We start from the raw sequence: 57671 nt of genomic DNA, 5'->3' as shown, positions 1-57671 counted from the left end.
AGAGATAATCTTCGCTTTGCCGTCAGCATTGCCGTAGAAGTCCCAACCAGAACCTTCTTTTGCGTATGGATCAGAACCTTCTTTAAAGCGCCATTGTGTTTCCTTACCATCAACAACTGGCCAACGTAGACCACGCACTTCATGGTAACGGTCGTATGGTGCTAAATCATGCCCGTGACCGCGGCCAAACGTTGCGTATTCCTCAAACAGACCTTTTTGAACATAGAAACCGAAGTGGTGGGCATCGTCATTCAATTCGCGAGCTTCTTCGATAGGGAACTTGTCGACATTACCATTGCGGTATAGTACGTCATACATGGTTTTACCACGGTACTGAGGCGCTTTCGCTAGTAGCTCTTCAGGCCAAACTTCTTCCATTTTGAAGCGTTTCGAGAACTCCATTAGCTGCCATAGGTCAGATTTTGCCTGACCGACCGTGCCCACTTGTTGGTACCAAGCTTGAGTACGACGCTCTGCGTTACCGTAAGCACCTTCTTTCTCAATCCACATTGCAGTTGGAAGAATAAGGTCTGCTGCTTGCGCTGTCGCTGTTGGGTATGGGTCAGACACAACGATGAAGTTTTCAGGGTTGCGGTAACCTGGAAGACGTTCTGTGTTGATGTTTGGACCCGCTTGCATGTTGTTATTACATTGAACCCAGTAACAGTTCAGAACACCATCATTCAACATGCGGTCTTGCAATACGGCGTGGAAGCCAGGTTTTGGTGGAATCGTACCTTCTGGCAGTTTCCAGATGTCTTCTGCAATCTTACGGTGTTTAGGGTTAGCAACCACCATGTCTGCAGGTAGACGGTGAGCGAAAGTACCAACCTCACGAGCCGTACCACACGCAGATGGTTGACCCGTTAGTGAGAATGGGCTGTTACCTGGAGTTGAGATCTTACCGGTTAGTAGGTGGATGTTGTAAACCAAGTTATTCATCCACACGCCACGAGTATGTTGGTTCATACCCATTGTCCAAAGTGACATTACTTTCGTATTTGGATTGGCGTATTGCTTCGCAAGCTCGATAAGCTTTTCTTTTTCAACACCAGAGATTTCAGAGGCTTTCTCAGCTGTGTAAGGTGCAACAGACTTTTTGTACTCTTCGAAAGAGATAGACGTTAGTTTGCCTGAGTTAGGATTCTTCGCTGCTTTTTGTAGCGGATCATCGTCACGTAGGCCGTAACCGATGTCGGTATCTGCTTGAGTGAAGTTAGTGTGCTTGTTTACGAAGTCCCAGTTTACCGCATCGTTTTCGATGATGTAGTTCGCGATGAAGTTAGCAATCGCTAGGTCAGACTGTGGATTAAAAATGTAGCCGTGATCTGCCAACTCAAATGAACGGTGGTAGTAAGTAGAAAGCACGTTCACTTTAACGTGAGGGTGACTTAGGCGACGGTCAGTAATACGAGTCCATAGAACAGGGTGCATCTCTGCCATGTTCGAGCCCCATAGAACGAATGCGTCTGCGTTCTCAAAGTCATCGTAACAACCCATCGGCTCATCGATACCGAATGCGCGCATAAAGCCAACTACAGCAGAAGCCATACAGTGACGAGCGTTTGGATCAATGTTGTTTGAACGGAAGCCCGCTTTCATTAGCTTTGACGCAGCGTAGCCTTCCATTACTGTCCATTGGCCTGAGCCAAACATACCTACGCTTGTTGGACCTTTTTTCTCGAGGGAAGCTTTCCATTTCTCAGCCATGATGTCGAAAGCGTCATCCCAAGAGATAGGTGTAAATTCACCGTCTTTGTGGAATTTGCCATCTTTCATTCTCAGCATCGGCTGGGTCAGACGGTCTTGACCGTACATGATCTTAGAAAGGAAGTAGCCTTTAATACAGTTTAGGCCTTTGTTTACTGGTGCTTCTGGGTCACCCTGTGTTGCTACCACTTTACCATTTTGAGTACCAACAAGAACAGAACAGCCTGTACCACAGAAACGACAAGGTGCTTTGTCCCATGTGATTTTGGTTTGATCAGAGCTTGCAATCAGGTTGGCTGCAGATGCTGGTAGTGTCACACCTGCGACAGCAGCAGCTGATGCAGCCGCGTTTGCTTTCACAAACGCACGTCTTGTCATTTTCATACTTCACCCTCGATTTGGGAATGTTGTGTTCCAGTGTCTTCTTCATCCGTTTCTTCAAGCCCAGTTTCGATTTGGTGATAAACCAATACCGTGCTCAAGACATTCGGTAAATTGTTGATGGCATCGATAGTGTCTGTGATAAAACCTTGGTTTTCGGTTTCAAGCACGACGATAATCTTGCCTTCTGGACTGTCACCATAGATTTCCGCATTTTCATGTGCTTCGATCTGTTGTTTGATTTCGTCCAGATGTTCTGGCAGTACGTGTACTACCAAACTTGAAATATGCACTTCATTTAGTGACATATAGCTCTCTCATTTATTGCCTTTGGCCGACGACATACGGCTTAGGCTGTTATATTGCTCACATTGATGGATGAAGTCGGGCACACTGAAACACAGGCGCCGCAGCCGTTACACTCATCAAGGTCTAAATTGGGTTGTGCTACTTTCCCCAGCTCTAATTTGAACTGAATTGCCATCGGGTCGCACATATCCCCACAGCTTCGGCATTCGACATTTTGTTTTGCTAAGCAGCTATCGTTGATGCTTGCTTTCGCTTGCCAAGGTTGCTCTGTTTTTGGCAAGAAAAGGGGCTCAGGACAGGCGTCTGCACACTGATAACAAAATGTGCATTCATCAATAGAAAAATCGACCGAAGGGAATCCGCCATCACTTTTAGTTACAATCTTTGTTTCGCAGGCCTCAATGCATTTACCGCAGCGAGTGCAATCGTCCGTAAACTGTTCTGGCTTGGTTAACCAAGGCAAACGTACGGCCTTGTCGGGGTGCGCTTTTCTTGCAAAGAGTCTTCTTCTGGAAAGGTCTACCACTTAGTCACCTCGAAACTTGGAACCCAAACTAAGCATAGTCCACAATTTTCATTAATAAACTGTCATTTAAACTAACGAAATTGTAGTTTTTGACATATTTGTATAAATACCTCTTAGGAGGTAAATGGGATGCAATATTGTTTTGGATCAATAAATTCCGTCGCAGGTGATCACATATTGATAAAGTTGAAAGGTAATGGGTTCATTGCACGTACAAATAGGGTTGTTAATGGGCGAGGAACTCAGATTGTTTAAAAATGTGAAAAAGTCAGTGACGCGCACGATTGCGTCCGCGATGCTTCTTATTTTGCTGCTTTCAGTTGCTACGACTGGTTTTGCAATTTTTACGTTAGCGTCAAGCTTGAATGATGCAGAAGCCGTCAATGTTGCTGGCTCAATGCGAATGCAAAGTTATCGTTTGGCACATGATATTCAGATTAAATCTGTTGATTACTCTTCACATATTGACGCATTTGAACATTCGATATATTCACCTTCCATGAAAGCACTCCAGCATTGGTCAGTGCCAGAAGACATTACTCATGATTACTACCGTCTTATTATGAGATGGCATGAGCTCAAGTCGGTGTTGAGAGGAGACAACCCGGCGGAGTACCAACTCCTAGTGGCTGGTTTTGTAAAGCAGATCGATGAGTTTGTATTTAAGCTGCAAAGCTTTTCGGAGCAAAAGCTGATTAACTTAGCTTGGATTGGCGGGTTAGGGTTAGGCGGTATCCTTTGTGTCAGTATGTTTGTTGTCCATTTTGTGCGCCTCGAAGTTGTACGGCCTTTACGTGCTTTAGTTTTTGCTAGCGAGCAAATTAAGAATCGCTCATTTAATATATCGCTTGATGTATCCAGCGATAATGAAATGGGGATCCTGACTCGAACCTTTAATCGGATGGCGACGGACCTTGGTAAGTTATACCGAGGGCTAGAACAAGCGGTTGATGAAAAAACGCGTAAATTACAGCATGCGAATCAGTCTTTAGAAGTATTGTATGACTCGTCGAAAGAGTTAACGGCTTCGCGTATTAATCAGGATAACTTCCAAGCCATATTGCAACATATTGCAAGTCTTGAAGGCATTAAAGCGGTCAAACTTGAAATAGAGCAATTGGGAGAACCGAGCTGGATATTGATGGAAGGGGAAGAGTGCTGCCACGACTGTGATGAAGATTGCCACAGTAAGGCTCTAACGTTGGACGGTGAGCACTTAGGCTATTTGTATTGGAAGGCCGGGTTACCTTGTCCGAATGAGGCACTGATTGACAACTTTGTGCAGATTTTATCGCGTGCCGTGTATTACAATCGAGCCCAACGCCAAGCAGAACAAATCCTACTGATGGAAGAGCGAGCCACCATTGCTCGGGAACTGCATGATTCATTAGCTCAAGCACTCTCTTATTTAAAAATTCAGGTCGCTTTATTAAAGAGAAGCGTAAAGAATTTGCCTGATGAAAAAGCGATAGCTCAGGCGAATCAAGTCATTGCCGAGTTGGATACGGGCTTATCTGCTGCTTATACCCAGCTACGCGAATTACTGACGACGTTTCGTCTTACGATTAAAGAGGGCAGTTTTGGCCAAGCATTGCAAGATATGGTCGAAACGCTCAACGAACAAACCGTCGCTGACATTACGTTAAAAAATAGACTTTCTTCAACTGAACTGGATGCACACCAGCAGGTTCATTTACTACAGTTGATAAGAGAAGCGGCAATTAATGCCATCAAGCATGCGCAAGCAGATAATATTCACATTCAATGTCTTGATAATGATGGAAAAGTCACAGTAACCGTTACCGATGATGGAATAGGCTTTGAACATCAAGACGAAAAATTAAATCATTACGGTATGAGTATCATGCAAGAGCGAGCCGCTAGGCTGCATGCCGATCTTCACATTGAAGCATCGAGCAACAAAGGCTGTACCGTAAAACTAGAATTCCAACATAGTAAGGAAGTAAACAGTGACAGTGTGTAAAGTAATGCTGGTGGATGATCATCCACTCATGCGACGAGGTATTCACCAACTTTTAAGCTTTGAGCCTGAGTTTGAAGTCGTTGCAGAAGCAAGTAATGGCGCAGATGCGGTAGCGAAAGCGCATGAGCTGGAACTGGATCTTGTACTTCTTGATCTCAATATGAAAGGCATGTCAGGCCTCGATACCTTACAAGCGCTACGTGCTGATGGTTGTGAAGCTCGAATTGTTATCTTAACCGTATCGGATAGTCCTGCTGACATAGAAGCAATAGTTCGAAGTGGCGCAGATGGCTATTTATTGAAAGACACTGAGCCTGATGAGCTGGTTGAGTTGCTAAAACAAGCGCATCAAGGCGACAAAGCTTACAGCCAAGAAGTTTCTAAGTATTTGAGTGAGCGTTCAGGACAAGAGGACGTTTTTGATACGCTGACGGATCGCGAAACGCAGATCTTAAGAGAGGTGGCAAGAGGTTTCCGCAACAAGCAGATTGCCGATCGTCTTTTTATTTCTGAATCAACGGTTAAAGTGCATATGAAGAGTTTACTTAAAAAGCTTCAAGTTCCTTCTCGTACTGCGGCAACCGTTCTTTATCTTGAGCGCTTTGGCGACATCAAATAATACAGTTGAAGAACAATCCCAAACCACCAATGGAATCAATCGTTTAGCGTAATTTTAATAATAAAAAAACCGCCTTTAAGGCGGTTTTTTTATTTGTCTGGGCGAATAGAGTACAAGTCACTGTTGTGCTTACCGCACTCTAAATAGTACTGATAAGCCACTTTTTTGCTTTCAGCAATGACTCTCATGCAGTGCATTTTCCCCTGTTCAAAATATCGAATCTCATATTCTACACTGGTATCAAGTTGCTCAGCGGCTGCCATACTTCGCCTCCATAAACCATCCAAAAAACATCCATGCAAATTATATGCCGTTATAGGGAGCGTCGTTCGGTGTGTTTTTTAGCCGATAATTGCGCTCTAACTCACTTTTTTGCGGATAGTTGTGATCAAAAAGTTAATTTCAAACTCTATATATTATTAAGGTGGCAATCAATATTTGTCACACTGGTGTAAGTTTGCCGCAATATTAAGTGATACAAGTTGAGTATAGAACTTAATCAATAGAAAAGGGAATACGAATAAGTGACTAAATTACAGGGTGTATCTAATAAGGTGCTTAGTTATGGCCTTCTATTTTGTTTCGTATTTCTTCTTGCCGGATGTACGAAGAAGTTTCTATACAGCAATATCGATTGGTTCGTTATCGATTACATAGAGGATTATGTTTCTCTGCAAGGTGAACAAGAAGTCTTGGTCGAAGAACGCTTATTATTGTTAGCAGAATGGCATAAGAAAGAAGAGTTACCGTTATATATCGATCATTTAAAAGAGCTTGAGAGATTAAAAGCGAGCGATATCACCCTAAATTATTTGCAGGAAAATCGAGATAGAATGCGAGCGCATTACGATAGAGTGGTAAGCAAAGCGGCACCAGACCTTTTTGCTTTGAGTTTACAGTTAACGAAAGATCAAGAACGGGAATTTCTGAGTAATGTACAAGAGCATTATCAAGAGCGAAACGCAAAATATGCGGATAAAACGGAAGATGAAATACGTGAAATTATTCTAGATAACACAGAAGAATGGATGGAAGAGTGGTTGGGAAGCCTATCAGAAAGTCAGCGCCAATTAGCTCAAACGTTTTCTCAGCAAGTCACTCTTAACAGTCCTTTATGGAGAGGTTATCGAGCAACGATATATCAAGAGCTCGAATATCTGTTCGACAACAAGTCCAATGCTGTCACTTATCAGGATATATTTATGCGCCTGTTGTTCGAGCCAGAGAGCTATTACAGTGAGCAGCTTTCTAAAAATATTGATTCTAACTTTGTGCTGGTCGATCAACTGACATTAGATATTTCTCAATCTATGACCGATAAACAATGGCGTCATTTTCGCGGTAAGGTAAAAGAGTGGCGAGTACTAGCTGAGGAATTATTAGATTAGATTCATGCTTCAATTGACGAGGGGATGTGCCGTAGCCTTTCTTATGAAAAAATGATTCAAAGCAAATTCTTATTGAGCTAAGAGCGTAACATAGCTTGAGGTTTGATGAGGTAAGGTCAGCTTATTGATGGTTGATAAAGCCTCATCGTATAAAAACAATGAGAATAAATATGAAACATTTAGTTGAAAGATTTCTTCGCTACGTCACGTTCGATACCCAATCAAATCCACATGTTACGCTTTGCCCAAGCTCGCCTGGTCAGCTTGTGTTTGCTGAGTTGCTTAAGAAAGAGATGATTGAACTTGGCTTAAGTGATGTGACATTAGATAAAAATGGCTACTTGATGGCTAGACTGCCAGCTAACGTTGATTATGAGGTGCCGCCTATAGGCTTTATTGCCCATATGGATACCGCGCCTGACGCCTCAGGAAAAAACGTAAAACCGCAATTTATTGAAGATTACCAAGGCGGCGATATTGCGCTAGGGTTGGGGGATGAAGTGCTATCTCCGGTGCAATATCCAGATTTACATCATCTACATGGCCACAATCTTATCACTACCGATGGCACTACATTACTTGGCGCGGATAACAAAGCTGGTATTGCTGAGATTCTCTCTGCAGTCGCGCTGTTACTAGAAAATCCAGACATTCCACACGGCGACATTTGTATCGGCTTTACACCAGATGAAGAGATTGGCCGGGGCGCAGATTTATTTGATGTTGAAAAGTTTGGCGCGAATTGGGCATACACTATTGATGGTGGCCCGCAAGGTGAACTGGAATACGAAAACTTTAATGCGGCAAACGCCGATGTGATTTTTCATGGTGTTAGCGTTCATCCAGGTACCGCAAAAGGCAAAATGGTCAATGCGATGAACTTGGCTGCGAAATTTCAAGTTCAAATGCCCCAAGATCAAACTCCGGAAACAACCGAAGGCTACGAAGGGTTCTTCCATTTAAAATCGGCAGAAATGGGCGTGGCGCGAAGCGAGCTTGGTTACATTATCCGAGACTTTGATCGTCAGGGGCTTGAAGAGCGTAAAGCCTTTATGCAGAAACTCGTTGATGATATGAACGCGGGCTTACGCCATGGTTCTGTAGAACTGAAAATAACAGACAGCTATTACAATATGAGAGAAATGGTTGAGCCTTACCCGCATATCATTGAGCTAGCAAAGCAAGCGATGGAAGCGTGTGATGTGGAGCCAATTATAAAACCTATTCGTGGTGGTACAGATGGCGCTCGTTTATCTTTTATGGGGTTGCCGTGCCCGAATATCTTCACTGGTGGCTTTAACTTCCATGGGATTCATGAGTTTATTTCGGTTGAAATGATGGAGAAGTCAGTGCTTGTCATCGTCAAAATTGCTGAAATCACCGCGAAAAAACACGGTTAACAGACCAGGTCGAGCGGTTCTTGTCGATTGAATGGGGAAAATAGCCCAGAGTCATCTGGGCTATTTTTAAATTCAAAAACGAAACATTAACGTACGTCTTTGTCTTCAATTTCAATGTCTTCTAGTGGTAGCCAGTCGACTTTCACACCCGCTTGATCGAACATGTCTTGGCTGACTTGGATTTTATCTCCCCAGCGAGATAGAAAGTCTTCAGATTGCTCAGGGCAGTGCACGTGTGAGATCCCTGTTTGAATGATCTTTGCCGCGCAGTTAGGACATGGAAAATGCGTCACCCAAATATCACATCCGTCTAAATCACGTTTTGAGAACAAAATTGCGTTCTCTTCTGCATGCAGTGTTTTTAGATATTTCAACTCGCGTTCATCGGTATCGACACTGTCAGAAACACCGTGCGGGTAGCCATTAAATCCAACAGATACAATGCGATTCTGTTTAGTGATAACTGCACCGACTTGTGTTGATGGGTCCTTACTCCAAGACGCCACTAGTTCTGCCATCTGGTAAAAGCGTTTTGCCCATTTAGAAATCATAGTCATCCTCTCTGTCGAAGGCGTTGAATTAATTGAATGATAACCCATTTATATTAAAAAAATAGTCAAAATCGGGGTCTTGAGTATGAAGGCGTCATTTTTTGTCTTTTTAACCATAAAACGTTCTTATCTTGAGCACCGAATCTCACTTTCCGTCTTTATACGATATCTTAATTCGCGTTTCCTAGCGCCTCTAAATGCACGATGCCTGAGAGTGTATATCAAATAGTTATGATTGAGCTGTTTGTATATTGTTCATTAAATATCACTGTTAACTAAATTACTTTATTTTCTTTTTGTTTCTCATGTTTACATTTAGAAACATTTTGGGGACTTTTGAGTGAAGTTTTCAGTTGCAGCAAGGAGTAAGGTTGATGGGAATTCAACAATATCCTGTTCTATAAAGACGGTAAATACATGCAAAAGAAACCACTTGTCGCACTAATGGCGGCTACAGCAATCCTCGCTGGATGCGGGGAAGCTAATAATGCCCAAAGGGAAGGCCAAGTGCCTCTCGTAGTGACTCAGGATGTCACGGTTATCGACTACCAACCGAGCAAGTCTTATATCGGTCGCATTGAAGCAGTAGAAGATACCAATATTACCGCGCAGATTTCTGGCTATTTAAAAGCTCGTCACTTTGAAGAGGGGCAAATGGTAGAAAAAGGGCAGCTTCTTTATTCTATCGAGCCATCTTCTTTTGAAGCACAAGTCGCGAGCGCTAAAGCGGCACTTGCACAAGCAAAAGCCGCGCTAAAAAAAGCGGAACTAGACCACACCCGAGGTAAAAACTTGTTGCCTCGCGGTAGTATCTCTCAATCTGAGTTTGATGCCTTAACTGCGGCACTTCTTGGTGCGAAAGCAGAGCTAGAAGCAGCAAATGCTCAGCTTAAGCTTGCTGAAGTTAACCTTTCTTATACTCAAATCCGAGCTCCGTTCAGCGGTCGCATTAGCGATACCAAAGTGAGTACTGGTGATCTTGTTTCCCCTTCATCTGGCGTGCTGACGACATTGGTGAGCTTAGACCCAGTGCATACTTCATTTAGTGTGAGTGAGCGCGAGCGTTTAGCCATGGGTATGGATCAAGTCAAAGGCGACGGCTCAGCAGAATCAAACAGAGTTGAAGTTCAGCTTGAGCTGGAAAATGGTCAGTTTTTTGAGCATCTCGGTAAGCTCGATTTCTTAGGTAATCGTATTGATACCAAAACTGGTACGATTGCAATGCGTGCGCTAGTGCCAAACCCAGAGCAGAAGTTACTTCCGGGTCAGCACATCAAAGTGAACTTGAGAGATAAGAACACGAGAGACGTTATTGTTATCCCACGACGTGCCGTTCAGACTGACTTAGAAGGTGACTTTGTTATGGTGATGGCTGAGGGAAGTGTGGCAGAGCGTCGTAACGTCGAGCTTGGACCTCAGGTTGAACAAGGCATTATCATTCGAGAAGGCCTCGATCAGGAAGATACGGTTATTACACAGGGCCTACAGCGTGTGCGTAATGGTGTAGAAGTGCGCATTCAAACACCTGCTGAAGATAAGCAGTAGGGGGCACTATGTTAAGTCGTTTCTTTATTCAGAGACCTAAATTCGCGCTAGTTATTTCGATCATATTAACGCTAGCAGGCGCGATCTCACTGGCGATTTTGCCAGTGGCGGAGTACCCACAGATAAGTCCGCCATCAGTCAGCGTTTCGGCATACTACACCGGTGCGAGTGCGGAAGTTGTCGAGCAGGCCATTGCGGACCCCATAGAGACGTCGGTCAATGGCGTTGAGGACATGATCTACATGTCTTCAAAGAGCGCGAACGATGGCTCATACAGCCTAAATGTCACGTTCGATGTCGGGACCGATCCAGACATGGCGCAAGTAAACGTGCAAAACCGTGTGTCACAGATCGAGTCAAAACTGCCTCAAGAAGTGCGCATGGTTGGTGTGACGGTGAAAAAACGCTCACCTGACTTGCTGATGGTCCTTAACTTCTATTCGCCTGATGGCAAATACGACGATCAGTTCTTGATTAACTACATTAACTTGAATGTAAAAGATCAGCTGGCTCGTGCGAAAGGCATTAGTGAAGTTAACGTGATTGGTGGTGGTGAATACGCAATGCGTGTTTGGTTAGATCCGGAAAAAATGGCCAACCTTAAGCTAACCACGTCAGACGTATATGCCGCTTTGGCTGAACAAAACGTTCAAGTTGCGGCAGGGCGTGTTGGTGCAGCACCATACAACAATCCGCAAGAAGTTCAGTTTAACCTTGTGACCAAAGGTCGCTTGGAAAGCGTGAGCGAGTTTGAGAACGTTGTCCTTCGAGCTAATCCAAATGGTTCCACGGTTTATCTAAAAGATGTCGCTCGTGTCGAACTAGGTAAAAAGTTCTACGATGGTAACGGTAAATTCCGTGGTCAGGACGCGTCAATTGTTGCATTGTCTCTTCAATCGGATGCGAACGCGTTAGAAAGTGGTCAGGCCGTCATGGAGCTGCTTGAGGACTTGAGTAAAAACTTCCCTGAGGGCATGGCGTATGAGACCAGCTACGATACAACCGTGTTTGTATCTGAATCGATCAAAGGGGTAGTCAAAACACTGATTGAAGCGATTCTATTGGTGATTGCTGTAACTTACTTGTTTTTGGGTAGTGCGCGTGCAACTTTGATTCCTGTTGTCGCGATCCCCGTTTCTTTGATTGGTACGTTTGCCATCATGCAGGCGACGGGCTTCACCATCAATACGGTCACTTTGTTTGGCTTGATCCTCGCGATTGGTATCGTGGTGGACGATGCGATTCTGGTTATCGAAAACGTCGATACCACCATGGCGAAAGACCCAACCATTTCACCGCGTAAAGCGACATTGCTAGCGATGAAAGAAGTAACGGGCCCAATCATCACGTCGACCTTGGTTCTACTTGCGGTATTCATACCAGTCGCGATGCTGCCGGGTATCACTGGTATCATGTATCGCCAGTTCGCTTTGACCATCTGTATTTCGGTTGTGATCTCATCCATTAACGCATTGACGCTGTCTCCAGCACTTTGTTCTTTGGTATTGAAGCAGGGTGGGGGCAACACGGCTAACTGGTTCCAGGCTTTCAACCGAGGCTTAGAGCGTATCACAACGCGTTATGGTCAGGTCGCTGGTTTCTTGGTGAAGAAATCTTTGCTACTCGTGACGTTCTTTATAGTCGCTATCGCGGCGGTCACTTTCTTTGCGAAAACCACCTCAACAGCGTTTGTTCCTCAAGAAGATAAAGGCATTTTGCTGGTTAACGTTCAGCTACCAGATTCAGCATCTTTATCTCGTACTGAAGAAGTCACCAATGATTTAATGAACATGATTGGTGAAGAACCTGGTGTGGATGGCGTGACGGTTGCGAACGGTTACTCGTTTATGACAGGCGCAGCGGCATCAAACGGTGCATCTGTGTTTATCAAACTGCATGACTGGGATACTCGTAACTCGTTGCAAGGGGAACACTCTGCCAATGCCATCGCGGCGCGTATTAACGGTCGTGCTGCAACAGAGTTGCCTCAAGCGGTTGTGTTTGCGATGGGGCCACCAGCGGTTCCTGGTATGGGGGCAGCGTCTGGTTTTGAGTTTGTGCTTGAAGATACGCTAGGGCGAAGCCGTACCGATTTGTCGATGGTCATGGGAGAAATGATCCAAGCGGCCAACCAAGCCCCTGAAATTGCCTACACGTTTAGCACGTTCCGCGCGAATGTTCCGCACTACTACGTTGATATCGACCGTGAGAAAGCGCAGCAGTTGGGTATTTCGCTATCGTCTATTTTCCAAACCTTGCAAGGCAACTTAGGTTCGCTTTATGTGAATGACTTCACCATGTTTGGTAAGAACTTCCGCGTAACCATGCAAGCTGATAGCCAGCACCGTAGCAGCATGGAAGATCTAGAGCGTTTCCATGTTCGTTCTTCGAACGGTGATATGGTTCCACTAAGTACGCTAGTGAGCTACGAGCAAGTGTTCGAGCCTGATGTGGCATGGCGTTACAACATGTACCGCAGTGCTATCATTCAAGGCCAACCAGCTCCGGGCTACTCTAGTGGTGATGCGATTGCCGCAATGGAACGCGTTGCTGCAGAGGTTCTTCCGCAGGGCTACACGTACGAATGGACAGGTATGGCTTACCAGGAAGTACTTGCGGGTAACCAAGCCATTTATGCGTTTGCACTGGCTTTGATCTTCATTTACTTGTTCATGGTGGCACAATATGAGAGCTGGAGTATTCCATTAGCCATCATTTTGGTGGTGCCAGTAGCAACGTTAGGCTCCTTCTTGGCGTTGAATCTGACTGGGACACCACTTAACTTGTATGCGCAAATTGGCCTTGTCTTGCTCATAGCCTTGGCGGCGAAAAACGCAATTTTGATTGTGGAGTTCGCCAAGCAAGAACGTGAAGAAAAAGATGCTGATATCGATAGTGCAGCGGTTAAAGGAGGCACGTTACGTTTCCGCGCTGTGAATATGACATCTTGGTCGTTTATCCTGGGTATCTTCCCGCTTATCTTCGCCGCAGGTGCAGGGCACGTGAGCCAAAACTCGCTCGGCGTGTCGCTGATTGGTGGTCTATTGTGTGTGCTTCTAGCAGGTACATTCTTGATCCCTGGCTTCTACGCTCTGGTGCAAAGACAGCGTGAGAAAGTTCATGGCGGCAACACCAAGCTGGTTCCTCTTGATGATGAGTAATCACACCCGCTGTGCACAGTAGAGCACGAAGTTAAAGTCGAAAAAAAGCCCGAAGCAATGATTGCCTCGGGCTTTTTATTTGTAGGGAATGTTATTTTAGCGTGGTTTTAAATTGTGCAACGGCTTCGTCCATATCATGAGCTTGAGCAGAAACAGAGTTCACTTCGTGCAAGCATTCCTGAGCGGATTGCATGTTGTTTTCAGATATCGCGTTAAGCTCGGTGATTGAGCCACTAACTTGGTTCATCACGATACCTTGCTCTTCAATCGCAGAAGCAATGCGCTCCGAATTGCCTTGAATTGCATGCATGTCAGTGATGATCTGCTGCAGGCTAGAATCCAGTTTTTCAGAGGCATTAAGCGTTTGTTGTCCTTGATCGTTACATTGATCAATATCCGCCACGACCGTCGACATTTGAGCTTGAATATCAACAACAACTCGCGTGATTTCCTCGGTAGATTGATGAGTTCGGCTAGCTAGGGCACGTACTTCATCGGCAACAACGGCGAAGCCACGACCTTGTTCGCCCGCTCGCGCGGCTTCAATTGCTGCATTGAGAGCCAGTAAGTTAGTTTGTTCCGCAATTTCTTGGATGATGTTCACCGCACCACCAATTTTATCTACATGTTGGTTCAACGAGCCAATCGACTGCTGACTGTTCGATAAAATACTGGTTAATTGACCAATGTTGGTTACAGTGGTTTCAACAACACTTCGGCCTTGTTCGGCATTATTCGCGGCTTGATGTACACCCTCTACCGCAACCGACGTGCTTTCCGATATTTCGCCTATCGTTGTCACCATTTGCTGAACCGCAGTAGCCATCGATGCAGTGTGGTCCGTTTGAGTATGGAACTGCTCCATAACCCCTTCTAGCTCACGATGCATATTATCGGTACTGGCCGTTAACTGCGCCGATTTTTCTTGGGTGCCACTAATTAACTGCTCAAGCTTATCCAACAGATCATTGAGGTGGTGGCTGATATCAAATAGCTCATCTTTGCCTTTCAAGTCAGAGCGCAGTCCCATGTTGTTTGTTTCGCTAATGCTTCGAATGGTGCCAAGCAAGCTGTTTACTCGTGTATTGATTGAGCGAGAGATCTGCCAAATCAATGCGAAAATAACACCTAAGATCAGAGCAGTAATGACTTGCTTGATGGTCGACATTTGTTCATCACGCTGTGCAGCAGCAGAGCTAAGGGCTGTCGAAAAGGTTTCAAATTGCTCTTCTACGTCATGAGATAATGCGCGAGTTTCACCAAGTAAGCCTTGGTCGTAAGCGACCCCTACAACTTGTTTTTGTGCCGCTACTAGCTTACCTGTTTTGATGAGCTCCGGAGCATATAGCCCAACAAGCAAATCACTATTGAATTGACCTGATTTGACCGCAGAGTCAAAACGAACCAACGCCAGCAATTGCTGGTGGTCGGAGCGTTGCTTGGCTTCTAACAGTGCTTGCTCGTAAGCAGCAAGAAGGCCACTCTTTGCATCAAGTCCGTAGCGTTGGTAAGCACTGACCAGATTCTGGAAGCCCTTTTGGTATGCAAGGAGGTCTTGCTTGAATCGTTGACTGGAAGGTAATTCATTGCTCGTGAGTATGCTCGCAAGCTCTTTTTCTGTATTTAGAAACTTATCAACATTCGCATCAAATTTGTTTAGGTATTTGTCATTACTACGCAGTAAGAAATCTTTCTCGTTTCTGCGTAAGTTGAGTAAACGTATTTCTAGATCGCCAACGAGTTTGATGGCGTGGTTAAGTTCATTGCTCTTATTGGCGAAATGGGATGACGTACCCAAAAGGGCCACGATGCCTAAAATGGCGATAACTCCGAGGAAGTAGAGTTTTTGCCTAATAGTCATATTGTTGTTTCCTGAATAAGTAACTAAAAAGAGAAATCCAATGAGATTTCCCCAAGGGCTAGCAAACGTTGTTCAACTAACATGTCGAGAAAACGACATGCATTAATACAGCACTTTCTTACGTTGCTGCTTTTTCGCTCCATGCTTGTTCTTGGTATCAAGTCTTCGGCGTTGAGAAGCGCGGGTTGGTTTCGTTTTAATACGCTTCTTCTCCTGTAAGGTGGCAGCTTTAATTAAAGCTTGAAGCCGATTCAGGGCGTCTTCCTTATTTTGTTCTTGCGTGCGAAATTGTTGCGCTTTGATGATGATCACGCCATCTTTAGTTATACGACTGTCAGAAAGAGCAAGTAATCGTTCTTTGTAGAAGTCAGGTAAGCTGGAATGTCGGATATCAAAGCGTAAATGTATAGCGGACGCTACCTTGTTAACGTTCTGGCCACCATTTCCTTGAGCTCTAATTGGGGATAATTGAATTTCCCACTCTTGAATTGTGACGGAGTTCGAAATTTTGAGCATGATAAGTAAATGCCGGTAAGGACGATTGAAAGAGCTGATAAATTAACATCACAGATGTACAAATAGAAGAAAAGACATGAGCACGATTGATTTTAGGCCCTATGAGGGATTCATATTTGATATGGATGGTACTTTAATAGATACCATGCCAGCCCATTTGGCTGCTTGGCAAGCAACCGCAGATCGCTTTGATTTTCCGTTTTGTCAGGAGTGGTTTCACAGTTTAGGGGGCATGCCGAGCTTTAAAATTGTTGAGGAGCTAAACCGTGTGCATGAGCTTTCATTAGATCCTAAAACCGTCGCTACATTTAAAATGGAAACGTTCGCTGCTATGGAGCTGCACGGGGACGTTATTCCGTGCACTAATATCGTGTTAGAAGAATATTTAGGCCACAAGAAAATAGCGGTCGGAACTGGCAGTCAACGAGAAAGTGCCATGCGCTTGTTGAGCCACTCCGGTTTATTGGACAAGTTGGATGTTGTGGTAACAGCAAGTGATGTAGAGAACCATAAGCCTTTTCCGGATACCTTTTTGGTGGCGGCCGAGCATCTTGGGTTGGAAGCGTCACAATGTCTTGTATTCGAGGATACCGAGCTAGGTAAACGAGCGGCGCATGCAGCGGGTATGGATTGCGTTATGGTGCAAGATAACGAGTTAATCTTTTTTCCAAAACCATAGTAAAAAGAGCGATAAAGCGAGATCAAAATGGGGTGCAAACGCACCCCATTAACTTTTACAACATCATAGATAAAGTATCATAAATGTTTATTCAGGTTGAACTAGCTCTTGGTATTCAAACGAAGGAACCACAACCTCTACGCGACGGTTTTTCTCACGACCTTCACGAGTGCTGTTGTCAGCAACTGGGTTTTCTTCACCCATGCCTTTCACAGTTAAACGATCTGAGTCAATGCCTGCAGCAGTTAGGTAATCCGCAACAGATTGAGCACGACGCTCAGACAGTTTTTGGTTGTAAGTCGCAGGACCAGAGCTATCCGTGTAGCCAGTGATCTCTACTTGAGCTTGAGGGTATTCGTTCAAGAATGATACGAAGTTGTCTAGACGCTCCGAAACAGAGTCTGTTAGCTTAGCACTGTCGAATTCAAACGTACCTGTACCGTACTCTTCTTTGTGCACTTTGCTCATCATCACTGGTTCTGGATCTGGCTCAACCACTTCTTCTGTTACAACTGCCGCAACCACTGGCGCAGCCGCAAATTTGTAGTTAAAGCCGATACCGAAGAAGTTAGCGTCCATGTCGTCCCATACGTCATCAGACAGGTCTTGATAGCGTTGATATTCTGCGCGTACGCTCCAGTTTCTGTCGATAGTGTATTCAGCACCTAGCGAGCCAGTTGGAACGAAATCTTTTTCGTCATCAGACATCATGTAAGCACCACCGATCTTAGCGAATAAGTTCCAAGATTCGTTTAAGTGCCAGTTGAATTTAGGTGCGAGAGTTAAAGCCGTTAAATTGCCGTCGATCGTATTAACTGTATTAGCCCCTGACTTAAAGTTAGCTTTGTAATCGCCTAAGAAGTCGACACCATACTCTAGCCCGATGATATCGGTGAAGTCATAACCGATATGTAGTCCAGCACCAAAAGCTTCATCATCACAAGGGCTATTTAGATAGCAAGCATCGTCAAGTGTAGTCATGCCTACTTTGCCCCCGATATACATTTCAGCTTGAGCAGAGTTTAAAAGCGCGCTACTACCAGCTACCACTGCTGCTACTGCAATTGCTACTTTGTTCATAATGTTTCCTTGTATTGATTGCATATTAACTTCTACTTCGTTTTATCAAAAAATTAGAAAAAACCAGCGTTTATAAGAAATTAGTTTAATATTCTAATCATTTCATATCAAGCAACAATATCTTTGAACTTGATCAACATTTACTAACCAATAACACCTCACAAACTTCTGATATTTCTTACATTGTAGTAAAGATTTTTGGGGTCATAAGAAAATTGATGATTATTTTGAACTTTTTTTCGTAAAGTTTATTTTACATTGTGCGCGGTAGTTAACAGGTGATTTTTATTTGCATTTATTTGCAAAAACTGATTGCAAGTCTACGCCTAAGCCGATAAGTTACTTAAACGCTAGACAGAAAATGACCAGAGCCCTTGATGCTGCTCGCTTTGTGAACAATGTTGCAATGAGTTCAGTTGGCAAAAAATTGGGTCGGAAATAAAAACCAGGAAGTAGAAGTAATGTTTCAAACTGATGATGTAAGAATAAATAGAGTAAAAGAGTTATTGCCACCTGTAGCAGTATTAGAGAAGTTCCCAGCGACTGAAACCGCTTCTTCGACCACTTTTGATTGCCGTAATGCCATTCACAATATTCTTGAAGGAAAAGATGACCGATTACTTGTAATTGTTGGCCCGTGTTCCATTCACGATCCTGCTGCTGCGGTTGAATATGGTAAAAAGCTAAAAGTATTACGTGATGAACTTGGTGAACAACTAGAAGTTGTGATGCGAGTTTATTTTGAGAAACCGCGTACAACGGTAGGATGGAAAGGTCTGATCAACGACCCTTACCTGAATGATACCTACAAGCTGAATGATGGTCTGCGTATTGGACGTAAGCTTCTTCTTGATCTTACCGATATGGGCTTGCCAACCGCGAGTGAGTTCCTAGATATGATTACGCCTCAGTACGTGGCGGATCTGATCAGTTGGGGTGCTATCGGTGCTCGTACGACAGAATCTCAGGTTCACCGTGAGCTTGCTTCTGGTCTTTCTTGTCCTGTTGGGTTTAAAAATGGTACAGACGGGAACATTAAGATCGCGAGCGATGCGATTCGTTCTGCAAGTGCTTCTCACCACTTCTTATCAGTAACAAAATACGGACATTCTGCGATCGTAGAAACCGCTGGCAATCCTGATTGCCATATCATTCTCCGTGGTGGTAAAGAGCCAAACTACAGTGCAGCGCATGTTGCTCAAATTAAAGATGAGTTAGATGGTGCAGGGCTACCGAAAAAAGTGATGATTGATTTTAGCCACGCTAACAGCTCGAAGCAGTTTAAACGTCAAATGTTGGTGTCTGATGACGTATCAGAGCAAATAGCTGGTGGCGAAGAAGCAATTTTTGGTGTGATGATTGAGTCTCATTTAGTTGAAGGTCGCCAAGACTTAGTGGATGGTAAAGCGGCCACTTATGGTCAGTCGATTACCGATGCATGTATCGGTTGGGAAGATACGGAAACCGTACTTCGTCAGCTTTCAGATGCAGTAAAAGCGCGCCGTAACAAATAAGCTCAACAGAAAGAACTTTTTAAAGAGCCAGAGGCATTGTGCTTCTGGCTCTTTTTTATTGAGAATTACTCGCATCTCTTTCTATTGTTTCTGCTTTCCTATATGTTATCTGTATGCGCTGTAACCAAAAGGAATTTGGAATTGAATCGTAATGTATGGCTATTATCCCTTTGCCAAGCCCTATTAATGACAGGGAATATTTTACTCATATCTGTTATTGCCCTTATTGGCAAAACACTTGCGCCGTCATCAAGTTTTATTACGTTGCCCGTTGCGCTGCAATTTTTAGGACTGATGGCTGCGACGATCCCTGCGTCACTAATTATGGGCAAGTTGGGACGTCGCCTTGGGTTTAGTCTCGGTAATGTTATTGGCATTTTGGGTGCCAGCTTAGCGACGTATGCGTTAAGTCAACAGAACTTCTATCTGTTCTGTGTTTCTACCTTTTTGCTCGGTGTTGGTATTGGCTTCGGAACGCTATACAGATTTGCTGCTATTGAAGTGTGTGAAGAGTCGGCAAGACACAGGGCGATTTCGATATCTATGGCGGGAGGGGTACTAGCGGCGATACTTGGCCCTAATTTGGCGGTGTATTCACAGCAATGGTCAGATGATGGTTTGTACATTAGTGCTTTTGCCGTGCTTATTGGACTTTATATAACTGCGTTGATCGTGCTGCAAACGATTCGTTTTCCACCAGCACACACGCAAGTTCTACATACTAAAGCGGATAAAGTGGGGCATATTATCCGTCGACCTAATTTCATGCTAGCGGTTATCGCCGCAATGGTTGCGTATGCGGTAATGAACATTTTAATGACAGCAACGCCTCTGGCGATGATTGGTTGTGGCTTTGATTTTGACAAAGCGGCAGGAGTGATCGAATGGCATGTGCTGGGCATGTTTGCACCGGCGTTTGTCACGGGACGGTTGATAGAGCGGTTTGGCGCGAAGAATATGATTTTAGCTGGTGGATTTCTATTTGTTGCTTGCATCGGAATTAACATACATGGAGTGTCCATTTGGCACTTTAGTCTTGCTTTAGTTCTGTTAGGCGTTGGTTGGAACTTTATGTTTATCGCGGCAACTGGGTTATTTAGTCAAAGCTATGAAGCGAAAAACAGGAGCAAGGCTCAAGCATTTAATGAATTCTTCGTGTTCAGTTGTGTCACTATCACTGCATTACTATCTGGCTGGCTTGAATCCACCGTAGGTTGGCAAAACCTTAATTTGTACGTTCTTCCTTTTGTGCTACTCGTCATCGTGATGTTTGCTTTGAAAACGAACAAAGAAACGGAATCCCAAACTGCTTGATTAGATCTTCTATACATGGCCCGGCATAACGTGTCGGGTTTTGTTTATTAGCTCAACTCCACAACTTCTTCTTTATATTTTTATTGATAATGTGAATTCCCACACTAAAAATGTCGATTTGATAAGACTTTTTATCTAACTTTTTGTAATAAAAATAAAAATCCTGTATATATCTTGCCGAAAATCAATAAAAACTACAGAAGTTTCGTCTATGTCAGCCAATATTTCTCATAAAGCTCAAGAAACTCTCGTGAGGGAGTCTGAGGAACTCGTCTCAACAACGAACCTACAAGGTGTTATTACGTATTGTAACGAAGCCTTTTGCCGTGTTGCTGAGTACACTCACGAAGAACTCGTCGGTCAGAACCACAATATCGTTCGCCACAATGACATGCCTAAAGCCGCTTTCGGCGATATGTGGGCACGTCTTAAGCAAGGCAAAGCCTGGCGCGGTATGGTTAAGAATGCCACTAAGTCGGGCGGTTACTATTGGGTTGATGCCTATGTCACCCCTATTTATGAAAATAACCACGTTGTTGGTTATCAATCTGTGCGCGTGAAGCCAAAGCGAGAGTGGGTTGATATAGCCACGAAAGCCTACAAGAGTATGCGCGCCGCCGAGAAATCAGGTCGTACTTGGTCGTTGAAACTCAATGAAACCATTCGCTATGCGATTCTACTTGGCGCATTGACCGCACCTGCTGCCGCATATGCATTGTCTATTGAAGGTCCATTGGCTTGGCTTGCAAGTGCACTACCTGCGAGTGTTCTAGCGTTGTTATTCCGCCAAGAATTAATTGATACGCCTCAACAACTGAAAAAGTTACAAAAGCAATACGACAGCGTGAGTCGCTTGATCTATTCCGGCAACACGGCGTTTTCGATTGCTGATTTCCATATCAAAATGCTGTCCGCAAGAATTCGAACCGTGTTGGGAAGAATGACAGACTCCGCACTGCCGTTGCAGCATTGTGCTGAAGAGTTGAGCCAAACCACAGCAGAAGTTTCGGCTGCATTAAATCAGCAAAACACCGATATTCATCGCGTACGTGATGCGACTCAAGAGGTGGAGTCTTCGGCGAATTCAGTCTCTTCTAGCACCAATGATGCCCATATGCTAATTGATGACACATTGAAGTCATGCTTGATGGCGAAGGAAACCATCGATCAAACGCACACCAATCTAACGCAGTTGAGCCTTCAAGCAGAAAAAGCGACGGAAACGACGTATCAACTGAGTGATCAGGCGCAGAAAGTGAATCATTTGATGGAAGAGATTGGTGGGATCGCAGAACAAACCAATTTACTGGCACTTAACGCGGCAATTGAAGCGGCGAGGGCGGGTGAGCAAGGTCGTGGTTTTGCTGTTGTTGCCGATGAGGTGCGCGCGCTCTCTGGTCGCACATCCAATGCAACTGAACAAATCCAAGCGTCTATCTCTGCTATGTTGGCGACGATACAAAGTTGGCAAAAAGACATTCTGGCAAACAAAGAGCAAACGGATACATGTTCTCAGGTTGCAGAGCAAAGCGCGCTTCGTTTGTCTGAGGTTGAACAGATGATGCAAAGCATGAGTGGGTTGATGGTCGATGTGGCGGAAGCGGCGAATAACCAGCTGAAGCTATCCAGCGATGTAAATCAGCATATTCACTCTATTGCTTCTACGGCAGAGCAAAACTTGGCAGCAACTCACTCCGTAGAGCAAAACAGCCGTCAGTTGAAAGAGCAAGTACAAGATTTCTATCAGCTCGCGCTTCGCTTTGAAGACAAATAGCCGTAACGAAAGTCGTTGTGTTCACTTTCTGGCTGTGTTTACACAAATAGGAGCCAGATAAAAGAAAGCCCCGCCATTGCTGGCGGGGCTTTTCAGTTTTCACATTCGCAATAGAGAAAACTGATTATCTTTTTACTGCAATTACGCTAGTAGTTCTTTTGCTGTATTTACTACGTTTTCAGTAGTGAAACCGAACATTTTAAACAGTTCACCAGCAGGTGCAGATTCACCGAATGAAGTCATACCGATGATGCGACCGTCGAAGCCTACGTACTTGTACCAGAAGTCAGCAATACCTGCTTCGATAGCGATACGAGCTGTTACGTCTGATGGTAGAACGGCTTCACGGTAAGCGGCGTCTTGCTTGTCAAATGCATCTGTTGATGGCATTGAAACAACGCGTACTTTCTTACCTTCAGCAGTTAGCTGTGCTGCTGCTTCTACTGCTAGTTCAACTTCAGAACCTGTTGCGATAAGGATTAGCTCTGGCTTGCCTTCGCAATCTTTCAGGATGTAACCACCTTTCGCGATGTTTGCTAATTGCTCCGCATCACGCTCTTGTTGCGCTAGGTTCTGACGAGAGAAGATAAGCGCAGTTGGTGCATCTTTACGTTCAATCGCTAGTTTCCAAGCCACTGCTGATTCAACTTGGTCACATGGACGCCATGTGCTCATGTTTGGCGTTAGACGTAGCGATGCCATTTGCTCAACCGGTTGGTGAGTTGGGCCATCTTCGCCAAGACCGATAGAATCGTGCGTGTACACTTGGATGTTCTGAATCTTCATCAGAGCCGCCATACGCATTGCGTTACGAGCATATTCCATGAACATTAGGAATGTCGCGCCGTAAGGAACGAAACCACCGTGTAGCGCAATACCGTTCATGATCGCCGTCATACCGAATTCACGTACACCGTAGTGGATGTAGTTACCAGAGAAGTCACTTGCTTCTAGAGACTTAGAACCAGACCACATGGTTAGGTTAGACGGCGCTAGGTCAGCAGAGCCGCCCATGAACTCAGGTAGTAGAGCACCAAATGCCTCTAGAGCGTTTTGAGATGCTTTACGTGACGCAATGTTTGCTGGGTTTGCTTGAAGATCGGCAATGATTTGGCTTGCTTTCTCTTCCCACTGTGCAGGAAGTTCACCGTTTACGCGGCGTTTAAATTCAGCTGCCAGCTCAGGGTACGCTGCTTCATAAGCTGCAAATTTCTCGTTCCACGCTGCTTCCTTAGCTGCGCCTGTTTCTTTCGCTGACCATTCTGCGTAGACTTCTTGCGGAATTTCAAAAGGACCGTGCTCCCAACCTAGTTCTTTGCGTGTTGCTGCGATTTCTTCTGCACCTAGTGGCGCACCGTGACAATCGTGTGAACCAGATTTGTTTGGTGAACCAAAACCGATGATTGTCTTAGTACAGATAAGTGTAGGACGTGGATCCGCTTTCGCCGCTTCGATTGCTGCGTTGATCGCTTCAGAGTCGTGACCGTCTACTGCTGGGATTACGTGCCAGCCGTAAGCTTCAAAACGCTTAGGCGTGTCGTCAGAGAACCAACCTTCAACGTGACCATCGATTGAGATGCCGTTGTCATCCCAGAATGCGATCAGTTTGCCTAGACCTAGTGTACCAGCTAGAGAACATGCCTCGTGCGAGATGCCTTCCATCAGACAGCCGTCGCCCATGAACACGTAAGTGAAGTGGTCAACGATGTCGTGGCCTTCTTTGTTGAACTGTGCTGCTAGCGCTTTCTCAGCTAGAGCCATACCAACCGCGTTAGTGATGCCTTGACCTAGAGGACCCGTTGTTGTCTCGATACCAGGCGCGTAGCCGTACTCTGGGTGACCAGGAGTCTTAGAGTGAAGCTGACGGAAGTTTTTCAGATCATCGATAGATAGCTCGTAACCGCTCAAGTGCAGTAGAGAGTAAATTAGCATTGAGCCGTGGCCGTTAGACAGTACGAAACGGTCGCGATCTGCCCACTCAGGGTTTGATGGGTTGTGGTTTAGGTGAGAACGCCAAAGAACTTCAGCGATATCAGCCATGCCCATAGGTGCACCTGGGTGACCAGAGTTAGCTTGTTGAACACCATCCATGCTTAGCGCACGGATTGCATTTGCTAGATATTTACGATCCATAGTGATTACTTCTCGATAAGGGTTTAAATAGAGGGAACTCGTCGAAACAAGTTCAAATAGAAAATCTTGAATAAGCGCTGATGGTAAAAGCGAGTAGACGGGCTACTCGCTTTTGGTAAGCAATTAAAGCTTAGCTTCGATCATCGCTTCTAGTTTACCTTGGTCAACGGCGAAGTTGCGGATGCCTTCAGCCAGTTTCTCAACCGCCATTGGGTCTTGGTTGTGTTCCCATAGGAACTCAGAATGAGTCATTGGTGCAGGACGCTCAGCTGCGCCTTTAGAATCAACTAGCTTCTCAACCACTTCACCTTCTGCCGCTTCTAGCTCAGCAAGTAGAGCAGGAGCGATAGTTAGACGGTCACAGCCAGCCAGTTCTAGGATCTCACCGATGTTACGGAAGCTTGCGCCCATTACGACAGTTTTGTAGCCGTACTCTTTGTAGTAGTTGTAGATCTTAGTTACAGATAGTACGCCTGGATCTTCTGAAGCTTCGAAGTCACGGCCTTCTTTCGCTTTGTACCAGTCCATAATACGGCCAACGAATGGAGAGATTAGGAATACGCCAGCTTCTGCACAAGCACGCGCTTGAGCGAATGAGAATAGAAGCGTTAGGTTACAGTTGATGCCTTCTTTCTCTAGGATTTCTGCTGCGCGGATACCTTCCCAAGTAGACGCTAGTTTGATAAGGATGCGGTCGTTAGTGATGCCTGCATCGTTGTACATTTTTACTAGTTGACGTGCTTTCGCTACGCTGCCTTCCATATCGTAAGATAGGCGCGCGTCAACTTCTGTAGAGATACGACCTGGAATAGTTTTTAGGATTTCTTTACCGATGTTTACTGCAAGCATGTCACAAGTGTCTTGAACTTGTTGAGCTTTGTCGTTGCTCTGTGCTTTAGCATATTCGATTGAAGCATCGATTAGAGGTGCGTACTCTGCGATTTGAGCGGCTTTCAGGATAAGAGAAGGGTTAGTTGTTGCGTCTTCTGGTTGATACTTTTTGATTGCATCAATTTCGCCAGTGTCTGCTACTACAGTCGTTAGTTTACGAAGTTGCTCTAACTTGTTGCTCATAATCGATCATCCTATTTAAATGGGCTTAAGCGTGATTTTTGTTATCACAGCTTGTGCATTTGCAAGCGAGTTAGCTAATCGTCTCATCGCATTTAATGAGACATCTGCTCAGCCAACTACGGAAAATTTCGTTACCGAACAAATGCAATGAACATTTGATCGATAGCTGAGTAAATGATGTGTCCATATTTATCCTATCTATGCTGAAAGTCAATCGCTGAAATCGACTTATAGTGAACTTCATCAACGTTTTTTTACTGTGTGTTTAGTGGTTAACCCAAATAAACGTTTGCCCTTATTGTTCAAAGCTTGAGCGTTGTACGCTAGGGTAAAAAATTGTAGTGAGAAAATGTTATTGCGATGAGCAAATGTAGCGTTTAAATTGATAAAGAACATATGCTAAGTCAATGAGCATATGCTCACTTATTGCATACAATATCGATCCTCTTAAAGGGCGAGAGAAACCATGAGCAGTTCTAATCAAGATATTTCCATTGAAAACACGGATTTGTTGACAGAGATTTCCGTCGCGTATTATCAAGACGGTGCGACTCAGGAAGAGATATCGAGAAAATTTGCCATATCACGCGCAAAGGTCGGGCGAATGCTCAAGCAGGCGCGTGATGAAGGCATCGTTGAAATCACCGTTAAATACCACCCGGTGTTTAGCGCCAAGATTGAACAACGTTTGATCGAGCGATTCGGCGTTAAGCGCGCGCTTGTTGCTCTTGATCAGCCAAATGAAGAGGCACAGCGACTACAGGTGTCGGGATTGGTGTCCAATTATCTCACCAGCACGCTTAAAAACGGCATGGTGGTGACGGTCGGACAAGGGCGCAACGTGTCGTCCGTCGCTCACCATATTGGTGTTATTACGCCGCGTGACTGTAAATTTGTATGTGGTATCGGCGGTATTCACCCACGTGGTGGTATGTATAACGCCGACCACATTTGTCGTCAGTTAGCGAAAAAGTACGGTGGAACGTCCGAAACTCTCTATGCGCCGGCTTATGCAGAGAACAGAGAACAGAAGTTGGCTTTCATGCAAAATGCAACCGTGAAACAAACGCTCGATTTGGCACGTAAAGCCGATGTCGCTTTGGTCGGTATTGGTGACATGAGCGAAAACAGTTACATGGTGGACTTAGGCTGGTTTACGCCAGATGAGGTCGTTCAATCGAGGCTTCAACAAGGCGTGGTCGGGGACTTTGCAGGTTATGATTTCTTTGACATTCACGGTAATGTTGCCAACACCGTAATGAGTGACCGAGTGATTGGCCTTGGTATTGAAGAGTTTCGCCCAATATCGGAAGTCATCGCGATTGCAGCGGAGAACAGCAAGCCGCTCGCCTTACTTGGAGCATTAAGAACCGGAGCGATAGACGTGATCGCCACGAGCGTCAGCAACGCATTAACGGTGCTCAACTTAGATGAGCAAATGCACGGCAACGCGGCATCTGAGAGTTAGCACAAATAATATGCAATTTATGTAATCAGGCTGCGAGGAGTTATAAATGACTCGCAGCCTGATTTCGTTTTCAAGTTAAAAATATTCTCTAGGAGTAGCTTTAAATTTGTACATCTACTCTGGAGAACACAATGAACAAGACACTTCTTGCTGCACTGATTATGGGGCTGACTGGTGCGGCGCACGCCGAGCAAAAAGTCGTAGCGGGTTACTTTGCGGATTGGCAGTACGCGAACGCAGAAAACCCATACACGGTGAAAGATATTCCCGCCGATAAACTGACACATGTGATTTACGCGTTTCTCAGTATGTGCGGTCCTCATACCGGTGCTTCTGAAACGGTGCAAAACCTAGTAGCTAAACAATGCGAAGGAAAAGATCCCTATACGGCGATCATTGTCGATACCGAAGCGGCACTGGAAAAGAACTTTGGCGCTGTCTCAGTTAACGTGCCATACAAAGGTCACTTCGCTCAACTTGCCGAAATGAAGAAACAACATCCTGATCTCAAAATTCTTCCTTCTTTTGGTGGTTGGACAATGTCCGAACCGTTCCATGCTATGGCGAAAAACAAACAAGCGATGAATCAATTCTCAAAAAGTGCCGTTGAGTTGATTGCTCAATATGATTTCTTTGATGGCATTGATCTAGATTGGGAATACCCAGGCGGTGGCGGTTTAACAACGTCGCCTTGGAACCCAGATACCAAGCTTTCTGATGAACAAAAAGCGTCTGAGCGTGAGGCGTTTACCTACTTGGTGAAAACCATGCGTGCAGAGTTAGATGAACTCACAAATCAAACCAAGCGTGAATACGAGCTTTCTACGGCGGTAGGCGTTGGTCCAAAAGCGGCAGGTATCGATTGGAAAGCCGCGGAGCCGTACCTAACTAACATGTTTGCGATGACGTATGACTTCCTTGGTGGTTGGGGGCAGCAAACCGGGCATACTACCAACTTGCATGCGACTGAGCGAAGCTGGTGGGGCATGGGCGCAGACGTGTTCATCAACCAGATGATCGAGCTCGGTATTCCAAGTGAGAAACTGGTGATTGGCGCTGCGTTTTACGGACGTGGCTGGCAAGGCACCAAAGACTTCTCGGGTGGCTTACCAACGCAAGATCTTGTATCCGAGCAAGGAGCGCAGTTTGGTACGGGTGAGAACGGCTATTTCATGTTTTGGGATTTGGTGAAGAACTATGGAGCGGAGCAGGGCTACGAGTACAAGTATGATGAGCAATCTCAAGCGCCTTACTTGTGGAATCCTGTAAAGAAAGTCTTTATCTCTTACGAAGATCAACGCTCGATCAAAGCCAAAGCAAATTGGGCTAAACAGGCGAACTTAGGTGGCATTTTTACCTGGGAATTATCAGGCGACCCGAAAGGCGAGTTGGTGGAGGTGATGTACCAAGAAATGAATAAATAAAACCTTCTAAGCAAAGCGATCGTAATTATTCAACTACGGTTTCTTTGCTTTGGTTCTGCTTCGTAAAAGCGATCAGGTCTTCAAGCGATAAAGGTTTAGAGTAGAAGTAGCCCTGAATCAAATCACAACCGCAAGCTTTTAACTCATTTAGTTGTTGCAGCGTTTCTACTCCTTCAGCCAGTACTTTCATTTCAAAGTTTTTGCCGATAGAAATGATATTCTTAACCATATTCAGTGCTTTTTTGTCATGCTCAATGTGATCGACAAAGCTCTTGTCAATCTTCACCTCATCAATAGGTAGCGTACGCAACATGCTTAATGAAGAGTAACCAGTCCCGAAATCATCGAGCGAGATTTTAAAGCCAAGAGCATGCAAGCGCTCGCAAATTGGTGCGAACTTTTCAAGATCTTCAATAAACAGGTTTTCGGTGATCTCTAGGGTAATCTTTGAACATTCGATGCCGCGTTTCTCAATAGCATTCATAAGATTAGTAATGAATTTGGCGTGAACAAACTGTTTGACCGAGATGTTAATAGACATCTGGATAGATGTATCAATATTACCAGTCAGTTTAGCCATATCTGTCAGGCTATTTTCAATGATTTGTTCACCAATACGAACCATCAACCCAGTGCTTTCTGCGACGGGAATAAATTCACTTGGTGGGACTAAGCCGAGCTCATCATCACTCCAACGAATAAGCGCTTCGACACCATAAATATCGCCTTCTAGGTTTAACTGAGGTTGATAAACCATATGAAGCGCTTGCTTATCTATCGCGAGCCTCAGGCGTTGCTCAATTTTCATTTTACGCAGATGTGTAGCTTGCATCTGCTGATTGAACAGGCTGTATACGTTGCGTTGTTTTTTCGCTTGATACATCGCAATATCGGCTGACAGGAGCAGTTCATCTAATGTTTCACCATGGTGTGGATAGCAGGCAATACCAATACTGCAACTGAGCAGGAACTGACTGTCATTGACTTCGTAGGGTTCTGATAGCGCCTTTATTAAGTCGCTCGCTAGTCTTTTAACGCTTACTTCATCAATTCGATTCGTTAGAAAAATAAACTCGTCACTGGCTTCACGGATGATTAATCGGCCATCGTTAACAAAGGTGTTTAAGCGGATAGATATTTGTTTTAGAACTTCGTCGCCAAAGTCATGACCATGTGTGTCGTTGACTGATTTGAAATTATCAATATCGATGAACATCAAAGAAAAAGGGTTCCCTTTCCCAGAAAGCCAGTGTCGAATGTTTGCGCGTAGGTACTCTCGGTTTGGTAATCCAGTGAGATGATCGTGGTTCGCTTGATAGAGCAAACGCAGTTTTGTTTTATGTTCATTGTTCGCAATAGAGCGGAATAAAGCGTAAAAAGCACCTTGGACGATAAGAAAAACAATCGAGTACAGTGCAAACTGTTCGTAAAATCCGCGCTTAATAAAATTCAAATCTGTCGAGGAAGAGGCCCAAAGATGATAATCAGGAAGGTATCTCAATGTGATTAACTCACTCAGGCGAGAATTGTCGACAACAATATTTAGCGCTCGTGTGAGCTCTTTTAGTTGCGCCATATCCCAGCCTGAATCTTTTGTGATTTGAGCCATAACGGCTTTTATATCTAAATCATTGGCAGGTTTTAGGTAATCTTCTAGGGTTGTATCTTCTGACGAGCTAAAAGTAAGGTAGCCATCACTGCGGATCAATGTGACCCGATTGTGCTCATTAGCATGAATGTCGTTACGAAAAACCGAAGATGAATTCATATTAAAGCCAGCCGTCATCACTGCTTGTACAACACCATCTTTATTTGGAATTGCTTTTCGGATCGGAATCACAAGTGAATCTTGAGCTGGCATAAAATACGTTCGACCTATAATCATTCGGTCGGAGTTGAGCGCTGCCAAAAAGGTATCACGAGTCAGTGGATCTTGTTTTAGATTATGCAGCTTTGCCAAGATCAAATTGGAGCTTACGGCGATGTAGTCTCCATCGGGGTTAGTTAGGCCGAACCCAATAATCGCCGGATGGATACTGAGTAGTTTGTCCAGCATCGGGCGAGTTTGAACTGCTGCTGTACGAGTAAAGTCATTTCTCTCGACCAACTGATGACCAATGACTTCAAGTAACGATTCTTGTCCTTTCAGAAGTGATTCGACAGAAGAGGCAAACAGCTCCAATTGTAGGAGCTGCTTATCTTTGTACTTATTCAGGGTTGACTCATAATGGTAGCGGCCAAACAACACGAACAGCACGGCGCTTATCGTAAGTAGCGCCATGTATAGTGTCCAAATGTTCTTCTTTAACCTGACCATGCCGCTTCGATAGCTCCTAGATTAGCGAGTAATGGGTAATGAGTGGTCTGCGCCCCATTCTGTCCATGACCCGTCATAGACCGATAAATCACGCCAACCTAACTGGTATGCTGCTAGCAGCAAAATACAGGCCGTTACACCTGAGCCACAACTGAAAATGATTGATTTATCATTATATAACGTTAGTGCACTAAATGCTTGTTTCAATTCCGAGTCTGCCTTTATAAAGCCATTACTCAATAATGTTTGGAAAGGGAGGCAAACAGAATTAGGAATATGACCAGAACGCAGTCCTTCTCTTGGCTCTGGTACCTCGCCTAAAAAACGTGCACGTGAGCGAGCGTCAACAATGTTTGCACTACAATTGTTTGAGTACTCTAATATTGCATTTGCGTCCAAAAAAGCATGTTTATTTAATTTCCCGGTAAAGTTTCCAAGCTGCTTAGCTTCTGACAAGACATCCGTGACAGGCAGTCCAGCCTCAATCCAAGCCGGGAGGCCACCATTAAGCACTTTGACATTATTGTGCCCCATTGCCTTAAACATCCACCATGCGCGCGGAGAGGCGAGTGTTCCGGAGTTGTCATAAACAACAATAAGGTCTTCGTTGTTCAGGCCAAGTTTCTGAGCGCTGTGATTAAATCCTTCTTCTGTTGGCATCATATGAGGGAGATTGGTATCTGGGAGACAAAAGTCATTGTCGTAGTCGAAACGCAATGAGCCTGGAATCCACTTATTGGTGATCTTTTTCCCTTCGGAAGGAATTTGAAAACGAATACTCGCGTCTAGAAGTTTTACATTTGGTTGGTCTAATAAAGCATGAAGTTCTTTGGCATCGATCAATGCTTGCATGGTTAAATCCTTCTGATTTGGGAAGTCCGCACAGTATTTTTACTCACAGCGAATGAATGAAAGGGATGAGTCAAAACTTGAGCGGGATGCTTGGTGGAACAACGCAATAGAGCCCACTGGACAAGATGCGGACACTGGAACCGTCACTCGTTGTTGCTCTATCTCAGGTGAATTGATAGTGAGGTACCGACGTTGACCATCAAGGGACTGAGTTAAAGTATTGCTAATGACGGTGGCTGAAACCGTGTTTTCATCCGTCTGCTTAATGAGCAACAAGAGCACAAGTAGGGCAATGAAACCGCTGAAGACCAACATATAGGTTTTGGGATTATCCAATTTGCGCTCCATTGCTATTGTTTCAAGTAATCATTTTGTTTTACAACAAAAAAATCGCATGTTCAAAGAACGATGCGATTTTGTCTTAAAACCTGTGGCTTGCGCCAGTCCCGAGTATCAATGCTCACCAATAGAGCATCTTACATGCGCCATGTCGTATTTCCGGTTGAGACGACTTTTTGCAGAGGTTCTGAGCCATCGTAGAACCAAATTTCGACTAACAGGTTATCTTGGCTGTCCGAGGTGGAGAAGTCTAAGGTAGCTTTCCCACTCGTCAGCGCAGCAGAAGCAACATTGCTCGAATATTTTGCTTGGTAGGTTCCAGACGCATCTTCACGGTACTCCTTATAAATGCTCAGATGTGCGCGCTGTAAAGAGTAACCACTAATATCTACCGCAAGTGAGCTTTCTAACCTTGGGTCATAATCGAACCCATCTGGTACGTCTAAGTTTTGCATGCTTGGCTCTTCAACAATAACGATAGTTTGAGCTGGAGGTGGAGTAGCGCTATCGTTGCTTTTGTCTCCACCGCCACCGCCGCCACCGCCGCCGCAGGCTGTTAACGCTAATCCCATGATGATTGTGATTAAGTTTTTCATGATGTTTCTCCTATGGAATGTAACGTTTGTTTGCTTTAGGTTGGGTATGCCAGTTTGCTCCTTCTCGCCCACCAGACTCGGCGTAGGTGGCAAACTCTGGGTAAGCGTCAACTAAGTCAACTTTCTCTAGCGGCCAATTCCACTCTTCGACGATAAGCAATGCCCAAGGGAGATTGTTCGCTGTTTTGAAGTACACGCCTCGAGCCGGGTCACTTGCGTCTACGCCCACGCCATATAGGTTTGCGTCATCAAACTGCTCAGTTGGTGCTTGGTCTGGCAAATGTACTTCCCATTTTCTACCTGGTTGAAAGGTGATGCCATCGCCGTGATATGTATTGGGTGTGGCAAAGATAAATGGGTCATAAGGCATGGCCTGTAGCGCTGAGCGGTCGGCTCCTTCCTTAAAGTAGATGGTCAGTGTGAAAGACAACGCGACGTTATCATTGCAACCCGTTTGGGTTCGAAAATACGCACATTGACTTTGCGCATACTGACTGAGGTCGTCACTGATAATGAAGATGGCTTCTTCTGATATCGCTTCTAGACCGTTGGTCGGTTGTTCTTTGCCATTAAACGTTAGCTTTGTTAAGCCGTTTTCAATGCTCGCTTTCGAAACGCCAGGTAGACGAATAGCAAAGCCATTTTTATAGCCAGCCCCATAGGCGGCCAGATCTCCGCTAATTTGGATATTTTCCACCGTGCCGTCCATACGTGTTTCAGTCATACGGAACTTAATGACTACGTCATTCATGTCGTAGTCAGCGGTGTAAGGCCAGTTGTCTTCATACGCGACCGTTGCGTAGGAATCGGCACTTGGGAAGTGCTGTACGGATACGCCGTTTTCAGTGATTGTGATTGGGTAATCTTCTACTTCACCTGATGTTGATCCGCCATCAAAGTTCAGACCAGTTTGTTGGCTAAAGCGGAATCGGCTCCAGCTAGGACCTGCGGTTGCCAGTTCAGAGACGACAAATGGAAGCGTATTGCTGCCTGCAGAGAGTAACTCATCGGTGAATACTTGCTCACCTTCGTCAGCAAAGTCACCATCTCGGTTCCAGTCAAACCAAGCTGACAAGTAGCCGGATGTTGATGCAGTTACGCTCACTAGTGAACTTAACCCTGGGTCGAGTGCGGCAACAAAGCCGACGCCATCTTCATCTGCTGTACCAACTTTGTTATCTCCAGACGGAGCCACTTGTCCATCGGCATCACCATCTGGCGCAATTGTGCCAAGCCAAGTTACACCATCAACAGCGTGGCGTGGTCCGTTAGAAGAGAGCAAGGTAGCGTAAGTGTCAGGTGCGTCACCAAAGTCAATTGGCTCGTCTTCGTCAATAACAGGAGCGTTCGCGCATCGGGCACCGTCATTTTGGCTGGAACTTGGACCGTTAGACACAAACTCTACAGCAGGAACAATGCCCGCAGCGATATTGGCGGCATTATTTTCTGATAAGTCGACGCGATAAATTTTGCCGTCCTGGTTACGCGATACGTAGTAGTTTCCGTTTACATCAAAGTAGCCTGCACCAAAGGTACCCGTTTCCCCTGTATTGCCGATCGCGGTTGCTTGGCCTGTTTTTGTATCGAATTTATACAATACGCCAGACCCATTATCGATACCATAGAGCGCACCGTCGCCAGGGTGGAACGCAAAATCGGTTAAACTCACACTTGCATTTGATGTGATTTTATTCAGGGTTAAGGTAGCATTTGGGTCCGTATCTAACGGCGACAGATCAATGGAAAACAGCCCTTTACCTTTGCGATACAAGTAGTATACGTGGTTGTACACGTCACCGACAAAAAACGTATGGCTAGGAAGCCCTTGTACGTTGAGAGTTTCTGCTTGAAAGTCCTGGCCTAAACGTACGATTTTCAAGTTGGTTGTATCGTAACCATAGATGTATCGATCAGTGAAGTTGAAACCGACGCCGTTAATACCAGATGCTAAGCCCACATCGTCGGTCAGTAACTTGGTTGATCCGGTAACCAGATTAACGCCGTAAACTTGCACTGGGGTCGATTGGAATAAATATGCTTTGCTCGGACAAGTGTCGAATGGCGCTGCGCTTACGTATGCGCTTGCGAACAGAGATCCAAGTAATAGTGATGTCCTTTTCATGATTCGCCCTCTCATTGGTTTGTATGATATGCAATGAAAGGAATGTGCCAGTTTTTAAATTACTGTTTATAATGAATTTTATGTCGGTAAGTTATTTGGTTCGAAATATGAATCTCAGAATAAGAAAAAGCTCAACGTTACGTTGAGCTTTTTGAGAATCTCCATTGATAAGCTGACAGCGTTACTTAGCCACAAACAGGGCAGGTCGGCATTTTCATCAAATTCATTTCCCGCCAGGACATGCTAAACGCATCGAGAATGAGGATCTTCCCTTTTTTGGGTTGGCCGTAATTTGCAATCACCTTGATGGTTTCCATCGCTTGTACAGCGCCAACAATACCCACAACAGGCGCCATGACGCCAGCTTCAACGCAACTTAATGCACTGCTGCCGAATAGCGCGCTCAAACACTGATAGCACGGTTGAGTTGGGTCGTCGTACGTAAACACACTCACTTGGCCTTCCATACGAATGGCTGCACCAGAAATAAGCGGTGTTTTTGTTGCAAAGCAGAGTCGGTTGAGTTGATTGCGAGTGTCGACGTTATCTGAAGCATCGACCACCACAGTGTGTTGTTCAATCAAAGCCTGAAGCTGAATGTCGTCAAGGCGTTTAGCAACGGTGTTTATCTTTATGTGAGGATTAAGTTCCCGCAACGCATCCGCCGCGGAGTCAACCTTTTTACGGCCAATATCGGCGTCGTGGTGCAATACTTGGCGTTGTAAATTGGAGAGTTCAACAATATCGTCATCGATAAACGTAATATTGCCAACACCAGCCGTGGCAAGGTATTGGCTAGAAGCGCAACCCAAACCGCCAGCACCCAAAATAAGCACCGAGCTTTGTTTGAGCGCTTCTTGCCCTTCGAAATCGAACTGACGAAGAATGATCTGGCGGTTATAGCGCAGCATCTCCTGATCGGAAAGAATATCCACGGTACGTTCCTAGTATAACGTTGAGTTAAACAGTTGGATTTGAACTGTTTCGCCAACTTCCACACGGCCACGCTCACGTTCCAACACAACAAAGCAGTTTGCCAAACTCATTGAGCGGAAGGCTCCTGAACTTTGATTGCCAGTGGTTTCAACGACAAATTTACCGTTTTCTAGAGTATAGATACCGCGTTGGTAGTCTGTACGTCCCGGCGCTTTCTTAAATGCGGTTTTAGTCGTCGCAGGGATAGACTCAGGTGCTTTCCATTCAGTGTGGCCTGCCAATTTAGCCAACATTGGTTGAACAAGTACGTACATTGTTAGCACCGCAGATACAGGGTTACCTGGTAGCCCACAGAACCAAGCAGTACTTAACTTGCCAAATGCGAAAGGTTTACCCGGCTTGATTGCCAGTTTCCAGAAACCGATTTCGCCAAGTTCTTCAAGAATGTCTTTGGTGTAATCTGCTTCACCAACGCTGACGCCGCCAGACGTTACAACTACATCCGCGAGAGTTTGTGCTTTTTCGAATGTTGCTTTTAGTGTTTCTGGGCAGTCAGGGATAATGCCAAGATCAATCGCTTCACAGCCAAAGTTTTCGATTAGCGGCTTAATACCGTAACGATTACTGTCGTAGATTTGACCCGCCTTGAGTGGCTCACCCAATGGTTTAAGTTCATCACCTGTGGAGAAAAATGCCACCTTTGGCTTACGCACGACGGTGACATGGCTGACACCAAGAGAGGCAATCATTGGAATATCGCGTGGTGTCAGGCGCGCGCCTTTTGCCAATACGATATCGCCTTGCTTGATGTCGTCACCCGTAGGGCGGATGTTATTTTGTGGCTTCACATCCGTTTGGTTGAACTGAATACCAGCGTCGGTCACTTCCGTATTTTCTTGCATTATAACGGCATCACAGCCTTCCGGAATTTTCGCGCCAGTCATGATTCGAACACAAGTGCCTGCCGGCCATTCACCCTCAAAAGGCTGACCTGCGAAGGATTTACCTGCCAGAGGCAACACTGTAGACACTTCTAGGTCTTGAATACGAATGGCATAACCGTCCATTGCTGAATTGTCGAAAGGGGGCACGTGAATTGGCGATAAAATGTCTTCAGCCAGCACAAAACCCAGAGCATCAGCAAGGGGAAGAGAAAGTGTCGTTTGGATAGGTTTGATTCGCGATAGCATCTTATCCATCGCTTCTTCAATTGGCATCAAGCCAGGTGCATCGCAGCAGCCCATTGAGATAATCCTATGTTCTTTTGTTTTGTGGCAACTCTACCATAAAAGGGGACCGAGTAAGAATGTCCACCTATAAAATATGGGTGTAATTATTCAAAAATCCGAGTATCCTTGTCACCCATCCGAAAGGGGTAAAGTTCCTACGGAGCATGAGAAAATAGCTCAGTGTATTCTTGTTATGTGCCTTGGCGTTATAAACATCGGACTGAGCGACTTTAACGCTACGGGATGAAAACACGGCAATTGTATTTCACACCGAGAGTGGTAGTTACAAAAGAGGAAGTGGAATGTCAGGTCTTAGCGAGTCAGCAAAGTTAGTGAAAGAAGCGCTAGAGCAACGCGGGTTAGAAACACCAATGCGCCCTAATGCCGTTAGCCGTGAAGAGAAGAAGGAAAAGATTGAATACCACATGCGTGAGATTCTTGGTCTGCTTCAGCTCGACCTTACGGATGATAGCTTAGAGGAAACGCCACACCGCATTGCAAAAATGTACGTGGACGAGATTTTCTCTGGTTTGGATTACTCCAACTTCCCCAAGATCACCGTTATCGAAAACAAGATGAACGTGAGCGAAATGGTTCGCGTGAAAGACATTACTGTGACCAGTACGTGCGAACACCATCTTGTGACAATCGACGGAAAAGCCGCTGTTGCTTATATTCCTCGCGGTAAGATCATTGGCCTGTCTAAGATCAACCGTATTGTTCGTTTCTTTGCGCAACGCCCTCAAGTTCAAGAGCGTATGACCCAGCAAATCCTTGTTGCTTTGCAAACATTGCTTGAGTCTGACGATGTAGCGGTGACTATCGACGCGACGCATTACTGTGTGAAATCACGCGGTGTGATGGATGCCACCAGTGAAACCACGACTACAGCGTTAGGTGGTATTTTTAAGAGCAACCCAGCGACCCGTGCTGAATTTCTGCATGGCCTGCGTTAATCAAATCGACAAATAAAATTGAGAGAGGATGGCGAGTTGCCATCCTTTTTTATATCTTTTATATCCAAATCATAGTCAAGTGAGTCGCAATAAATAGTAATTATGCAATTGTGTATTGACAGTCACATTCGTTGCTCTTAATATATGCGCCCAATGAACGACTACAACTTGTAATCGTTTGTTTTAAAAAGAGATATTTCTCTAAGTTCAGCTGATCTCGGTCAGTTGTCTTTCTTTTTTCTAATAATAGAAAGACAACAAATTTGGGACTCGGCATGACTACACAAAGCACTATCAGCACCTCCTCTATTTCAGCTCCAGTTACAGAAAGCAGTTGGCAAAAGAAAGCCATGCTCAGTGTCGCTTTTTTGATGGCGACAACCTCTGTGGGTCCCGGCTTTTTAACTCAAACCGCAGTCTTCACAAATATCTACAAAGTCGACATGGCATTTCCAGTTTTGGCTTCCATTTTTATCACGTTTGGTATTGTGATGAACTTGTGGCGTATTGTCGGCGTTTCTGGCATGCGAATCCAAGACATTGCGAACAAAGTGGCACCCGGCATGGGTTATGGTGTTGGTATTCTCCTTGCGCTTGGTGCAGTGGCGTTTAACTTTGGCAACGTGAGTGGCGCAGCGTTAGGCATCAATGTGCTAACGGGCGTGGACACAACATGGGGCGCACTGTTTACCGGTGTCGTTGGCTGTTTGTTGTTTGTGGTTCATAACGCCTCCAAACGAATGGACCAAATGGCCCGCTACCTTGGCTTGTTCATGATCGTTCTGATCGCATACGTGGCTATGACGAGCTTACCCCCGATGGGAGAGACACTAAGTGCAGCGGTGATGCCTATGGATGTTGGTAGTTTGCTTCTGCCTACGTTGACTATCGTTGGCGGTGCAGTTGGCGGTTACTACACGGGTGCACAACGCCTAGTAGACATCGGCTTGAAAGGCAAAGAGAACGTGCCTTCCATCACCTCAACAGCGTGGGCTGGTATTTCTATCGCGGTGGTTATTCGAATCCTACTGTTTTTGGCGGTGTTTGGCGTTATCGCGACAGGCGCAACGCTGGATACGGCTAACCCTGCGGCGGATGCTTTCCGTCAAGGTGCGGGCCAACTCGGCTACTTCATCTTTGGCTTAGTACTGTTTGTCGCTTCCATCACGTCTGTGGTTGGCAACTCTTACATGGCTATCTCATTAATTAAGACGCTTTTCCCAGTTGTGGCGCGAAACGAGAAAGCTTGGTGTGTTGGTTTCATCATCCTAACCTCGTTAGGCACGGTAACCATGGATATGCCAATTCTTCTTTTGATGCTAGCAGGCCTAGTGAACAGCATTATTCTTCCTATCGTTTTGGGCACTGTATTGGTTGCGACAAAACGCAAAGATATCGTCGGTGACTACCAACACCCAATGTACTTAACGCTAACTGGAGCAGCGATTGTTATCGTAATGGCGGCATCGAGTTTGACTAACATTGGGAACTTCATGGCGAAGTTTGCGGGTTGATGTCTTATTGATAGAGATAAACAGCGGCCTCAGATGAGGCCGTTTTTTAAGCTTGTTTAGAGGGCGACTTAACGATTTCTGGCCAATACATTTTGATGTAACCTGCCGATACCCAAACCACCAACACAGTCGCAATGCTGAGCTCTAAAAAGCCAAAATCGTGTAGCCAATGCCAACGTGGGTGCGCTTCGGCAAAAAAGGAGGTTAAGCGGTGCATCGCAATGGCACTGATCACGGAAGGAAAGGTTACCGCCGCGATAGAAGGTTGAAACTTCAATCGAAGTAAGCGGAAGTAACACAGGTAGATCAATAACGTCATTGTGATAGCAATCCCTGCTAATGCGCCCGTCAGTATCGGATCGGGAAGGGGAAAGTTCACCAAGTATGCCGCCAATGACAAGTTTACCGGTGCGGCCATAATTGCGAGGGTCGGCCTGGCTCGTCTCGGTAGAGATCCGAAAAACACCAAACGATAGAGCACCAGCGGTAACATAAAGAAATAAATGCCAATGCACATCATCGCTAAGGTTTCAGAGAATAGGTTGTGACCCAATTGGGAGCCTGCTAATGAGCTGCTGATCAGTCCCACTGGATAGAGAAACCAACTAGGTACGATATTCGACATTTTGAAGTTCATTAGCTGAAAGCTAAAAAACAGTACCATCATAGTAAAATGCAGCAAAAGTGCCATAAACCAGAGTGGATAAGCAATGATTGGCGCTACAGAAGCAAGATAATCTGCAAGGATCAGTAACGCCATACTCATGGGTGCCATTAAGCTACCGCTCAATGGGTGACGAATGTCGACCATAAATAATCGTGGATTCGTGGCATATTTTATCAGCACAGGGGCGAGTAAAAGCGCGCCGAGTGACGCTAAAAATGGGCGTATTGGTTCACCAATTTCAGGGACATAGAGTGCCCAAGCTTGTCCTAAACCTATCATACCTAGCGCTAACGCGGCTTGAGACGGCGGAACGCTATAAAACTGCACAAGTCTTCTCCAGTTCAAATCTACTCCATTTGATTTTTGCCTGAATGAAACGAAACGTGATGATTTGGATGAAATGCTCTATTTGAGTATCTAATACTAGCAAGTTTAGAGAGTGCTTACTCATTAAAGGTGGTGAGGAAATATCAGAGAATGGTATTTTTGTGAGTTTGGTATCGAATATTTGGGAAAGGATGTAAAAATGTAGAGTTTATCGCTCCAAACCTTTCGATAGTCTGGAGCGAAATAATAACAAAGCGAGAATTATGTCGATTGGTTTTCAGGAAGATCCTGCTGACGTAACTTATCGTTTTTGATTGTACGATGTAGCAACTGGCTGTAAATCGGTTGTCCGCCAAACAACTGAGCAATAATCACGGCACCTAAACAAGTAATGATAAGTGGTAGAATTAAGTAGTAGTTATTGGTCATTTCAATCACCAACAAAATGCCCGTGATCGGTGCGCGTACCGTTGCAGCAAACAGGGCCCCCATGCCCGCAATAGCAAATACGCCAGGTTCGATATCAAGCGTAGGAAGCAACACATCAGCACTCGCTCCGAATGCATAGCCAAACAAGGTCCCCAGAGCAAGCATCGGTGCAAAGATACCACCCGGCGCACCAGAGCCAAAGCATAGCAACGTCGTGATGACGCGACCAAAGAAAAGCAGAACTAAAACGGATACCGAGTAGTTGCCATTGGTAATATCAGGAATAAGGCCGATGCCACCGCCAGTTAGCTGTGGCACGTATAAGAGAAGCAGACCAAAAATGCCCCCAAGTAGTGAACCCACGATTAAATAGCGTTTACGATCGTTTTTGTGAATTGCGACAAAACTGTCTTGTGCCACGGTAATCAATTTATTGAAGATCACTCCGAATACGCCAAACAATGCGCCAAGCAATAAAAACAACCAAAGTGACTGAAGCTCTGGAGAGTGATATTGCGGCATTGTGATGACAGCGTCTTGCCCGTTGATGGCGCGAAACACAATGTTGGCCATAATAGCAGAGATGATCACCGCGCGAATTGAGATCAGAGAATAGCGAAATTGAGGTCGCATTTCCTCCACAACGAACATAATGCCAGCTAGTGGGGCATTAAAGGCGGCAGCCAAACCACCAGCGGCACCTGAAGCGAGTAGGGAATGACGAGTATCGTCATCTTTCACACGGAAAATATCGGTCACCATTCGACCAACTGCGCCGCCCATTTGAACTGTCGGACCTTCGCGACCAAGTACCATACCGGAGCCAAGTGCTCCCATGCCGCCGAAGAATTTAACAGGTAGAACTCGCCACCAGCGCACTGGACGAATGTTGTCCATCGCGCCTTCTATTTCTGGGATGCCTGATCCCGCAGCCTCTGGAGCAAAGCGGTGAACAAGAAAGTAACCAACAAAAGCAAGCAGAGCACTGATCAGTACAGCAGCAAGCCAAAGAGGAAGTACGCTACCGATTTCGCTTCTTAGCCATTCGGTACGGGTTTCAGAAACAAAATGAACCGCAAGTTCGAAGTAAGTGCCGACAAAACCAGCTAGTGTGCCAACGATTGCGGCCATAATCAAGACAGAAAATGGTGTGGACCCTCGAGAGACAAACTGGTTAATCGCATCTTTCGGTACGTGCGCTAACACAGATTTCACAATTCTCTCTCGTTTGGTCATTAACAAGTTCTCCTGTTGCTGGTGGAAGGGACGCGAGAAAGTATACGCTTCGCAGAGTCTAGACCTAATCAATAAAGATGCAATTTAGCTTTTCACTATTGAGTGTTCGAAGTGTCGCGATGTCATTCATTCACCAAGACTGTGCTATTGCTCTCATAATTTGGGATAAAAAACTTGTTTTTTGAGCAAAATGAACCATGCTTTAGGTGTAAAGCAACATGACTGCTTTAGAAGGAGGGATGTGAGGTTTTACACACAATTTGGATGGATTCAAACCCTACGGTAAGTCCTCGTTTTATGTTCGGGATGCATCAATAGACATCTCCGATTCGCACACTCACGATTGAGTAACGAGGTAGAGGCGCACGCAAAATGTGCGCCTTCTTAATTTCTGCTCTACAACTTTCCGCACTACCTGCCACTATTTTTATCTTGAACAATTTCTACTAGTCGGTAATGTCTGGGTTCGATGTTAATCAACCAGAGTAATTCATGCGCTTTTATCCTCGAGTCCTGTTTTCTTTATGTTGTTTTTCGGTAACGTTTCCAGCATTTTCGACGCCGAGTTGGTGGCAGGACACGTTGTCTTCAATGCCGTACTCCAATTTAAAAGAGCGTATAGAGACAAGAGGAAGCTGGTATCGCTGTGACGTGCAGCAGCAAGATGTTTCAACGTATATCAGCACATTTTGTTTGGACGATTTTTCGTACTATCAGCAGCATCTGTATGGTGAAGTGGTTTTGGGAAAGGACAGTGCTCAGTTCTCTTTTTTGACCGAATATCAATGGCAAAGTCTCAATGACTTAATCCTCAATTTAAGAAAAGACGGATTAGTTTTACGCAACATAACTATCGGACAAGAACACTATGACGTCGTTGAAGCGCTGGAAAAGAAATCTTCTGAGCTTGTCGATAAAGAAGTTATCTTGTTGATAAACCGCTATCCGCAAGAAACGATTCGAAGCTTATTTTGGGTAAAACCGGACGAGTTTTCGTCGCCATCACCGTCTTTAAATGTGGAATTGCACAGCGATGGCGAAATTATCGATGTTAAAGTGACTCGTTTTTAGATTCTTTATGGAGAGATAGGAAGGTCGCCATCGCAGACTCGTCTAAAAATCCATCCGATTTTTTGTGCGCACGCAGGTATTGATAGCCAGCGATGAGCTTACGGTGCTGTTCTTCTGCCTCATCTGGCAACGGCTGATTCATAACGTGTTGAAATGCAAGTTTGTACGCATCCATATCTACGACTTCAGCGCGGCGATATAAATAACCACATCCGGTCGCTAACCATTCAAGAGAGCAGTTGGCTCGCATCGCAATTTGATTTGCTTTCGTTAGGCTCGGTTCACTGCCTTTTAAATATTTGCGTATTAAAGCTTCAGACACATCAACGCGTCGTGCAAATCCGCTGATGCTTTCTTCTCCGATCAAGGTGGCTAGGCGTTGGGCAAAAGACATATTTCGTACTCCAGTTCGAATTGCCAAAGTTTACCCGTTGAGCCGATGTGAAAACAAGACTACGATGAATGCAGATCAATTGAAGGAGAAAAACCATGGTTGCAAAAGTTGTGACTGCACCAAAAGGCCCTGAGCTCTCAGAGCTGGTCCAAGGATATTGGCGTGCAGTTGATTGGGGCATGACTGCTCAAGAGCGTTTGTCATTCCTCAAGCAACATATTGAGTTAGGCATTACCACGGTCGATCACGCAGACATATACGGTAATTACGAGTGTGAGAAGTTGTTTGGTGAAGCACTTGTTCTCGATAAGAGCGTGCGAGAGCAGATTCAGATCGTCACAAAGTGTGATATCAACCTGTGCGGAGATAAAACACCAGAGCGTAAGATCAATCACTACGATACAAGTTCCGCTCACATCTACCAATCGGTGAATAACTCGCTTGAGCGTTTGAATGTGGACGAAATCGATGTGCTTTTAATCCATCGCCCTGACGTGTTAATGGATGCCGATGAAGTGGCTGAAGCATTCTCAGAGTTACACAAAGTGGGTAAAGTGAAGCACTTTGGCGTATCTAACTTTACTCCACGTCAGTTTGAGCTGTTGCAATCTCGTTTAGGTAAGCCTCTTGTGACTAACCAAGTGGAAATCAATCCGCTTAATTTTGAAGTTGCACATGATGGAACGCTTGATCAAATGCAAATGCTGCGTACGCGCCCAATGGCTTGGTCTTGCCTCGGTGGTGGCTCAATCTTCAGTGGTGACAGTGAGCAAGCCGTTCGTGTTCGCAACGAATTAGAAGCGATTCGCGAAGAAGTGGGCGCGACTAGCATTGACCAAGTGATTTACGCTTGGGTACGCCGTTTGCCATCTAACCCAATTCCAATCATTGGCTCTGGTAAGATTGAGCGTGTGCAAACGGCAGTAAATGCGCTGAATATCGAATTGACTCGTGAGCAATGGTATCGCGTATGGGTGGCTTCTAAAGGTCACGGTGTGCCATAGAAGTGACACTTTATTGATGAATACATTATTCAAGGCACCCTATGAAAGGGTGCTTTTTTATTGCTACGTGATACCGATTTCCCCAGTACTCATACTGAGCGGATAGAGTGGGAGTAAAAACGAATTTTTAATTTAAAATGCAACTTTGTGCTTATTTTTAATGGAGGCGTTTTATCCATGTTTGTTTCATGTCACTAAACAGCGAATGGGATGTTTGCTTTTTCGCCATTTTGTTCACTCATCGATTCATATTGCGTATGCTTATTGAATAAAAAAAGAAATAAAAACTCGTCAGTTTTCTCGTATTACATGCTGTAACAATCTGTTAGACTCCGGCGCAGATTGTGGAATATAAAAAGGTGATTGAATGTCTTTTCCCGTACTCATCTGTGATGATTCAGCGTTAGCACGCAAACAGATGGCGAGATCACTACCAGCCACATTGAATGCCGATATTACGTTTGCTATCCACGGAAAAAATGCGCTAGAAGAACTCGAAAAGAACGAGTTTAAATTGATGTTTCTTGATTTGACCATGCCAGAAATGGATGGCTTTGAAACACTAGAAAACATGCAGCGGTTAGGGAATAAAACTCCCGTGGTTGTGGTGTCGGGGGATATCCAACCTAAAGCGAAAGAACGTGTGTTCGCACTGGGTGCAAAAGCGTTTATTCAAAAACCGATCGCCAAAGATGAACTCAAGAATGCGCTTAAAGAGTTGGTTGAGCCAGAGCCTCGTCCTCAAATTATCACGCCTGTTTCTATTGAGTTACCGATTTTACGTCGTCGCGATATTTATATGGAAGTAGCGAACGTCTCTATTGGTCGAGCCGCAGATGCATTGGCGCGTCATTTTGATGTGTTTGTGCAATTACCGCTTCCGAACGTTAATATCTTCGAAGTGAGCGAACTACACATGGCACTCCGTGACTTAGCGTCGCATGATAACGTATCGGGCGTTTGTCAGGGCTTTTGTGGCGAAGGTATTGCGGGTGAAGCGCTGGTGATTTTGAGCGATTCGAGCGTATCGGATCTCAAGAAGTTGATGAAAGTGCCAGCTGATAGCGACGAACTGGAAGAGCTTGAGCTGCTCATGGATATTTCCAATATCTTGGTGGGGTCATTCTTAAATGGCTTGGGCGAACAATCTGAAGTGCGATTCTTCCAAAGCCCTCCAGTGCTTCTTGGTCAGCATATATCAATTGATTCGATCATTGAGTCTACGACGGGCGCATTCAGCCGCACCATGACATTCGAGGTGAGCTACAACATTGAGGGAACGTCAATCCGTTGTGATTTATTGTTTATGTTCGTCGATGAATCTTTGCCGCTGCTCGATAACAAACTGTCATATCTAATGGAGGAGTTCTAATGTTGAATATGCCAGCAGAGTTTGAACAATTCCATTGGATGGTAGACATGGTACAAAACGTCGACATGGGGCTCGTCGTCATTGACCGAGATTATAATGTGCAAGTGTGGAATGGGTTTATGACTCATCACAGTGGTTTGCAATCTCATGATGCAATTGGTCGGTCTATCTTTGATATCTTCCCTGAAATCCCGCAGGAATGGTTTAAGTTAAAAACAAAGCCCGTGTATGATTTAGGTTGCCGCAGCTTTATTACGTGGCGCCAGCGTCCTTACTTGTTCCGTTGCCGTAACGTACGCCCTGTTACTCAGCAAGCGGAGTTTATGTACCAGAACGTTACGCTGAACCCCATGCGTACCCCGACTGGGAAAATCAATTCGTTGTTTTTATCTATACAAGACGCGACGGCTGAAGCATTGATGTCTCAGAGTCAGTAGCGATAAAAAACTTTCTCAAAAGCCAAGGTTCGCCTTGGCTTTTTTGTATACTTATAATTGTGTTTCCTAATGCGCAGAACGTGAAGATGGACTTTAATCTCGCCCTAAAACTCTACACCGCAGAACAAGTAAAAAACGGTGAAACGCTGGCAGCGCAAATGGCTGGTGTTTCTATGTATAGCCTAATGCAACGCGCAGGTATGGCTGTGTATGAGCGTTTTTTACACTTATATCCCAAATCAAAAAATATCTTAGTCATTTGTGGCAAAGGGAATAATGGTGGTGACGGATACGTATTTGCCTCGCTTGCTAAACAAGCGCAACTCAATGTACAGGTTTTCCAACTTGGTGATGTGACTGCGCTCAAAGGTGATGCTTTACGCGCATATCAAGATTGGCAGTCCATCGATGGTGTTAACAATGATTGGGATGAGTGGAATACCGCATTGCTAGAAGCCGATGTGATCATTGATGCCATGTTAGGCACTGGTTTAAGTGGTGAGGTTCGTTCGGAGTACCGTCGCTACATTGAGCAAATCAATCAAATTCACACCCCAGTGATAGCAGTCGATATTCCTTCCGGGCTGTGTGCAAATACAGGTGCTATTTTAGGCGATGCCATTCATGCTGAGCATACTGTAACCTTCATTGGTGTTAAGCAAGGCTTGTGTACCGGACAAGCGAGAGATCGAGTTGGTGAACTCCACTTTTGTGGATTGGGTGTAAATATTGAGTTTGATTCTATCGAAGTAGAAAGTGCACTAGGTATTGATCATCAGGTTGTTTCAAGGTTAATGCTCAAGCCAAACCCGACAGCACACAAAGGTGACAATGGCAAACTACTTTGTGTCGGTGGTAACCAAGGTATGTCAGGAGCGATTCGTTTATGTTCCTCCGCTGCGGTTAGAGCCGGAGCGGGTTTAACTGCCGCAATTACTCACCCGAGTAGCCTTATTCCACTACAGATTGGCTGCCCAGAAGTAATGAGCCAAAGCATCACCGCTGACTTACTCAGGGATACTGAGAACGACTTAACCAAACGCATTCGCTGGGCTGAAGTATTGGTGTTTGGTCCAGGTTTTGGTGATGATGAGTGGGCTTATCAAGCCTATCAATATCTGGCTCAAGAACAGAAACCTAAAGTTGTTGATGCTGATGGGCTCAATATTCTAGCGATGCTAAGCCAACGATGTGATGGCACTTTGGTGTGCGACAACCAGCGAGTGATCACGCCGCATCCTGGAGAGGCAGCTCGACTATTAAATGTGACCACTCAACAAATAGAAAGTGACCGATATTCTGCTGCAAGACAACTGCAAGAGCGTTATGGCGGTGTGGTGGTTTTAAAAGGCGCGGGAACACTTATTTACGATGGAACGAGAATGTACGTCTGCCTAGCGGGTAACGCCGGAATGGCGACGGGCGGAATGGGAGATGTGCTATCTGGTGTTATTGGTGCGTTGCTAGCTAGAGGGTTACCCATTTCCATTGCGGCACGTTTAGGTGTGGTACTCCACAGTCATGCTGCGGATATAAACGTGAGTCAGCATGGTCAAGTTGGTCTTTTGGCAAGTGATGTTATAGGCACACTTCGTACCGCTATTACTCAACAAATAGATAGGACGTAGTTAGATCTCGCCCATTACTATGAAAAAGTGGGCGATTTTTTGAGTACTTTTTCCGAATTAGCAGCACATCTTAGTATTAGGTGATTGAGTTTTAGGTAGATTTGAGAGGTTGTGCGTTTTCATTTTAAAGGTATGACGCAAAGGTTTGCGCAATAGGTTAACTTAAACGTTTTCTTAAGTTGTTGATAATTATAAATAATGAGAAAAAATAACGACTTGAGGAGTGTTTTTGATATGCGATTATCAAGATGGTATCACAAAAAAAATTCAAATATCAGACTTGTAGGAAATAAATCACAGCCTATAATGCTGAAAACCGGAGCGTCTGCCAACGCTCCGGTTTTTTGTGTCCGAAGAACAGTGAACTCGTCTGCCAACGAAATCACTACGCACTCTGAGATGACACATATACATATGAATCAAGGAATTACACAATGCGTATCGAACAAGAACTTAAGTTAGGTTTTAAAGATGTACTGTTTCGCCCGAAACGTTCTACCCTTAAGAGCCGTTCTCAAGTAAATTTAACCCGCGATTTTACATTCAAGCATAGTGGTCGTCAATGGTCTGGTGTGCCTGTAATCGCAGCAAACATGGATTCGGTTGGTAGCTTTGCAATGGCTAAAGCGCTAGCTGAGCATGGTGTAATGACTGCAGTTCACAAACATTACACGGTAGAAGATTGGGCTGAGTTTGCTAAATCAGCTGATAAAGCAACCCTGAATAACGTAATGGTGTCTACGGGAACATCTGACGCAGACTTCCAAAAAACCAAAGATATTATGGCGCTTTCAGATGAATTTATTTTCATCTGTATCGACATTGCAAATGGTTACTCAGAGCATTTAGTCGAGTATGTTGAACGCGTGCGAGCAGAGTTCCCAGACAAGGTGATTTCTGCGGGTAACGTGGTTACTGGTGATATGTGTGAAGAGTTGATCCTCGCTGGTGCAGACATCGTGAAAGTAGGCATTGGCCCTGGCTCAGTTTGTACAACTCGTGTAAAAACGGGTGTTGGTTACCCGCAGCTTTCTGCAATCATCGAGTGTGGCGATGCAGCGCACGGCCTTGGTGGCATGATCATCGGTGACGGCGGTTGCTCATGCGCAGGTGATGTATCCAAAGCATTCGGCGGCGGTGCGGACTTTGTTATGCTAGGCGGCATGTTAGCGGGCCACGAAGAGTCAGGCGGCGAAGTGATCGAGAAAGACGGCGAGAAGTTCATGAAGTTCTATGGAATGTCGTCGAAGAGCGCGATGGAGAAGCACTCAGGTGGTGTTGCTGGTTACCGCGCAGCCGAAGGAAAAACCGTACTATTACCTTACCGTGGAAGTGTTCACGGCACTATTCAAGACATCCTTGGCGGCGTTCGCTCAACTTGTACATACGTGGGTGCAGCAAAGCTTAAAGAGCTAACCAAGCGTACTACATTCATCCGCGTTCAAGAACAAGAGAACAACGTGTTCGGTAAAGAGTAAATCGACCGAATGTAACAAGTGTAAAAGCAACCATACGTTATATCTATAGCAGATAAAACTATACTATATGCAGCTATGAGCCAGAGTGAGATTGATTTCTTACTCTGGCTTTTTTGCTTCTCATTTGTTTGCGTTTCAAATTAACTCTAAGCGATTTTAATAGTTGGTCGAGATTCGACTTGTTCAAACGGTAATGATGTTGTAACTGGCATGAGCTGTAAAACACTTGAAATCTGACAGTCTCTATTTAATCCAATATAGTCTTTGACATTGGCTACTCGCCAAGTCATGTCTCCGTAAGTACGCAGATAGAACGCGGGTGATTGATGACTGTTATGTCTAATAACGCTCCATTGGGTGATATCACTAAAAAAGACTTCAGGGTTATCGGATGTCTCAAACTCATTCGCCATGATGCCCAAAGGTATATCAACGCGATTAAGTAGCTTTTGTCCGAGTGAGAAGGCTTCGTCGAAGTTAGTTGGTTGTTCGCTTAACTGCTTAATTGCATAGGTTTGTACAAATCGAGACGGCGGTGTTGGGTCGGCGGGTAGGCCCATCAAGCCAGCGCCATTGATTGATTGAAGTGGGCCAGGCACTTGGACATGACGTTGCATGGTTACTTCATTGTTCGGTTCTGGGTTGTAGTTGCGCAAATTGGAAAAATAAGAGAGGTGATTGACATGCCAATGGTAATTTGGGCAGTTAGTCATTACTCCAACGTAGGAGTGGTCCACAACCACTTTATAATCATCAAAGTCGTATTCGGTACATTGATAGCGTGCTTGCTGATTTTCCTCTTTGCTGCACATATCGCTTTCTTTGAGTGCTCGATAGATATGCATATTACCGTTAAGAAACTCAATGACTGCACTGTCATTATTTGCATCGTGAATTACGAAATGCTGGTCCAAAGCCATGTTGTCACTCTCTGTTTCACCAGTTGAAATAGTCGAGTTAAACACGTAAACGGGGTGGGTGGTGAAGTAGGTCACCATCTCGTCCACAGTATTAAACGTAGACAAGATAAAAGTACCAAACAGGCCGCTGCCTAATGCAAAGGCATCATCAGGGATGTGAGAGGTCGATACATTTTGATTGAGAATGGGCAAGTACAGTGACCCAACAGAAAGGCCAGATTCATTAATGCCATCAGCTGTTACAAGAGGGTTATTATACCGGGTAATGGCGTTGCAGTGTATGAAGCTCAACTCTCCCTGCCAATTTGCTCGAAACTCACATTCTTTACTGTGACTTTTTGGCGGCTGACCATTAAAAACACGGTCGGCTTTTCCGTCGGAAGTAACGGTCGTAATTTGGTAAGTTTGTTGGGCTCTAAACCAAATCTCGGTCTGAAGGTTAACTGCAAACTCCATGGTTCTAGCGGATAAGGTTTGGTTGTTGCAACCATAATTGATATTCACATCTGTACACATAGCCATGCTTTCCGTTGTTTATTTTGAATGATGCATATCCAAGAAACTCTCTGAATCAAATGCTTAGAGATTACGTGGATATAGAAGAATTGCGCTTTAATAATGGTTTTAGCCATTGAGATAAGCACATGCTATTAAGTTAAGCATTCAATCAAAAAACGTCAGTACCAGTTTAGTATCAGTTGATAGAGTTAAAATAAAAAGTGATGTATTAAGTCAAACTCTTTGATCTTAGAACTCAATAATATATTTATTTTTTCAATCTTGGTTACTCTAGATTTAAAGTTGGTTTTAAAAGTGATTTTTATTGATTCGATTATCTTGCAGTGGTGATATAAAGTGAGAACATAAAGTTAACAATTTCAGATTATGATTGAAAATAGGGAGAGTCTTCAATCCAAATACCGAGAAATGAAACTGCCCGAGAAGTTGTTTAACAGTCTCGGGCGAAGTGATGAATCGGGTAAGCGGCTATAAAGTTTTCTCACAAGAACCGCTAAGTGGTGGAGATATTTTTAAATTATCATTAAAGATTTCCACAGCGATGGGGCCTTTATTTTCGTCTTTTGCATAGTATGCACAGGACTTGTCCCCAGTATAGGTTTCACCTGCCTTTTTGAAACTGTAGTACCAGGAGTCATGGGTCGCGGCACCGGATTCAAAACTAGCAGATTCAGATTGTTCGCCAGTATTCAAGTCGAAACGGACTTCCATTTCCGGAGAGTCTTTAAATCTCACATATCCGGTGATTTTATCGCTGGAATTATTTTTAACGTAAAATGAACCCTTAGTTGTCATAATTTTTCCTCTTTTTAATTTCTATACGTGATAGAACGGCCAAATGACGGTCTGTTAATATATGCTTCTTAAGATGCATATTGATGTTAAATGATGGTCTTATTAGTTCTAAGATGATTAAACTTATCCTTAGCGTATTTCTCTTTTATACCGATTAAGTCGCGGTAGCTTCGATCAAAATAAACGCTTGTCGGAATTGCCGGATCTTTAAAGCTGATAAAGGCACCATAGGTTCCCGGTATATCAGCTTCTCTGGCTTTATCAATCCAGTCCATGGCTCTGTTTACATCAACAAGTACTGGGTTATTTTGTAGTTCTAGTTTTTGCTTTATCTCTTCATTCCACCAGGTTTGGTATTGGACTGTATATTGACACTGGCGGTAGGGGAAAGATATGTCTTCAAGGTCGTCTGAGTGATGATAAAAGCCACCAGTGATCGCACCTAAGGTTACGTAACTAAATAGCCCTTGAGCGCGGTTTTCTGGCTTTATCAAAGGTGAAGTTAAGCTTTGCAAAAGTGCAGTATAGCCTTCTGCTTTAAGACCTCGCTCTGACACCAATCGCGAAGTGATTTTGTGAGGTGCTGGGGCGTCATAATCTGGAGGGAAAGGAGAACCGCTTTGACACAAAGAATCGCGCCCCCATGTGCTCATCAGGGAGTGATCGTATTTCTTCCCGTCAAAGTCAGTGCCATGTGCTTCATAGACTTGAACTAAATCAGGGAAGCAAGCGCCAAATTGAACGGCTATAAATTGGTGAAGATCTTGTTCTGTTCCTTCCCAGTAGCCATACATGGTGCAGTGATGGCTGATGGTTTCGAGATCACAGTGGTTAGATGATTCAGGCAGAGCATCAATTTGCAAGTTGGTGCCAAGAAGTTTAGGCGTATCGAGGCTTTTTATAGCCTGCTCCCAATTTTTTAGCACATCTATGGTAGGGTGCGTTGGTATTGGCTGAAGCATACCGTTGATTTTTGGATAGAGGTTCCACTGAAGCTCGAAGCGGTGGATCTCTTTGGGTAAAGGGAATGTTTTTACGCGTAGCTCGGTAACAATGCCATAACTCATGCCTCCGCCGCCTCTTAGTGCCCAAAATAGGTGAGGGTTGGACTCTGCTGAGACTTCTGTGATCGTACCATCACCCAATACCACGGTTGCACTCACTAGGTGCTCACAACACATGCCGTATTTTCGCGTCCAAGGGCCCCATCCTCCGCCTTGAATATAGCCAGTCAACCCAACTGTGGCACAGGTTCCATGTGCAATCATTCGATCATGCTCTGCAAGTTTTGGTGTCAGTTGATAGAAGCGATAGCCAGCACCAATGGTGGCAATATTTTCACACAATTGGAAGGTCTTAATTCTGCTCACGTCAATCAAAATGACGTTGTCACCACTGCATTCACCTGCGTGATCATGCCCTCCTGAGCGAACACGAATCGGGAGACTGAATCGAGTTGCTGTTAGATAGGCTTGCTGAACTTCTTGCGTACTTTCGCACATGACAATGACAAAGGGTTGGTGTTGATAGCGAGTATTGAAGATGAGTGACTCGACTTGATATTGGTTCAAACCGGGAACCGGTGAAACCGTGTTTTCAAGAGGTGTCAGTAGTCGCTCTTTAGGAAAACCGCATTTATCCATTTTCTGAATAAACAGTTTGGCATTATTGATTGAGATTGAGTACGCGTTAAGTACAGCGAGGCGTTGTATTTGAGGGTTAGGGTGCTGTTCTACCACTTGGTTTTCTTTAGTTCCCTGCATCCATTCTTGTTCCATTATTTTTTCCATTTGGCTTATGTATTGAATAGTTGTTTAAATATTAACTCGAATGCATATGTTCGCCATATCAGTTTGGTATCAGTTGTTCTGTACAAATCGCCAAAAGCATCAGCGAGAGAGCAATAATATCTGGTTGATGAAAAGAACGAGCGGCATCTGCGTGACCGTAGATAATTTATGTAGTCAGTAGATCTGAGCCTAAAGTGATACTGAACTTGAATGACGTGTTATCTACATTGAATGGGTCACTAACGACAATAAATTCAGTTGGAGAACACAATGAAAATGGAATCAAAAGAATCACAAGCAATTTTTACTGCTCATTATCAAATTGGTAACGGCTTACCTGGAGGAGTGAACTTCGATGTTAATCTACTCGTGGCCAGCGAAGACAAATCAATAGTGGGTAAAGGACATATCTTTCAGGCCATTAAACCACCGTTAAATGTGGTGTCTGATCTCAATGGCAGTTTCAACTATCAATGCACGATGCGTGATTGTCATATCATGGTGACGTTGCAGGGCTACCAGCCTTACCTAGGCATTGCTCCTCTAGGAGCAGATCTTCACAACGTAACGCTCAACATCCTACTTAATGATGATTGGAAGTCAGGCGTGGCATTCTATCGATATAAAAATAGTTCAGGTAAATGGGTTGAAGTAGCAAATCAACGCGTTACTCTACTTTTACCTGAGCATGTTCCTAGCATCGAAAACTTTAAGGTGGAGCAAAGTGATCATGCGCCAGCATAAATCTAATCAGCGATGACACTGTGCCAAAACACAGATATTCGATGGTTTCGAATATCTGTGTTTGACGAGGTAAATCGAGCAAACAAGCTGATTTGACGGTGCAATTAGTCGACTTTCTTCGTTTATTGAATATTTCATGGTTGAGTAGATGTGAAGAGCCAAGGGTCGAGCTCATCAACACTTATTTGAGCCTGGTTCAGTTGATGCTTACGCGCGGCCTGATTGAAGTTTAACAACTCAGAGACGGAGCTGGACTGGTCGAGTAAGGCAAGCATCAGATTCGCTTGTTCAATATAAAAATCACCCCATGGATGCGGATCTTCTCGGGTGAAGTTAGCAAGCTTATCGCGATATTTTCGAAGTAGCGTAGGCTGCTTATACTGCCACGCTACTTGGATTCCTTGTTGGTAAAAGCGTAAATAGTTATGACCAACACAGGTAGATTCTAGCCAAGCCTCACCAGTGCGCAAAGCGGAGAGGGCCGTTGATTCATCGCCACAAATAAGTGCCTTGGTAGATACGAGCCAAGGACCAATAAAATTGTGTAGCTTATTGATATGAACAAGCTCTAGAGCCGTGTCGATGTCCGAAAGGGCTTTCTCCTCTTTTCCCTGATACCAGTGTAATCTTGCACTGGACTCCAAAAGAAAAGCGACAAATCGATGAGCATTAAGCTGTTTTGAAAGTTGCAGAGCGGTCGAGATTTCGTTTTCAGCTTGCACCAATACATTACGGTCGAGAAAGATCCATGCTGCCGTAAGCCTGGAAACAATTTCTGCTCGGCGGTTTGCCGTGAGATAAGCAAGATTCGAGGCATGCTGAGCCTGTTTTAGTGCTTCGTCAGATTGCAGTTGATAGATCATCACTGTTGCCAGCATGTAGCGATTGGCAGTTTCAATCGAAAGCAACTGATGCTCTTCACACAGTTGCAAACACTCGGTTAAGTGCTCGTATGAGCGAGCCATTTTTCCTTGTGCGTAGGCACAATCACCGAGGCCGCCAAGCGATTTCGCTTTCGCGCGAAAACAGTTTGCTCGTTGACTGTAATCTAATGCAAGTAAATGTTCTTTCTCACATTCGTCTAGCTGCCCAGTAGGGAACAGCATATTACCTCTCATCGAATGAATTTCACACAAAGATTTATTTAACGTCAGCTTTTCACACAGGGCTTGGGCTTGGTCTAAAATCGACATCGCTTGTACAAAGTTGTCGGTTAAGCGATAGGGGTTAATGAGGTCTAAATAGTATTGAACACGTTCAGGATCATTTTCTGTGTGATGAATCGCTTGCTCAAGAACCTCAATACTCTCTTTTATGCGTCCCATCGAATACAGGCAGTTTCCTTTCATATTTAGTGCATACGCCATCTGTTCTTTAGGTGACTCTTTAATAGCGAACTCAATAAGTGTCAGTGCTTTTTCAAACTGATAATTACTCAGGTAATGTTTGGCGGTCTGTTCAAGAACAGTAAATACACCTTCGACCTTGGCATGATTAATATGGACGGCATATAAGAATCGATCTCGGTTCTCATACCATTTTGCGCAGGCCATGTGTATTTTGGAACACTGTGACTTGTCTATTTGACGGAAAACAGCATTACAAATCAAATCATGATGGAAAAGGTATTGATCGCCATTGAGTTTTACTAAGCCAGCATCGACTAACTTATCTGGCACGTAGCCGGGAATTCGGGTGATTTCACGCAGTTGCTCCAGTTGAAAGCACTGCCCCAACACAGAGGCAGTACAGAGTGCTTGGCGATCTTGGGCTGGAAGTTGAGCTAATTGTATCGAAACTAAATGCTCCAATGACTCCGGAACGTCTTTATCAAACTGAGAGCAAAGCAGTGTTTGGCGCAAGTATAAAGGATGGCCTTTCGCAAGCTTTATACAGTCATTGATATGTTTATTCTGTTGGCATGTGATTGAGCAAGCTAACTCGTAAGACTCTTCAGATGATAACTCCCTAAGTTCGATTAGATTCACGTTGGTAAACCAAGATTGTTTGGAACTAAGTCGTTTTTGCTGCCTAAACGTCAGAAAGAGCAAAATATTGGTGTTTGTAATATGAGGTAGCAGTGTCTCAAGAAATGCCAACATTACCTCGTCGGCCCAATGGACATCTTCAACAATTATCAAATGCGGTTTGCTGGTCTGCCGTTGTTGAATTAAGAAAGGGATAGATTGCTCTATCGTTTGTTTCAGCGTTTGGAACTCCATTAAGTTCAGCAACTGCTTTTCTGATTCGTTGAGTGCTACCCCCATTAACCAATAAAGGCAGAGGTGGAAAGAAGAGGGAATTGATGACTCGACAGTTTGCTGACGAATAGAATCATCGGTATCTTCACGAGTAAATGAACAAATTGCCCGAGTGAATATATTTTGAGGGGACAAGAGATCAGCACTACCATGATTCAGGATTTGAATCTCTGTGGTTAAACACGAGGATCGATTCAAAGACGCAATGACCTGGTTGAGTAGGCTGGTCTTTCCTATCCCTGCGGTACCAGTAATACAATACGTTTGGCCTGCTTCTTGTTTTTGCCATCGCTTGATTCCGCTATTTAATGTTTCTAGTTCAAGTTTACGCCCTACAAAACAGTCAGTATGGCTTTGGTGTAAGGATACAAGATGCCAGTTGTTGAAGTCTGGCTCTCCTGTTAGAAACGGTTTTATTGGTCTGGCACAATTGGACGAGATAAAGCAAGGACAAGCAGCTATTTCTCCCCAAGGGATTTTAACTAGGATTTCATTGATTGGGGTTATCGCATTCGGATGTTCCGATAGCTCAGTGACTCGATGCTTGTATTTCACATTGATAAAAGACCGAATCGAAGCCGAAAGAGCAACCTGTAATTGAAGGGCTAGTTGTCGAATTCGTTCAAAAACATATTCGTCCGATTCCTGTATAGACCAAGTAAGAACAAACGTCCGGTTTTGTATTATGGGTGTAGTGTTTTGGCTGAAAAGTAATGTTTGCAGAGTCTTTACGGTCAAATCAAACTTTGCTTCGATTGCAAAAATAAAAAAATATGGTGGTGATGAAGACACATTTGTAAGTAATGGTTCTGAGGCGCGATCTATTAAGAGGTCCTCTACGGGGACAGAAAAGTATTCCGCGAGATTGGATGCGGTACGATACAGCACATTCGCCCCAGACTCTGCTCGCTTTATGGAAGCAATAGATACGACAAAACCCTGTTGAAAGCATTCTTCCGCCAGTCTTTCTTGGCTCAGTCCTAATTTCTTTCTCAGTTCTTTGAGTCGTAATACGTTGAGTGGAATTCTTCCATCCCTATTTGCCATATTTCACTCCGTTGTAACGTATAGCTTTTCCCAGTAAACCTGAATCGATTGGATATGTTGAGTGAATAAATTTATCTTATTTCACTACATATAATACTAGTAGTTAAAATGTTATATACGAAAATGAAATGGGCATTTTAATCTTCAAACTACCTCAATTCATTGTTGTATTAGTGGTGTTTTTGTTATTAATAATTTTGATAATTATTGTTGTGAATTCATGTTTTTCTTAATAAGTTTTTTGAAATATCTTTAAATGTATATCTTTTAAAAGATTGCA

Annotated in this window: 45 protein-coding genes (1 of these 45 running past the window's edge); 21 read left to right on the top strand and 24 right to left on the bottom strand. The window is 44.6% G+C overall.

All coding sequences use genetic code 11. The features are described from left to right. The 3 genes in view from napA to napF are tightly spaced (at most 41 nt apart) and all read right to left on the bottom strand, a layout consistent with a single transcriptional unit that may run on beyond the window. On the bottom strand, positions 1 to 2094 hold the 5' portion of the coding sequence (gene napA, locus D8S93_RS22080; protein ID WP_006741149.1) for a periplasmic nitrate reductase subunit alpha. It extends 396 nt beyond the left edge of the window; 2094 of the gene's 2490 nt are visible here — the first part of the coding sequence; its start codon is at positions 2092 to 2094; its stop codon lies beyond the left edge, outside the window. Continuing rightward, the gene (locus D8S93_RS22075; RefSeq protein ID WP_005398456.1) at positions 2091 to 2399 is read right to left on the bottom strand and encodes a chaperone NapD; all 309 of its coding nucleotides are present in this window, start codon (positions 2397 to 2399) and stop codon (positions 2091 to 2093) included. Before D8S93_RS22075 ends, napA begins: the two co-directional genes overlap by 4 nt. A 41-nt stretch (positions 2400 to 2440) precedes the next feature. Then, a complete protein-coding gene (napF, locus tag D8S93_RS22070) occupies positions 2441 to 2926 on the bottom strand; it encodes a ferredoxin-type protein NapF (RefSeq protein WP_319803064.1) in 486 nt (161 codons plus the stop codon). Positions 2927 to 3173: 247 nt separating this feature from the next. Between napF and narQ the strand changes: the two genes are divergently transcribed. Both narQ and D8S93_RS22060 read left to right on the top strand, forming a co-directional pair. Continuing rightward, positions 3174 to 4910, top strand: a complete 1737-nt coding sequence (narQ, locus tag D8S93_RS22065; protein WP_152815563.1) for a nitrate/nitrite two-component system sensor histidine kinase NarQ — start codon at positions 3174 to 3176, stop codon at positions 4908 to 4910. Continuing rightward, positions 4897 to 5529 (top strand): response regulator, encoded by a 633-nt coding sequence (locus tag D8S93_RS22060; protein ID WP_005398453.1) that lies wholly within the window; start codon positions 4897 to 4899, stop codon positions 5527 to 5529. The genes narQ and D8S93_RS22060 overlap by 14 nt, the downstream gene beginning before the upstream one ends. A gap of 89 nt (positions 5530 to 5618) precedes the next feature. Here D8S93_RS22060 and D8S93_RS22055 read toward each other — a convergent pair whose 3' ends face one another. Then, positions 5619 to 5792 (bottom strand): hypothetical protein, encoded by a 174-nt coding sequence (locus D8S93_RS22055; RefSeq protein WP_005373524.1) that lies wholly within the window; start codon positions 5790 to 5792, stop codon positions 5619 to 5621. Positions 5793 to 6053: 261 nt separating this feature from the next. Between D8S93_RS22055 and D8S93_RS22050 the strand changes: the two genes are divergently transcribed. Next, entirely contained in the window at positions 6054 to 6917 is an 864-nt protein-coding gene (locus tag D8S93_RS22050; protein ID WP_319803063.1) for a DUF6279 family lipoprotein, read from the top strand. 170 nt (positions 6918 to 7087) lie between these two features. Then, positions 7088 to 8317, top strand: coding sequence for a peptidase T (pepT, locus tag D8S93_RS22045; protein ID WP_152815560.1), 1230 nt, complete (start codon positions 7088 to 7090; stop codon positions 8315 to 8317). Between the two features lie 86 nt (positions 8318 to 8403). On the opposite strand, the gene D8S93_RS22040 is transcribed toward pepT, so the two are convergent. After that, on the bottom strand, positions 8404 to 8868 hold the full coding sequence (locus tag D8S93_RS22040; RefSeq protein ID WP_005373515.1) for a dCMP deaminase family protein: 465 nt from the start codon (positions 8866 to 8868) through the stop codon (positions 8404 to 8406). A gap of 417 nt (positions 8869 to 9285) precedes the next feature. Here D8S93_RS22040 and vmeY point away from each other — a divergent pair, with 417 nt between their 5' ends. Further along, positions 9286 to 10413, top strand: a complete 1128-nt coding sequence (gene vmeY, locus D8S93_RS22035; RefSeq protein WP_152815557.1) for a multidrug efflux RND transporter periplasmic adaptor subunit VmeY — start codon at positions 9286 to 9288, stop codon at positions 10411 to 10413. A gap of 8 nt (positions 10414 to 10421) precedes the next feature. Further along, on the top strand, positions 10422 to 13574 hold the full coding sequence (vmeZ, locus tag D8S93_RS22030) for a multidrug efflux RND transporter permease subunit VmeZ (protein WP_046875892.1): 3153 nt from the start codon (positions 10422 to 10424) through the stop codon (positions 13572 to 13574). Between the two features lie 91 nt (positions 13575 to 13665). On the opposite strand, the gene D8S93_RS22025 is transcribed toward vmeZ, so the two are convergent. Beyond that, positions 13666 to 15435 (bottom strand): methyl-accepting chemotaxis protein, encoded by a 1770-nt coding sequence (locus D8S93_RS22025; RefSeq protein ID WP_152815555.1) that lies wholly within the window; start codon positions 15433 to 15435, stop codon positions 13666 to 13668. Between the two features lie 102 nt (positions 15436 to 15537). Next, positions 15538 to 15951: an alternative ribosome rescue aminoacyl-tRNA hydrolase ArfB gene (gene arfB, locus D8S93_RS22020; protein ID WP_152815552.1), complete on the bottom strand. Its 414-nt coding sequence runs from the start codon at positions 15949 to 15951 to the stop codon at positions 15538 to 15540. A 76-nt stretch (positions 15952 to 16027) separates the two neighbouring features. Here arfB and D8S93_RS22015 point away from each other — a divergent pair, with 76 nt between their 5' ends. Further along, positions 16028 to 16630: a beta-phosphoglucomutase family hydrolase gene (locus D8S93_RS22015; protein ID WP_031780520.1), complete on the top strand. Its 603-nt coding sequence runs from the start codon at positions 16028 to 16030 to the stop codon at positions 16628 to 16630. An 87-nt stretch (positions 16631 to 16717) separates the two neighbouring features. On the opposite strand, the gene D8S93_RS22010 is transcribed toward D8S93_RS22015, so the two are convergent. Further along, on the bottom strand, positions 16718 to 17710 hold the full coding sequence (locus D8S93_RS22010) for an OmpA family protein (RefSeq protein ID WP_005396135.1): 993 nt from the start codon (positions 17708 to 17710) through the stop codon (positions 16718 to 16720). Positions 17711 to 18171: 461 nt separating this feature from the next. On the opposite strand from D8S93_RS22010, the gene aroG reads away from it, so the two are divergent. The 3 genes from aroG to D8S93_RS21990 all read left to right on the top strand — a co-directional run bounded on the left by aroG (position 18172) and on the right by D8S93_RS21990 (position 22312). After that, positions 18172 to 19224 carry a 3-deoxy-7-phosphoheptulonate synthase AroG gene (aroG, locus tag D8S93_RS22000; protein ID WP_005396134.1) on the top strand — a complete coding sequence of 351 codons (1053 nt, stop codon included), beginning with the start codon at positions 18172 to 18174 and terminating at the stop codon, positions 19222 to 19224. A gap of 141 nt (positions 19225 to 19365) precedes the next feature. Then, entirely contained in the window at positions 19366 to 20538 is a 1173-nt protein-coding gene (locus tag D8S93_RS21995; protein WP_193621661.1) for an MFS transporter, read from the top strand. A 211-nt stretch (positions 20539 to 20749) separates the two neighbouring features. Further along, the gene (locus D8S93_RS21990; protein WP_048624841.1) at positions 20750 to 22312 is read left to right on the top strand and encodes a methyl-accepting chemotaxis protein; all 1563 of its coding nucleotides are present in this window, start codon (positions 20750 to 20752) and stop codon (positions 22310 to 22312) included. A gap of 141 nt (positions 22313 to 22453) precedes the next feature. Here D8S93_RS21990 and tkt read toward each other — a convergent pair whose 3' ends face one another. After that, entirely contained in the window at positions 22454 to 24445 is a 1992-nt protein-coding gene (gene tkt / locus D8S93_RS21985; RefSeq protein WP_145472775.1) for a transketolase, read from the bottom strand. Positions 24446 to 24568: 123 nt separating this feature from the next. Further along, positions 24569 to 25519, bottom strand: a complete 951-nt coding sequence (gene tal / locus D8S93_RS21980) for a transaldolase (RefSeq protein ID WP_005396118.1) — start codon at positions 25517 to 25519, stop codon at positions 24569 to 24571. Positions 25520 to 25985: 466 nt separating this feature from the next. On the opposite strand from tal, the gene D8S93_RS21965 reads away from it, so the two are divergent. Both D8S93_RS21965 and D8S93_RS21960 read left to right on the top strand, forming a co-directional pair. Beyond that, positions 25986 to 26987 (top strand): sugar-binding transcriptional regulator, encoded by a 1002-nt coding sequence (locus D8S93_RS21965; RefSeq protein WP_005396112.1) that lies wholly within the window; start codon positions 25986 to 25988, stop codon positions 26985 to 26987. Between the two features lie 131 nt (positions 26988 to 27118). Then, complete coding sequence (locus D8S93_RS21960; RefSeq protein WP_152815546.1) at positions 27119 to 28411, top strand: glycoside hydrolase family 18 protein; 1293 nt, start codon at positions 27119 to 27121, stop codon at positions 28409 to 28411. Positions 28412 to 28436: 25 nt separating this feature from the next. On the opposite strand, the gene D8S93_RS21955 is transcribed toward D8S93_RS21960, so the two are convergent. From D8S93_RS21955 to moeA, 7 genes are all read right to left on the bottom strand, one after another. Continuing rightward, on the bottom strand, positions 28437 to 30728 hold the full coding sequence (locus tag D8S93_RS21955; protein ID WP_046875898.1) for an EAL domain-containing protein: 2292 nt from the start codon (positions 30726 to 30728) through the stop codon (positions 28437 to 28439). Positions 30729 to 30749: 21 nt separating this feature from the next. Then, positions 30750 to 31580, bottom strand: a complete 831-nt coding sequence (locus tag D8S93_RS21950) for a sulfurtransferase (protein WP_053807906.1) — start codon at positions 31578 to 31580, stop codon at positions 30750 to 30752. Between the two features lie 39 nt (positions 31581 to 31619). Further along, positions 31620 to 31916, bottom strand: coding sequence for a hypothetical protein (locus D8S93_RS21945; protein ID WP_005396101.1), 297 nt, complete (start codon positions 31914 to 31916; stop codon positions 31620 to 31622). A 140-nt stretch (positions 31917 to 32056) separates the two neighbouring features. Then, positions 32057 to 32515: a hypothetical protein gene (locus tag D8S93_RS21940; protein WP_152815543.1), complete on the bottom strand. Its 459-nt coding sequence runs from the start codon at positions 32513 to 32515 to the stop codon at positions 32057 to 32059. Between the two features lie 10 nt (positions 32516 to 32525). After that, positions 32526 to 34637, bottom strand: a complete 2112-nt coding sequence (locus D8S93_RS21935; RefSeq protein WP_006741130.1) for an LruC domain-containing protein — start codon at positions 34635 to 34637, stop codon at positions 32526 to 32528. A 185-nt stretch (positions 34638 to 34822) separates the two neighbouring features. After that, entirely contained in the window at positions 34823 to 35572 is a 750-nt protein-coding gene (gene moeB, locus D8S93_RS21930; RefSeq protein WP_226420464.1) for a molybdopterin-synthase adenylyltransferase MoeB, read from the bottom strand. 9 nt (positions 35573 to 35581) lie between these two features. After that, positions 35582 to 36817, bottom strand: coding sequence for a molybdopterin molybdotransferase MoeA (gene moeA, locus D8S93_RS21925; protein ID WP_006741128.1), 1236 nt, complete (start codon positions 36815 to 36817; stop codon positions 35582 to 35584). A gap of 287 nt (positions 36818 to 37104) precedes the next feature. Between moeA and folE the strand changes: the two genes are divergently transcribed. Both folE and D8S93_RS21915 read left to right on the top strand, forming a co-directional pair. Then, positions 37105 to 37758, top strand: a complete 654-nt coding sequence (gene folE, locus D8S93_RS21920) for a GTP cyclohydrolase I FolE (protein WP_006741127.1) — start codon at positions 37105 to 37107, stop codon at positions 37756 to 37758. A gap of 275 nt (positions 37759 to 38033) precedes the next feature. Continuing rightward, complete coding sequence (locus D8S93_RS21915) at positions 38034 to 39272, top strand: NRAMP family divalent metal transporter (protein ID WP_006741126.1); 1239 nt, start codon at positions 38034 to 38036, stop codon at positions 39270 to 39272. Between the two features lie 46 nt (positions 39273 to 39318). On the opposite strand, the gene D8S93_RS21910 is transcribed toward D8S93_RS21915, so the two are convergent. After that, positions 39319 to 40266: a TDT family transporter gene (locus D8S93_RS21910; protein ID WP_006741125.1), complete on the bottom strand. Its 948-nt coding sequence runs from the start codon at positions 40264 to 40266 to the stop codon at positions 39319 to 39321. Between the two features lie 261 nt (positions 40267 to 40527). Continuing rightward, a complete protein-coding gene (gene clcA, locus D8S93_RS21905) occupies positions 40528 to 41931 on the bottom strand; it encodes a H(+)/Cl(-) exchange transporter ClcA (protein WP_005396086.1) in 1404 nt (467 codons plus the stop codon). A gap of 492 nt (positions 41932 to 42423) precedes the next feature. On the opposite strand from clcA, the gene D8S93_RS21900 reads away from it, so the two are divergent. Further along, entirely contained in the window at positions 42424 to 43002 is a 579-nt protein-coding gene (locus D8S93_RS21900; RefSeq protein ID WP_171058475.1) for a hypothetical protein, read from the top strand. On the opposite strand, the gene D8S93_RS21895 is transcribed toward D8S93_RS21900, so the two are convergent. After that, positions 42983 to 43396 (bottom strand): helix-turn-helix domain-containing protein, encoded by a 414-nt coding sequence (locus D8S93_RS21895; protein WP_005396084.1) that lies wholly within the window; start codon positions 43394 to 43396, stop codon positions 42983 to 42985. The genes D8S93_RS21900 and D8S93_RS21895 overlap by 20 nt on opposite strands. Positions 43397 to 43491: 95 nt before the next feature. On the opposite strand from D8S93_RS21895, the gene D8S93_RS21890 reads away from it, so the two are divergent. The 5 genes from D8S93_RS21890 to D8S93_RS21870 all read left to right on the top strand — a co-directional run bounded on the left by D8S93_RS21890 (position 43492) and on the right by D8S93_RS21870 (position 49315). Beyond that, a complete protein-coding gene (locus D8S93_RS21890) occupies positions 43492 to 44400 on the top strand; it encodes an aldo/keto reductase (RefSeq protein WP_152815540.1) in 909 nt (302 codons plus the stop codon). Between the two features lie 367 nt (positions 44401 to 44767). Next, positions 44768 to 45772, top strand: a complete 1005-nt coding sequence (locus D8S93_RS21885) for a response regulator (protein ID WP_005396082.1) — start codon at positions 44768 to 44770, stop codon at positions 45770 to 45772. Continuing rightward, entirely contained in the window at positions 45772 to 46209 is a 438-nt protein-coding gene (locus D8S93_RS21880) for a PAS domain-containing protein (protein WP_005396081.1), read from the top strand. Before D8S93_RS21885 ends, D8S93_RS21880 begins: the two co-directional genes overlap by 1 nt. 86 nt (positions 46210 to 46295) lie before the next feature. After that, a complete protein-coding gene (locus D8S93_RS21875) occupies positions 46296 to 47837 on the top strand; it encodes an NAD(P)H-hydrate dehydratase (protein ID WP_152815537.1) in 1542 nt (513 codons plus the stop codon). A gap of 434 nt (positions 47838 to 48271) precedes the next feature. Continuing rightward, positions 48272 to 49315 carry a GMP reductase gene (locus D8S93_RS21870; RefSeq protein ID WP_005396079.1) on the top strand — a complete coding sequence of 348 codons (1044 nt, stop codon included), beginning with the start codon at positions 48272 to 48274 and terminating at the stop codon, positions 49313 to 49315. 146 nt (positions 49316 to 49461) lie between these two features. On the opposite strand, the gene D8S93_RS21865 is transcribed toward D8S93_RS21870, so the two are convergent. The 3 genes from D8S93_RS21865 to D8S93_RS21855 all read right to left on the bottom strand — a co-directional run bounded on the left by D8S93_RS21865 (position 49462) and on the right by D8S93_RS21855 (position 53327). Continuing rightward, entirely contained in the window at positions 49462 to 50757 is a 1296-nt protein-coding gene (locus D8S93_RS21865; RefSeq protein WP_227484018.1) for a linear amide C-N hydrolase, read from the bottom strand. Between the two features lie 465 nt (positions 50758 to 51222). Then, on the bottom strand, positions 51223 to 51549 hold the full coding sequence (locus D8S93_RS21860) for a hypothetical protein (RefSeq protein ID WP_152815534.1): 327 nt from the start codon (positions 51547 to 51549) through the stop codon (positions 51223 to 51225). 86 nt (positions 51550 to 51635) lie between these two features. Then, a complete protein-coding gene (locus tag D8S93_RS21855; RefSeq protein ID WP_152815531.1) occupies positions 51636 to 53327 on the bottom strand; it encodes an FAD-binding oxidoreductase in 1692 nt (563 codons plus the stop codon). A gap of 282 nt (positions 53328 to 53609) precedes the next feature. Between D8S93_RS21855 and D8S93_RS21850 the strand changes: the two genes are divergently transcribed. Next, positions 53610 to 54083 (top strand): DUF1842 domain-containing protein, encoded by a 474-nt coding sequence (locus D8S93_RS21850; protein WP_152815528.1) that lies wholly within the window; start codon positions 53610 to 53612, stop codon positions 54081 to 54083. A gap of 134 nt (positions 54084 to 54217) precedes the next feature. Here D8S93_RS21850 and D8S93_RS21845 read toward each other — a convergent pair whose 3' ends face one another. Next, positions 54218 to 57391 (bottom strand): AAA family ATPase, encoded by a 3174-nt coding sequence (locus tag D8S93_RS21845; RefSeq protein WP_152815525.1) that lies wholly within the window; start codon positions 57389 to 57391, stop codon positions 54218 to 54220. Positions 57392 to 57671 lie beyond the last annotated feature (280 nt).

The organism is Vibrio sp. VGrn 2, assembly GCF_009361695.1.
Lineage (GTDB): Bacteria > Pseudomonadota > Gammaproteobacteria > Enterobacterales > Vibrionaceae > Vibrio > Vibrio diabolicus.
This window is presented reverse-complemented; position numbering and strand designations above follow the sequence as displayed.

Coding starts and splice junctions, on each gene's coding strand:
- tal (WP_005396118.1), bottom strand. CDS start 25,519: ATGAGCAACAAGTTAGAGCAACTTCGTAAACTAACGACTGTAGTAGCA.
- D8S93_RS21935 (WP_006741130.1), bottom strand. CDS start 34,637: ATGAAAAGGACATCACTATTACTTGGATCTCTGTTCGCAAGCGCATAC.
- D8S93_RS21900 (WP_171058475.1), top strand. CDS start 42,424: ATGCGCTTTTATCCTCGAGTCCTGTTTTCTTTATGTTGTTTTTCGGTA.
- D8S93_RS22015 (WP_031780520.1), top strand. CDS start 16,028: ATGAGCACGATTGATTTTAGGCCCTATGAGGGATTCATATTTGATATG.
- D8S93_RS21950 (WP_053807906.1), bottom strand. CDS start 31,580: ATGCAAGCATTGATCGATGCCAAAGAACTTCATGCTTTATTAGACCAA.
- folE (WP_006741127.1), top strand. CDS start 37,105: ATGTCAGGTCTTAGCGAGTCAGCAAAGTTAGTGAAAGAAGCGCTAGAG.
- pepT (WP_152815560.1), top strand. CDS start 7,088: ATGAAACATTTAGTTGAAAGATTTCTTCGCTACGTCACGTTCGATACC.
- D8S93_RS21870 (WP_005396079.1), top strand. CDS start 48,272: ATGCGTATCGAACAAGAACTTAAGTTAGGTTTTAAAGATGTACTGTTT.
- tkt (WP_145472775.1), bottom strand. CDS start 24,445: ATGGATCGTAAATATCTAGCAAATGCAATCCGTGCGCTAAGCATGGAT.
- D8S93_RS21965 (WP_005396112.1), top strand. CDS start 25,986: ATGAGCAGTTCTAATCAAGATATTTCCATTGAAAACACGGATTTGTTG.
- D8S93_RS21895 (WP_005396084.1), bottom strand. CDS start 43,396: ATGTCTTTTGCCCAACGCCTAGCCACCTTGATCGGAGAAGAAAGCATC.
- D8S93_RS21940 (WP_152815543.1), bottom strand. CDS start 32,515: ATGAAAAACTTAATCACAATCATCATGGGATTAGCGTTAACAGCCTGC.
- moeA (WP_006741128.1), bottom strand. CDS start 36,817: ATGGGCTGCTGCGATGCACCTGGCTTGATGCCAATTGAAGAAGCGATG.
- D8S93_RS21850 (WP_152815528.1), top strand. CDS start 53,610: ATGAAAATGGAATCAAAAGAATCACAAGCAATTTTTACTGCTCATTAT.
- D8S93_RS22040 (WP_005373515.1), bottom strand. CDS start 8,868: ATGATTTCTAAATGGGCAAAACGCTTTTACCAGATGGCAGAACTAGTG.
- D8S93_RS22075 (WP_005398456.1), bottom strand. CDS start 2,399: ATGTCACTAAATGAAGTGCATATTTCAAGTTTGGTAGTACACGTACTG.
- D8S93_RS21845 (WP_152815525.1), bottom strand. CDS start 57,391: ATGGCAAATAGGGATGGAAGAATTCCACTCAACGTATTACGACTCAAA.
- arfB (WP_152815552.1), bottom strand. CDS start 15,951: ATGCTCAAAATTTCGAACTCCGTCACAATTCAAGAGTGGGAAATTCAA.
- D8S93_RS22025 (WP_152815555.1), bottom strand. CDS start 15,435: ATGACTATTAGGCAAAAACTCTACTTCCTCGGAGTTATCGCCATTTTA.
- D8S93_RS21880 (WP_005396081.1), top strand. CDS start 45,772: ATGTTGAATATGCCAGCAGAGTTTGAACAATTCCATTGGATGGTAGAC.
- vmeY (WP_152815557.1), top strand. CDS start 9,286: ATGCAAAAGAAACCACTTGTCGCACTAATGGCGGCTACAGCAATCCTC.
- clcA (WP_005396086.1), bottom strand. CDS start 41,931: ATGACCAAACGAGAGAGAATTGTGAAATCTGTGTTAGCGCACGTACCG.
- vmeZ (WP_046875892.1), top strand. CDS start 10,422: ATGTTAAGTCGTTTCTTTATTCAGAGACCTAAATTCGCGCTAGTTATT.
- D8S93_RS21885 (WP_005396082.1), top strand. CDS start 44,768: ATGTCTTTTCCCGTACTCATCTGTGATGATTCAGCGTTAGCACGCAAA.
- D8S93_RS21960 (WP_152815546.1), top strand. CDS start 27,119: ATGAACAAGACACTTCTTGCTGCACTGATTATGGGGCTGACTGGTGCG.
- D8S93_RS21990 (WP_048624841.1), top strand. CDS start 20,750: ATGTCAGCCAATATTTCTCATAAAGCTCAAGAAACTCTCGTGAGGGAG.
- D8S93_RS21855 (WP_152815531.1), bottom strand. CDS start 53,327: ATGGAACAAGAATGGATGCAGGGAACTAAAGAAAACCAAGTGGTAGAA.
- D8S93_RS21860 (WP_152815534.1), bottom strand. CDS start 51,549: ATGACAACTAAGGGTTCATTTTACGTTAAAAATAATTCCAGCGATAAA.
- D8S93_RS21875 (WP_152815537.1), top strand. CDS start 46,296: ATGGACTTTAATCTCGCCCTAAAACTCTACACCGCAGAACAAGTAAAA.
- D8S93_RS21890 (WP_152815540.1), top strand. CDS start 43,492: ATGGTTGCAAAAGTTGTGACTGCACCAAAAGGCCCTGAGCTCTCAGAG.
- D8S93_RS22055 (WP_005373524.1), bottom strand. CDS start 5,792: ATGGCAGCCGCTGAGCAACTTGATACCAGTGTAGAATATGAGATTCGA.
- D8S93_RS21915 (WP_006741126.1), top strand. CDS start 38,034: ATGACTACACAAAGCACTATCAGCACCTCCTCTATTTCAGCTCCAGTT.
- D8S93_RS21865 (WP_227484018.1), bottom strand. CDS start 50,757: ATGGCTATGTGTACAGATGTGAATATCAATTATGGTTGCAACAACCAA.
- aroG (WP_005396134.1), top strand. CDS start 18,172: ATGTTTCAAACTGATGATGTAAGAATAAATAGAGTAAAAGAGTTATTG.
- D8S93_RS22010 (WP_005396135.1), bottom strand. CDS start 17,710: ATGAACAAAGTAGCAATTGCAGTAGCAGCAGTGGTAGCTGGTAGTAGC.
- D8S93_RS21955 (WP_046875898.1), bottom strand. CDS start 30,728: ATGGTCAGGTTAAAGAAGAACATTTGGACACTATACATGGCGCTACTT.